Annotated in this window: 49 protein-coding genes and 4 tRNA genes (2 of these 53 cut by a window edge); 33 read left to right on the plus strand and 20 right to left on the minus strand. The window is 71.3% G+C overall.

Features of this window, described 5'->3' with window-relative positions; all coding sequences use genetic code 11:
- Positions 1 to 473, plus strand: partial view of a M28 family peptidase gene (locus tag ACWCPW_RS36305; RefSeq protein ID WP_449765833.1) — the 3' portion only. It extends 808 nt beyond the left edge of the window; the window shows 473 of its 1,281 coding nt (coding positions 809–1,281); its start codon lies beyond the left edge, outside the window; its stop codon occupies positions 471 to 473.
- Between the two features lie 100 nt (positions 474 to 573).
- Here the strand turns inward: ACWCPW_RS36305 and ACWCPW_RS36310 are convergent, their stop codons facing one another.
- The 7 genes from ACWCPW_RS36310 to ACWCPW_RS36340 all read right to left on the minus strand — a co-directional run bounded on the left by ACWCPW_RS36310 (position 574) and on the right by ACWCPW_RS36340 (position 7,069).
- Complete coding sequence (locus tag ACWCPW_RS36310; protein ID WP_449765834.1) at positions 574 to 3,018, minus strand: endonuclease/exonuclease/phosphatase family protein; 2,445 nt, start codon at positions 3,016 to 3,018, stop codon at positions 574 to 576.
- Between the two features lie 427 nt (positions 3,019 to 3,445).
- Positions 3,446 to 3,519: transfer RNA gene (locus ACWCPW_RS36315), tRNA-Cys, on the minus strand.
- A 91-nt stretch (positions 3,520 to 3,610) separates the two neighbouring features.
- Positions 3,611 to 3,681, minus strand: a tRNA-Cys gene (locus ACWCPW_RS36320).
- 77 nt (positions 3,682 to 3,758) lie between these two features.
- Positions 3,759 to 3,829 (minus strand) — tRNA-Cys (locus tag ACWCPW_RS36325).
- A gap of 91 nt (positions 3,830 to 3,920) precedes the next feature.
- Positions 3,921 to 3,991: transfer RNA gene (locus ACWCPW_RS36330), tRNA-Cys, on the minus strand.
- Between the two features lie 283 nt (positions 3,992 to 4,274).
- On the minus strand, positions 4,275 to 5,174 hold the full coding sequence (locus ACWCPW_RS36335) for a glutathione S-transferase C-terminal domain-containing protein (protein ID WP_449765835.1): 900 nt from the start codon (positions 5,172 to 5,174) through the stop codon (positions 4,275 to 4,277).
- Complete coding sequence (locus ACWCPW_RS36340; protein ID WP_449765836.1) at positions 5,171 to 7,069, minus strand: FAD/NAD(P)-binding protein; 1,899 nt, start codon at positions 7,067 to 7,069, stop codon at positions 5,171 to 5,173. The genes ACWCPW_RS36335 and ACWCPW_RS36340 overlap by 4 nt, the downstream gene beginning before the upstream one ends.
- A 1,068-nt stretch (positions 7,070 to 8,137) precedes the next feature.
- Here ACWCPW_RS36340 and ssuE point away from each other — a divergent pair.
- From ssuE to ACWCPW_RS36355, 3 genes are all read left to right on the plus strand, one after another.
- Entirely contained in the window at positions 8,138 to 8,671 is a 534-nt protein-coding gene (gene ssuE, locus ACWCPW_RS36345; protein WP_449765837.1) for an NADPH-dependent FMN reductase, read from the plus strand.
- 71 nt (positions 8,672 to 8,742) lie between these two features.
- Positions 8,743 to 9,870: an LLM class flavin-dependent oxidoreductase gene (locus tag ACWCPW_RS36350; protein WP_449765838.1), complete on the plus strand. Its 1,128-nt coding sequence runs from the start codon at positions 8,743 to 8,745 to the stop codon at positions 9,868 to 9,870.
- Between the two features lie 13 nt (positions 9,871 to 9,883).
- A complete protein-coding gene (locus tag ACWCPW_RS36355; protein WP_449765839.1) occupies positions 9,884 to 11,407 on the plus strand; it encodes an NtaA/DmoA family FMN-dependent monooxygenase in 1,524 nt (507 codons plus the stop codon).
- Positions 11,408 to 11,446: 39 nt separating this feature from the next.
- On the opposite strand, the gene ACWCPW_RS36360 is transcribed toward ACWCPW_RS36355, so the two are convergent.
- From ACWCPW_RS36360 to ACWCPW_RS36390, 7 genes are all read right to left on the minus strand, one after another.
- The gene (locus ACWCPW_RS36360) at positions 11,447 to 12,391 is read right to left on the minus strand and encodes a glutathione S-transferase C-terminal domain-containing protein (protein ID WP_449765840.1); all 945 of its coding nucleotides are present in this window, start codon (positions 12,389 to 12,391) and stop codon (positions 11,447 to 11,449) included.
- A gap of 627 nt (positions 12,392 to 13,018) precedes the next feature.
- Positions 13,019 to 14,074, minus strand: a complete 1,056-nt coding sequence (locus ACWCPW_RS36365; RefSeq protein ID WP_449765841.1) for an LLM class flavin-dependent oxidoreductase — start codon at positions 14,072 to 14,074, stop codon at positions 13,019 to 13,021.
- Positions 14,071 to 15,816 (minus strand): dipeptide ABC transporter ATP-binding protein, encoded by a 1,746-nt coding sequence (locus ACWCPW_RS36370; RefSeq protein WP_449765842.1) that lies wholly within the window; start codon positions 15,814 to 15,816, stop codon positions 14,071 to 14,073. Before ACWCPW_RS36370 ends, ACWCPW_RS36365 begins: the two co-directional genes overlap by 4 nt.
- On the minus strand, positions 15,813 to 16,673 hold the full coding sequence (locus tag ACWCPW_RS36375; protein WP_449765843.1) for an ABC transporter permease: 861 nt from the start codon (positions 16,671 to 16,673) through the stop codon (positions 15,813 to 15,815). Before ACWCPW_RS36375 ends, ACWCPW_RS36370 begins: the two co-directional genes overlap by 4 nt.
- 2 nt (positions 16,674 to 16,675) lie before the next feature.
- Complete coding sequence (locus tag ACWCPW_RS36380; RefSeq protein WP_449765881.1) at positions 16,676 to 17,608, minus strand: ABC transporter permease; 933 nt, start codon at positions 17,606 to 17,608, stop codon at positions 16,676 to 16,678.
- Positions 17,608 to 19,254: an ABC transporter substrate-binding protein gene (locus ACWCPW_RS36385; RefSeq protein ID WP_449765844.1), complete on the minus strand. Its 1,647-nt coding sequence runs from the start codon at positions 19,252 to 19,254 to the stop codon at positions 17,608 to 17,610. The genes ACWCPW_RS36380 and ACWCPW_RS36385 overlap by 1 nt, the downstream gene beginning before the upstream one ends.
- Before the next feature lie 601 nt (positions 19,255 to 19,855).
- Complete coding sequence (locus ACWCPW_RS36390) at positions 19,856 to 20,836, minus strand: NAD(P)/FAD-dependent oxidoreductase (protein ID WP_449765845.1); 981 nt, start codon at positions 20,834 to 20,836, stop codon at positions 19,856 to 19,858.
- A 200-nt stretch (positions 20,837 to 21,036) separates the two neighbouring features.
- On the opposite strand from ACWCPW_RS36390, the gene ACWCPW_RS36395 reads away from it, so the two are divergent.
- The 4 genes from ACWCPW_RS36395 (at position 21,037) to ACWCPW_RS36410 (ending at position 25,008) form a co-directional block, all read left to right on the plus strand.
- Positions 21,037 to 21,327 carry a hypothetical protein gene (locus ACWCPW_RS36395; protein WP_449765846.1) on the plus strand — a complete coding sequence of 97 codons (291 nt, stop codon included), beginning with the start codon at positions 21,037 to 21,039 and terminating at the stop codon, positions 21,325 to 21,327.
- A gap of 46 nt (positions 21,328 to 21,373) precedes the next feature.
- Positions 21,374 to 21,994, plus strand: a complete 621-nt coding sequence (locus ACWCPW_RS36400; RefSeq protein ID WP_406294317.1) for a hypothetical protein — start codon at positions 21,374 to 21,376, stop codon at positions 21,992 to 21,994.
- A 310-nt stretch (positions 21,995 to 22,304) separates the two neighbouring features.
- Entirely contained in the window at positions 22,305 to 24,092 is a 1,788-nt protein-coding gene (locus tag ACWCPW_RS36405) for a glycosyl hydrolase family 18 protein (RefSeq protein ID WP_449765847.1), read from the plus strand.
- A gap of 223 nt (positions 24,093 to 24,315) precedes the next feature.
- Positions 24,316 to 25,008 carry a group III truncated hemoglobin gene (locus ACWCPW_RS36410; protein WP_449765848.1) on the plus strand — a complete coding sequence of 231 codons (693 nt, stop codon included), beginning with the start codon at positions 24,316 to 24,318 and terminating at the stop codon, positions 25,006 to 25,008.
- Positions 25,009 to 25,216: 208 nt separating this feature from the next.
- On the opposite strand, the gene ACWCPW_RS36415 is transcribed toward ACWCPW_RS36410, so the two are convergent.
- The gene (locus ACWCPW_RS36415; protein ID WP_395873002.1) at positions 25,217 to 26,068 is read right to left on the minus strand and encodes a PAC2 family protein; all 852 of its coding nucleotides are present in this window, start codon (positions 26,066 to 26,068) and stop codon (positions 25,217 to 25,219) included.
- Positions 26,069 to 26,404: 336 nt separating this feature from the next.
- Here ACWCPW_RS36415 and metH point away from each other — a divergent pair, with 336 nt between their 5' ends.
- The 5 genes from metH to ACWCPW_RS36440 all read left to right on the plus strand — a co-directional run bounded on the left by metH (position 26,405) and on the right by ACWCPW_RS36440 (position 34,264).
- The gene (gene metH, locus ACWCPW_RS36420; protein ID WP_449765849.1) at positions 26,405 to 29,881 is read left to right on the plus strand and encodes a methionine synthase; all 3,477 of its coding nucleotides are present in this window, start codon (positions 26,405 to 26,407) and stop codon (positions 29,879 to 29,881) included.
- A 37-nt stretch (positions 29,882 to 29,918) separates the two neighbouring features.
- Positions 29,919 to 30,767 (plus strand): putative RNA methyltransferase, encoded by an 849-nt coding sequence (locus ACWCPW_RS36425; RefSeq protein WP_449765850.1) that lies wholly within the window; start codon positions 29,919 to 29,921, stop codon positions 30,765 to 30,767.
- 130 nt (positions 30,768 to 30,897) lie between these two features.
- Complete coding sequence (locus tag ACWCPW_RS36430) at positions 30,898 to 31,602, plus strand: HAD family hydrolase (protein ID WP_449765851.1); 705 nt, start codon at positions 30,898 to 30,900, stop codon at positions 31,600 to 31,602.
- Between the two features lie 614 nt (positions 31,603 to 32,216).
- Entirely contained in the window at positions 32,217 to 33,590 is a 1,374-nt protein-coding gene (locus ACWCPW_RS36435) for a sensor histidine kinase (RefSeq protein ID WP_449765852.1), read from the plus strand.
- On the plus strand, positions 33,587 to 34,264 hold the full coding sequence (locus ACWCPW_RS36440; protein WP_020552051.1) for a response regulator: 678 nt from the start codon (positions 33,587 to 33,589) through the stop codon (positions 34,262 to 34,264). Before ACWCPW_RS36435 ends, ACWCPW_RS36440 begins: the two co-directional genes overlap by 4 nt.
- Before the next feature lie 25 nt (positions 34,265 to 34,289).
- On the opposite strand, the gene ACWCPW_RS36445 is transcribed toward ACWCPW_RS36440, so the two are convergent.
- A complete protein-coding gene (locus ACWCPW_RS36445; RefSeq protein ID WP_449765853.1) occupies positions 34,290 to 35,204 on the minus strand; it encodes a RecB family exonuclease in 915 nt (304 codons plus the stop codon).
- A gap of 138 nt (positions 35,205 to 35,342) precedes the next feature.
- Here ACWCPW_RS36445 and ACWCPW_RS36450 point away from each other — a divergent pair, with 138 nt between their 5' ends.
- A complete protein-coding gene (locus ACWCPW_RS36450; RefSeq protein WP_449765854.1) occupies positions 35,343 to 36,782 on the plus strand; it encodes a cellulase family glycosylhydrolase in 1,440 nt (479 codons plus the stop codon).
- A gap of 185 nt (positions 36,783 to 36,967) precedes the next feature.
- On the opposite strand, the gene ACWCPW_RS36455 is transcribed toward ACWCPW_RS36450, so the two are convergent.
- Entirely contained in the window at positions 36,968 to 38,143 is a 1,176-nt protein-coding gene (locus ACWCPW_RS36455; RefSeq protein WP_449765855.1) for a M50 family metallopeptidase, read from the minus strand.
- A gap of 95 nt (positions 38,144 to 38,238) precedes the next feature.
- Between ACWCPW_RS36455 and ACWCPW_RS36460 the strand changes: the two genes are divergently transcribed.
- Positions 38,239 to 39,147 carry a tRNA (adenine-N1)-methyltransferase gene (locus ACWCPW_RS36460; protein WP_395873010.1) on the plus strand — a complete coding sequence of 303 codons (909 nt, stop codon included), beginning with the start codon at positions 38,239 to 38,241 and terminating at the stop codon, positions 39,145 to 39,147.
- Between the two features lie 80 nt (positions 39,148 to 39,227).
- Entirely contained in the window at positions 39,228 to 39,986 is a 759-nt protein-coding gene (locus tag ACWCPW_RS36465; protein WP_449765856.1) for a hypothetical protein, read from the plus strand.
- 33 nt (positions 39,987 to 40,019) lie between these two features.
- Here ACWCPW_RS36465 and ACWCPW_RS36470 read toward each other — a convergent pair whose 3' ends face one another.
- Positions 40,020 to 40,307: a ferredoxin gene (locus tag ACWCPW_RS36470; protein ID WP_395873038.1), complete on the minus strand. Its 288-nt coding sequence runs from the start codon at positions 40,305 to 40,307 to the stop codon at positions 40,020 to 40,022.
- A 224-nt stretch (positions 40,308 to 40,531) separates the two neighbouring features.
- Here ACWCPW_RS36470 and arc point away from each other — a divergent pair, with 224 nt between their 5' ends.
- The 6 genes from arc (at position 40,532) to prcA (ending at position 46,659) form a co-directional block, all read left to right on the plus strand.
- Positions 40,532 to 42,298: a proteasome ATPase gene (gene arc / locus ACWCPW_RS36475; protein WP_395873012.1), complete on the plus strand. Its 1,767-nt coding sequence runs from the start codon at positions 40,532 to 40,534 to the stop codon at positions 42,296 to 42,298.
- A 220-nt stretch (positions 42,299 to 42,518) separates the two neighbouring features.
- Positions 42,519 to 44,024 (plus strand): depupylase/deamidase Dop, encoded by a 1,506-nt coding sequence (gene dop, locus ACWCPW_RS36480; RefSeq protein WP_449765857.1) that lies wholly within the window; start codon positions 42,519 to 42,521, stop codon positions 44,022 to 44,024.
- A 175-nt stretch (positions 44,025 to 44,199) separates the two neighbouring features.
- Positions 44,200 to 44,409: a ubiquitin-like protein Pup gene (locus ACWCPW_RS36485; RefSeq protein ID WP_360306356.1), complete on the plus strand. Its 210-nt coding sequence runs from the start codon at positions 44,200 to 44,202 to the stop codon at positions 44,407 to 44,409.
- A gap of 192 nt (positions 44,410 to 44,601) precedes the next feature.
- Positions 44,602 to 45,021 (plus strand): endonuclease VII domain-containing protein, encoded by a 420-nt coding sequence (locus tag ACWCPW_RS36490; protein ID WP_449765858.1) that lies wholly within the window; start codon positions 44,602 to 44,604, stop codon positions 45,019 to 45,021.
- Positions 44,973 to 45,818 carry a proteasome subunit beta gene (prcB, locus tag ACWCPW_RS36495; RefSeq protein WP_449765859.1) on the plus strand — a complete coding sequence of 282 codons (846 nt, stop codon included), beginning with the start codon at positions 44,973 to 44,975 and terminating at the stop codon, positions 45,816 to 45,818. The genes ACWCPW_RS36490 and prcB overlap by 49 nt, the downstream gene beginning before the upstream one ends.
- A 64-nt stretch (positions 45,819 to 45,882) precedes the next feature.
- The gene (gene prcA / locus ACWCPW_RS36500) at positions 45,883 to 46,659 is read left to right on the plus strand and encodes a proteasome subunit alpha (RefSeq protein ID WP_449765860.1); all 777 of its coding nucleotides are present in this window, start codon (positions 45,883 to 45,885) and stop codon (positions 46,657 to 46,659) included.
- Between the two features lie 73 nt (positions 46,660 to 46,732).
- Here the strand turns inward: prcA and ACWCPW_RS36505 are convergent, their stop codons facing one another.
- The gene (locus ACWCPW_RS36505) at positions 46,733 to 47,755 is read right to left on the minus strand and encodes a LacI family DNA-binding transcriptional regulator (RefSeq protein ID WP_449765861.1); all 1,023 of its coding nucleotides are present in this window, start codon (positions 47,753 to 47,755) and stop codon (positions 46,733 to 46,735) included.
- Between the two features lie 157 nt (positions 47,756 to 47,912).
- Here ACWCPW_RS36505 and ACWCPW_RS36510 point away from each other — a divergent pair, with 157 nt between their 5' ends.
- From ACWCPW_RS36510 to ACWCPW_RS36530, 5 genes are all read left to right on the plus strand, one after another.
- Positions 47,913 to 49,142, plus strand: coding sequence for an MFS transporter (locus ACWCPW_RS36510; protein ID WP_449765862.1), 1,230 nt, complete (start codon positions 47,913 to 47,915; stop codon positions 49,140 to 49,142).
- A gap of 9 nt (positions 49,143 to 49,151) precedes the next feature.
- Positions 49,152 to 50,513 carry a Pup--protein ligase gene (gene pafA, locus ACWCPW_RS36515; protein ID WP_355532574.1) on the plus strand — a complete coding sequence of 454 codons (1,362 nt, stop codon included), beginning with the start codon at positions 49,152 to 49,154 and terminating at the stop codon, positions 50,511 to 50,513.
- 146 nt (positions 50,514 to 50,659) lie between these two features.
- The gene (locus ACWCPW_RS36520) at positions 50,660 to 51,496 is read left to right on the plus strand and encodes an ABC transporter ATP-binding protein (RefSeq protein WP_449765863.1); all 837 of its coding nucleotides are present in this window, start codon (positions 50,660 to 50,662) and stop codon (positions 51,494 to 51,496) included.
- A gap of 83 nt (positions 51,497 to 51,579) precedes the next feature.
- Positions 51,580 to 52,488, plus strand: coding sequence for an FKBP-type peptidyl-prolyl cis-trans isomerase (locus ACWCPW_RS36525; protein ID WP_449765864.1), 909 nt, complete (start codon positions 51,580 to 51,582; stop codon positions 52,486 to 52,488).
- A gap of 81 nt (positions 52,489 to 52,569) precedes the next feature.
- The gene (locus ACWCPW_RS36530; protein ID WP_449765865.1) at positions 52,570 to 52,947 is read left to right on the plus strand and encodes an FKBP-type peptidyl-prolyl cis-trans isomerase; all 378 of its coding nucleotides are present in this window, start codon (positions 52,570 to 52,572) and stop codon (positions 52,945 to 52,947) included.
- On the opposite strand, the gene ACWCPW_RS36535 is transcribed toward ACWCPW_RS36530, so the two are convergent.
- Positions 52,944 to 54,110 (minus strand): DUF3866 family protein, encoded by a 1,167-nt coding sequence (locus ACWCPW_RS36535; RefSeq protein WP_449765866.1) that lies wholly within the window; start codon positions 54,108 to 54,110, stop codon positions 52,944 to 52,946. The genes ACWCPW_RS36530 and ACWCPW_RS36535 overlap by 4 nt on opposite strands.
- Before the next feature lie 127 nt (positions 54,111 to 54,237).
- On the opposite strand from ACWCPW_RS36535, the gene ACWCPW_RS36540 reads away from it, so the two are divergent.
- The 6 genes from ACWCPW_RS36540 to tatC all read left to right on the plus strand — a co-directional run.
- A complete protein-coding gene (locus tag ACWCPW_RS36540; RefSeq protein ID WP_449765867.1) occupies positions 54,238 to 55,221 on the plus strand; it encodes a helix-turn-helix transcriptional regulator in 984 nt (327 codons plus the stop codon).
- Positions 55,218 to 56,192, plus strand: a complete 975-nt coding sequence (locus ACWCPW_RS36545) for a helix-turn-helix transcriptional regulator (protein WP_395873025.1) — start codon at positions 55,218 to 55,220, stop codon at positions 56,190 to 56,192. The genes ACWCPW_RS36540 and ACWCPW_RS36545 overlap by 4 nt, the downstream gene beginning before the upstream one ends.
- A 112-nt stretch (positions 56,193 to 56,304) precedes the next feature.
- Positions 56,305 to 56,508, plus strand: a complete 204-nt coding sequence (locus ACWCPW_RS36550) for a hypothetical protein (RefSeq protein ID WP_449765868.1) — start codon at positions 56,305 to 56,307, stop codon at positions 56,506 to 56,508.
- A 45-nt stretch (positions 56,509 to 56,553) separates the two neighbouring features.
- Positions 56,554 to 56,781, plus strand: a complete 228-nt coding sequence (locus ACWCPW_RS36555) for a hypothetical protein (RefSeq protein ID WP_449765869.1) — start codon at positions 56,554 to 56,556, stop codon at positions 56,779 to 56,781.
- Positions 56,782 to 56,913: 132 nt separating this feature from the next.
- Positions 56,914 to 57,195: a Sec-independent protein translocase subunit TatA gene (gene tatA, locus ACWCPW_RS36560; protein ID WP_449765882.1), complete on the plus strand. Its 282-nt coding sequence runs from the start codon at positions 56,914 to 56,916 to the stop codon at positions 57,193 to 57,195.
- Positions 57,196 to 57,231: 36 nt separating this feature from the next.
- Positions 57,232 to 57,671, plus strand: the beginning of a protein-coding gene (gene tatC / locus ACWCPW_RS36565) for a twin-arginine translocase subunit TatC (RefSeq protein WP_449765870.1). 511 nt of this gene lie beyond the right edge of the window; only the first 440 of its 951 coding nucleotides appear in the window; the start codon lies at positions 57,232 to 57,234; its stop codon lies off the right edge, out of view.

The raw sequence follows: 57,671 nt of genomic DNA on the forward strand, positions 1-57,671 counted from the left end.
TCCTGAACGTGGACACCGTCGGCTCGGGCAACCTCGTCCTGCTGGAGGCCGAAGGCCCGTTGCGGATGGAGCCGTACGACGTGCCCTTCAACAACCTGCTCTCCGAGTGCGCCACCCGCAACGACATCGCGGTGCTGACCGGCCTGCGCTCGCGCAGTTCCACCGACGGCGTGGTGCCCAACCGCCACGGCTACCCGACCGCGACCCTGGTCTCGATCGACGACCAGAAGCTCATCCCGCACTACCACCTGCACACCGACCTGCCCGAACACGTCGACTACGACTGCGTCGCGGACGCCTGCGCACTCACCGAGGCCGCCGCACGAGCCTTGTCCCCGACCGAAGTTCCCACCCCGACCCACCCAACGGCCCGCACCGAATCACCGGCCCGCACCGAATCACCGGCCCGCACCCACCCGCCGGCCCGCACCGACCCGCCCGCTCCCACCGACCCGCCCACCCCGGCCGCATAGCCCACGCGCGGCCCACAAAACCCTCGCGCCCGGCGCCGAAGAACACGGCACCGGACGCGAGGTGACCTTGCGTCAACTCTCGTATCGCGTCAGACCCGACTCAGGATCGCTCGAACAGCTCCTCCCACAACCGCTCCAGGCAATCCAGGAAGTCGTTGCCCGTGCTCGGGTGCACGCGCAGCACCTGCGGATCGTGATCGCTCGCCTGGTCCGCGAACGCCGCGTTCACGTGCACGATGTCGTACTCGAACCGGGTGAGCCGAGGGCTGGTCAGGATGTGGTCGAGCATCTGGCTGTTGCCGTTGAACACGTATCCCCAGCGCTCGTTCGCGGGCAGCGTGTCGACCATCGTGCGCAGCGCGCCGCCGTCGGTGAGCGTCTTGAGCGTCGGCGAGAAGGCGAAGTCGTTCAGGTCGCCGAGCACCACCACGTTCGCCCTCGGGTCGGACTTGGACAACTCGTCCACGAAGCCGCGCAGCACCTTCGCCTGCGCCACCCGCTGGACCTCCGAGCTGCGCGTCGGCGGCTGGAACCGGCTGTCCAGCGCCTGGTCGCCGCCCTTGGAGGCGAAGTGGTTCGCGATCACGAACACCGTCTTGCCACGGAAGCGGAACTCCGCCGCGAGCGGCTTGCGGCTGTTCTCCCACGCCGGGTCCGCGGGGGAGACCCGACCGGGCGACTGGGTCAACCGGGTACGCCCCAGCCAGTCCTTGCGCACGCCCACCGCGCTGGTGGGGCCGCCACCGGGACGGTCCACGAACTCGACGCGCGTAGCGTCGAACAGGAACGCGTTGCGGATGTTGCCGCCCGGCTGGCCGCCGTCCTTGCCGTCGACCGGCTCGATCGCGCGCCACGAATAGGTCGGGCCGCCCGCCGCCTTGATCGCCGCGACCAGCTTGTCCAGCGTCTGATCGGCCGCGACCACACCGTCGTTGGTCGGTCCGCTGTTGTCCTGGATCTCCTCCAGGGCCACCACGTCCGGCGTGGACAGGTTGGTGACGATGCCCTTCGCGAGCCGGTCGAACTTGGCCTGGGCGTCCTTGGGGGAGAGGTTCTCCACGTTGTACGTGGCGACGGCGAGTTCGGTGCTCTTCTGGTCCCGCGTGGTCTCCGGCGTCAGCGCGCCCTCGACCACCTTGCCCAGGGTGGTCGCGGCCAGCGCGTACCCGCCGAAGTTGTCGTAGGTCAGCGGTCCCGTGGTCGTGCCGGTGAGCGTGTCGCCGACGTTCGCCTGCGGGAACGGCTCCTGGGAGAACGGGATCAGCGAGGAGACCTTGAGCCGGCCGCCGTTCTGCGCGTCGTAGCCGGCGTACAGCGTGCCGCCCTGCGCGGTCGCGTTCTGCGTCGGCTCCAGGGTGACCCACAACTCGCCGAACGAGGTGCTCGGGCCGACCACACGCGATTCGCCTACGCGCGTCAACCGGCCTTCGAGCGACTCGTACAGGTCCAGCGCGTACTTCGACGGCTCCAGCGCGAGCGCCTCGATCGACGGCGTCCCGGTGGGCGCGTACGCGTCCGGCACGGTCGCCGCGTCGAGCGTCACCGGCGCGGGCAGCGCCTGGCCGGACGCGTCGATCACCCAGGTAGCACCGGTGAGTTGGGTCAGCGACTGGCCGCCGATGCCGACGCCGCCCGGGTAGAACTCCTCGACCTTGCCGGTCACCTTGACCGCGTCGCCGACCGTGACCTGCGGGGTGACCGTACCGGTGAACACGAACAGGCCCTCGGACGTGCGGGGATCACCGTCCGGGTGGGTGTCCTGGAACCAGAAGCCGCGCGCGCTACCGAAGGTCCGCACACCGGTCACCACACCCGGAACACTGGTCACCCGGGCGCCGTTCTTCGGCGACACCCGGGTGGTGCCCTGGATTTCCGGGATGAGCGCGTTGGTCGGCTCGGGCTCGCCCGGGCCGCCGGGGTCGGTCGGACCCTGTCCACGCGCGTTGAGCGGCGTCGGCGCGCCCGCCGCGAAGTCCGCGCCGTTGTCATCGGTGTCCGCGAGCGCGGAAGTACGGGCCACGGAAGCCGAGTTGGAGGCGCCGGTCGCCGGGGTGCCCTCGCGGACCACCGCGTCGCCGTAGCCCGCGACGTCCACGACGCGCGCGTCGGCCAGGCAGTCCACCGCGGTCAGGCAGGTCAGCGCGGTCGTGCCGCGGACCAGCGCGACCGTACCGCCGGTACCGGACATGTTGATCGAGCCCTGCGCGTCCGGCGTGGGCAGCACGAGCGTGCCGCCGGCGCCCTTGGCCTCGCCGATCAGGTACCGGCCGCCGGGTGCCACCGCACCGGTCAGCGGGGTGACCTGCCACGCCGAGGTCGGCTTGGGCGCGGCCGGCAGGTACTGCACGCTCCAACCGTCGACCGCGACGGCGGCCGAACCCTTGTTGCCCAATTCGATGAAGTCGTTGGTCAAACTGGCGCCGCTGTTGCCGCCGCCGCCGTACACCTCGGCGAGCAGCACGTCCACGGCGGGCGCCGCGACGGCGGGAGCGGGCGCGATGACGAGCGCGCCGCCGGCGAGGGCGCCGGCCACGGTCGTGGCCACGACACCGATCCGTCGCCGCCGCGAACTCGGCACGGATCGTCGTCGAGACGATTGTTGACGGAATGTCACCCAGGGCCTCCGAAAAGCGAAAGGGACAGGTTCGGGACATTCTCGGGACTCCGGGTGAACGGCGTCCATCCTTTGGGCGGCCCGAAGGGGACCAAGGTTCACCCGGAGCCCGAATCTTTTTCCCATCACGCGTCACGCGCCGACCGGCGCACCGACGGCGGCCCATCCTTGTCGTCTCCGGGCCGACCCTTGTCGTTCCCGGCGCCGACCTTGTCGCCGCCCACACGGACCGCGCGGACACCGGCTCCGCACTGAAGCCGACACGGACCGCGCGAACACCGGCCCCGCGCCGAACGCAGCGCCCGACAAGGCCCGCGCACCGGGGCCGCGACGGGACCCCAAGTCCCGTGAACCACACTGGAGATGGAGGCGGGAATCGAACCCGCGTGCACGGTTTTGCGGACCGCTGCCTCGCCTCTCGGCCACTCCATCGCATCCGACCACCGCGTTCCGCCGGCCGGGCGGCGCGGGGCATTTCGCCCCGCGCCTTCCGTCCGACGGTCCGCGTCTTGTTCCTCCTTCGAGGTGGAGACGGGATTCGAACCCGCGTGAACGGCTTTGCAGGCCGCTGCCTAACCTCTCGGCCACTCCACCCTGTTACCACCGCGTCCCGTCGGCCGCCCGTACGAAGCCCTGGGCTTCGCACGACGCGACCGGCGGTCCGTCCTGCGAGATGGAGGCGGGATTCGAACCCGCGTGCACGGTTTTGCGGACCGCTGCCTCGCCTCTCGGCCACTCCATCGCATCCGACCACCGCGTTCCGCCGGCCGGGCGGCGCGGGGCGTCTCGCCCCGCGCCTTCCGTCCGACGGTCCGCGCTTTGTTCCTCCTTCGAGGTGGAGACGGGATTCGAACCCGCGTGAACGGCTTTGCAGGCCGCTGCCTAACCTCTCGGCCACTCCACCCGGCCGGGCCGAAGCCCGGTCGGTCGATCCATCCGGCCGGTCGGCGAACACCCGACCGGACCGGTGTCGGTCGGCGAACACCCGCCCGGTGTCGGGCGATCCGGTGGGCCTCGACACCGGATCGCCCGGCCCCCGGGATGCGCCGCGGGCCCCCTCCACCCGGCGGCGCCCCCCCAACCGGTCCCGCATCCCGGGATCCCCAGCGCCGCACGCGTCCCAACGTGCGGCGCGTCCCGCAGGACCGACACCGACCCGACCCCGCGTCGGATCGGCGAGTCGACGGTCAGCCCAGCGACGCCCGATCCTGCGGCGCAGCCCACTGCTCGGCGGTCGGCGAGGCCGGCGAATCCGGGAACCGGCGCAGCCCGTTCTCCGCCTGCACCGCGAGATCGGTGGTCTCGCGGAACTCCGGCCGGGTGTACAGGTCACGCGCGTACGCCCACAGGTGGGGATAGTCCACCAGGGTCCGACCGTCCGCGCCGATCGCCGCCCGGTAGGTCTGCGTGAACCGCAGCAGCTTCACCCAGAACCGGATGTCCGAGATGGTCAGCCGATCACCGAACAGGTAGCGCTTGTCCGCCAGATGCGCGTCCGCGCGCTCCAGCGTGTGGATCGTCTCGCCCTCCTCCGATATCCACAGGCCGCCCTTGCGCGCGGCGGTCGCGAAGTCCGCGTCGGTGAGGTCGATCGCCTCGCGCAGGTCCTCCGGGTACAGGTCCGGCGCCTGCTCGCCGACCAGCGCCGCGAAGCTCGTGGCCAGGTTGTTCGGGATCGCGTCGAACGCGTTCGCCACGATCCGGCCGCTCTCCCGGTCCCACAGGGTCGGCACCGAGATGTGGCCCGCGTACCCGGGCTCGGTCGCCTCGTACGCCTCCCGCAGCAGGGTGAACCCGTTCACCGGATCCGGGCCGAACCGCTCCCGGAACGCCCAGCCGCGGGAGTCGCGTTCCTCGTCCACATACGACGCGCTCACGATCTCGGTGAGACCGCGCGCATGTCGCACGATCGCGGCGATGTGCGCCCACGGGCAGCCGTGCGACAAGTACAGGTGGTACCGCCCGACCTCCTCCGGGAATTGCGGATCGCCGATCCGACCCGCGAACGGGTACTGCGGATCGGTGACCGCGTACGGGCCGTACGTGTCGACGTCGACGGGGCTCGCGTAGCCGAGCTGAGTTGTCACCGGGTGGCTCCTGTCACGAGTTCCAGCCGATCGGGGGCCCGATCGGCGGCGGGATCGACATCCCGCAGATGATTGAGTACGCCCCGGACCAACGCGTCGTTGACCCGAAACGCGGGCGCGTCGAAGCGGGGCCGGGAGAACCCCGCGCTCCCGGCACCTCCCGACACGCCGTGCCCGACCGCGAACCGGCCGGGATGCGCGTCGCCGCGCGCGTCGACCACCCGGCGGTCGCCGGCCCGGGTGCACAGCCGGCCCGCCGAGTCCGTGGACGCGTCACCGCGCGCGGCCAACCGGCGCAGCAGCACATCCCGGGTGCGCTCGAGCGAGGGCTCCGGCAACCGGGCCTCCACCAGCGCGCGCGCCCGCACCCGCGCCCGCGGCAGACTCGGACTCGCCGCCCGCCAATCGCCGGCCTCCTCGTCCGCCGCTATCTCCACGTCCTCGCCGAGAAAACGGATCACCCCGGCCCGGGCCAACGCGAGCAGTTCCTCCAGGCGCGGCCCCGGCGGGCCGCTGGCCAGGTAGCTGAAGAAGCCCAACAGCCGGGTGGTGTCCGGCACCGGATCACCCGCGTCCTGAAGCCGCAGCACCACCCCGTACACGCTCAACAGCGCGTGTATCGTCGCCAGATCCTGGCTGTATTCGGGATCGTGCCGGCGGGTCAGATCGGCCTCGATGTGCGCGTGCATCCACTCCTGGAGCGCGCCCTCGTCGGCGAACCGCCGCCCCTGCACCGGCCGATCCAGCCGCGCCCGGTCGAACCGGTCGGCCGGATCCGGCACCGCCCGCGCGATCAGCTCGCTCGGATCGGCCGCCGCCGTGAACTCCGCGTCGAAATCGGCCCATTCCATCGTGGTGCGCTCGCCGTGCGCGGTGAACAGCCGGTGATAGTGCGCACCGGCCAACTCCTTGGCGATCAACGGCCAGGGGTCGTCCGCCTCACGCGCCGCCTCGACAGTGAAGTGCCTTGGCAGCGGCGGACGTTCCCCCGTCCACGGATATCCGGTCTTGGATCGGTACGGCACCCCGCGCCGGGACGCCGCGAGCAGCAACGGCTCACGCCCGGACGCCCGATAGCGCAGCACACCGGCCGAGTCCCGCTCGAACGTGCCGCCCCGGCCGTGACTCAGCCGCACCATCAAGTCCACGAACGCCAACCCGATGCCCCGCACCAGAACCGGTTCGCCCGGGCGCAACGCGTCCAGGTCCAGATCCGCCGTGTACCCGGTGGGGATGTACGCGAGCCCGTGCCGGCGGGCGAACCCGATCTGCTCGCGCTCGTGCGGCGTCGGCTCGGCGTCCAGGTGACCCTGGGCCAGGATCACCGCGTCCACCCGAAGCGGCGGCCGGCGCCCGGCCAGATGCACCAACTGCCTGCGCGGGCCCTCGGTGACGTCCACGACCGTCGCCTGGTGCACGATCACCCGCACGTTGGGCGGCGCCCCCTCGACGGCGGATCGGAAGAACCACGCGAGATAGGCGCTGAGCAGCGGCCGGGACGGGAACGAGGTCGACCCGCACGCGGCCAACTCCGGCGCGAATGACTCCAGTTCCTCGGATCCGCGACCCTCGCGCAGCTCTTCGGTGCGGGCCGCGGCCCACTCGGCCAACGAGGGCCCCGGCCGGATCGGTCCCTCGATCGTGGACACCTCGTCGGTGAACAGCGTGATGTCGCAGGCCAACGAGTTCGCCCACAGCAGCGGCGACTGGGCCCGCCGCCACACCCGTCCCGCGCCCGGCGGGTAGGGGTCGACGACATGCACGTGCAGCGGACGGTCGCCGAGCAGTTCGGGCACGTTGGCCAACAGGCGTTCGAGGACGGACGTGCCGCCGGGACCCGCGCCGACGATGCAGACGGCGACGGGGCGGAGGCGGCCGGACGGATGGTCGGGCATGGCTCTCCCCTCGTGGGGATGTGGCAACAGAACGCGAACCGTCACCGGCGTCCGGGCACGGGGACGCCGGGGCGAGGGTTCGGCGGATGGGAAGGGCCTTGCGCCACAAGGCCGGGTGCGCAACCCGGGCGGGAGCTCAGGATTCCTCGGGACGGACCGAGGAGCGCGGCGGCGAGGTCAGCCGCGCGGACGACACAGCCCGCCGGCCACACGACACAGGTCGATGTGGCGGCACGACACGAGGAAGAGGTCGGGGCTCACGACATCGAAGCTACGGAGCCGTCCGACGAATTGTCAACGTCGATCCCACGCGGTCGCCTTCGAGCAATTGACCGAGTACCGCCCGGCGGGTTAGGTTCCGGAACATCTCGCCGTGGCGCTCCGCCACGGCCCAGCGAGGGGATCCCGGTGGCGCATCACGCGCGACACAGCGACGGGGCGGTCATGTCCGCCGCCGGTTGGCTGCTGTCCGCCCGCCTCCACATCGACCTCGGGCGCGTCACCAGCGCCGCTTGTTGTCGCTGACCCAAGGCCGCGGCCCCGGCCGCGCCGTCCGCGTCGCCCCGATCGGGACCCGACCGCCCCACCCGGCCACCGCGCCACCCGCCCTCCGGCACGTCGCGACGCCCGCGTAGGCCCGGCCACGACCCCATGAGGATCCGACCGGGCCCGACCGGGCCCGACCGGGCCCGACCGGGCCCGACCGGGCCCGACCCGACTCCCGGACAGGGCACCGCCGGCCACCGATCGCCGTTCGACCGACCCGCGCGGACGCACCGACCTCCGAGGCCGGTCACCAGGGCGACGCTCGGGAAGGCCGCCGATCGAGGCCGGCCGCTCGGCGGCCCCACCCGGCAGCCTCCCGCGCCAACCCCTCGCCACCCCCTGACCAACCCCTGCGGATCACCTCTCCGGTGACCCCTGGGCCCCCTACCGGCGCCGGTCCTACCACCCGACCGCCGTCAGCACCACCCCTGACCAACCCCAGACCAACCCCTGATCGACCCCCGGTCGACCTCGGAATCACCCGAGAACCACGACCGGACCACCGCGAACCGAGGTAGATCCATGGCAACCGTCCTGACCGTATGGGGCAGCCCCTCCGCGACCTCGCGCACCGGCGCGGTCGCCCGCCACGTCGCCGCCAGGCTGACCGCCGACGGACACGACGTGTCCACCCTCGCCGTGCGCGACCTGCCCGCCCGGGCGCTCCTGCACGCCGACTTCGCCGACCCGGACCTGCGCGCCGCACTGGCCCGGGTCGCCGACGCCGACGCGCTCGTGATCGCCAGCCCGGTGTACAAGGCCGCCTACAGCGGCGTGCTCAAGACGTTCCTGGACGTGCTCCCGCAATTCGCGCTGCGCGGCAAGGAGATCCTGCCGGTGCTCACCGGCGGCACCCCCGCGCACGTACTCGCGCTCGACTACGCGCTGCGCCCGGTGCTGACCTCGCTCGGCGCCGACCACGTCGCACAGGGCTGGTTCGTGCACGAGCGATACGTCGGTGCCGACGGCGGGATCGAGGCCGAGGGCGTCGCGCCGCTGGAGGAACTCGCCGACGCGTTCTCCGCCCGGCTGCGCCGCCCGGCCGCCGTCGCCTGACCCGTTCCGGTCGGCGCCCCGGTCGCCGACCGGGGCGCGGGCCGACTTGCCCGTACGACAAGGGAGTTCGCATGACCACCGGCCATCTCCACCTCGGTGTCGCGCTCGACGGCGCGGGCCGCCACCCCGCCGCGTGGCGCTCGCCGCACGCCCGCCCCGCCGAGTTGTTCGACCCGCGCTACTGGGTCGAACTGGCCCGCACCGCCGAACGCGGCCTGCTCGACTTCATCCGCCTCGACGACTCGCTGGGGCCGCCGTCGCCCCGGATCCCGGGCCGGCTCGACGCGGTCTCGGTGGCCGCACGGGTGGCGCCCGCCACCGCGTCGATCGGCCTGATCCCGGCCGCGACCACCACGCACACCGAGCCGTTCCACGTGTCCACCGCGATCGCCACCCTCGACCACGTCAGCCGAGGCCGGGCCGGCTGGTGGCCGCTGCCGTCCCGGACCGCCCTCGAAGCCCGCCACTTCGGCCGCAAGCCCGTCGCGACTCCCGGTGAACTCGCGGACGAACAGAGCGAGTTCACCGACGTAGTGAGCCGGTTGTGGGACAGCTGGGAGGACGACGCGATCATCCGCGACGTGGCCACCAGCCGGTTCCTGGACCGGGAGAAGCTGCACTACGTCGACTTCGAGGGCACCTGGTTCGACGTCCGCGGGCCCTCCATCACACCGCGCCCGCCACAGGGCCGGCCGGTGATCGGGATCACCGTGGACGGCCCCGACACGCTGGAGATCGCCGCCCGATTCGCCGACGTGCTCTTCGTCGACGCGACCGGCCCCGACGAGGCCCGCCGACTGCGCGAGCGCGCGCACGCCATCGCCGAGGGCAACGGCCGCGACCCCGCCGAGCTGCGGGTGCTCGCCGAGATCACCGTGCATCTGGCCGCCACCGACGCGCAGGCCCGCCGCCAACGCGCCCTGCTCGACGCGCGCTCGGACGTACCGGTCGCCGCCGGCCTCGGCTTCACCGGCACCCCCGAGGCGCTCGCGGATCGACTCGCCGGCTGGTACGTGGGCGGCGCGGTGGACGGCTTCACACTGATCCCGGGCGTATTGCCACACGACCTGGACCGGATCGCCGAGGACCTCGTCCCGCTGCTGCGCGAGCGCGGCCACATCCGTACGGCCTACACCGCGCACACCCTGCGCGGCCACCTGGGCCTGCCGCTGCCCGCCAACCGCTATGCCCGGACCTGAGGAGAGGTCACCGATGCCCGAACCCAGCAACCCCCAGCCCAACAGCCCTCAGCCCAACGCCCCTCAGCCCGGCAGCTCCCGGTCCCGCACTCCGCAGCCACGCGCCCCACAGCCCCACGCCCCCCGGCCCGTCGACACCCGCCCCCGCGCCTCCCGATCCGGAGACCCGGCACACCGCACACGCATCCACCTCGCAGCACACTTCCCCGGCGTCAACAGCACCACCGTCTGGAGCGACCCGGGCTCGGGCAGCCAGATCGACTTCGACTCCTTCGAACACCTCGCACGCACCGCCGAGCGCGGCCGGTTCGACTTCTTCTTCCTGGCCGAAGGCCAGCGCCTGCGCGAACACCAGGGCAAGATCTTCGAGTTGGACGTCGCGGGCCGCCCGGACGCGCTCACCGTGCTGGCCGCACTGGCCGCGATCACCGACCGGCTCGGCCTGGCCGCGACCGCCACCGCCACCTACAACGAGCCCTACGAACTCGCCCGCAAGATCGCCTCACTCGACCACCTCAGCGCCGGCCGCGCCGGTTGGAACGTGGTCACCTCGCCGGACGCCTGGACCGGGGAGAACTTCCGCCGGGGCGGCTTCCTGCCGCGCGAGGAACGCTACGAGCGAGCCATCGAGTTCGTCGAGGCCGCCCGCACGCTGTGGGACAGCTGGGCCCCGGACGCGCACATCGCCGACCCCGACGTCGGGGTGTTCGCGACCCCCGACGCCGGACGGTTCGACTACCACGGACGACACTTCGCCATCGAGGGCCGCTTCACCGTACCGCGCACCCCGCAGGGCCGCCCGGTGCTGATCCAGGCCGGCGACTCCGAGGACGGCCGCGAGTTCGGCGCCGCACACGCGGACGTGATCTTCTCCCGGCACGGCGAATACGACGCGGGCCGGGCCTTCTACGCGGACATGAAGGGCCGCGCCGCCCGACACGGACGCGGCCCGGACGAGCTCAGGATCCTGCCCGCGGTGACCGCGGTGATCGGCGCGACCACCGAGGAGGCGCAGGAGAAGGCCGCCTGGATCCGCCGGCAACAGGTCAGCCCGCGCAACGCCATCCAGTTCGTCGAACAGGTATGGGGCCGCGACCTGTCCGACCTGGACCCCGACGGGCCCCTGCCGGACTTCGACCCGGTCACCGACGGCACCACGATCGCCCGGGGCCGGGTCCGCACCGGCGGCGACCCGCTCGAGGTGGCCCGCACCTGGCGCGAACTCGCGGCAGCCAAGGGCGGGTTGAGCCTGCGCGAGGTGGTGATCGAGGTGGCCGCCCGGCAGACGTTCATCGGTACCGCCGCGCACGTCGCCGAGCGCATGGAGGTGCACGTACGGGACGGGGCGAGCGACGGCTTCATCCTGGTCCCGCACCTGACACCGACCGGACTGGACGAGTTCGTCGACCAGGTCGTGCCGATCCTGCAGGAACGCGGTGTCTTCCGCACCGAATACGAGGGCACCACCCTGCGCGAACACCTGCGCCTGCCGGCACCCCGCCCGGCCGGCGCACACCGCACCGACGTGGCGGTGTGAGCCCCCGGGATCCGGGCCCGCACCGCCACGCCGCGGGGATCACGTCCAGTCGTTGAGCGCGATCGACACGCCCGAGGCCGCCGGACCCCGACAGTGGCTCCGGTGGTTTCGGGCGATGTGGTCCAGCCGCAGGTTGTCGCGGAACGCCGGGATCAGGTTCAACCGCCGCGCGTACGCCCACAGATGCGGGTGCGCCGCGAGCCGGTGCACGTCCTCGGCGTCCAAGTGCCGCTTGTGCACCGCGTCCAGGTGCACGAGCGTCGTCCACAACTGCACGTCCGCCGCGGTGAGCCGGTCACCCAGCAGGAACGGCCGTACCGCGAGCCGCCGTTCGGCCACCGCCAGGGTGGCCAGCACCGTTCCCATCGCCTCGGCCCGGCGCGATCCCGCCGGCGCCCGCCCGGCCCGCTGCGCCGCATCGGTGACGTCCTCCTCGAACAGCGTGTCCAGCGCGCACATCTCCTCACGCCGCTCCGCCGGATACAACTCGGGCCCGCCGTCGAACCCGGTGGCCAGATCGCGCAGGATGTGCGGCGCGTGGTTGCTGACCACCCGTCCGCTCCACCGGTCCCACAACACCGGCACCGTGACCGGCCCGTCGTAGTGGTACTCGGTCGCCTCGTACGCCTCACGCAGAAACGCGAACCCGCCCACCGGGTCCAGGCCGTGCCCGTCCCCGTCCCGGAACGCCCAACCGCGCCCGTCGCGGACCGGGTCCACCAGCGAGGTGCCCACGGCCGCGCCCAAGCCCTTGAGGTCGCGCGTGATGGCCACCCGCAACGAACGCGGGCAGGCCAGGCACAAGTAGAGGTGGTAACGATTGGGCTCGGCGCGAAAACCCGCCCCGAGCCGGCCGCGAAAGCGCTGCATCGGCGGGCGGATGCCCTCCAGACCCGGCAGCGGCGATCCGGGGTGGCGGACGCGATAGCGCCCGTGGGTGCGGAAGTCGATCGGTCCGGCGGCCTTCGGGGATGTCGTGGACATACGGGTCTCCCTCGCGCGGGTCGTGGAGTGTGGCAACGGTCGAGACGGCACGGCACGGCGCGGTCCGACCCGGATGCGGGCGGACCGGTGGCGTGGAACTCAGACCGCGCTACAACTCGCGCTGCACACGCGCAGGAAGTCGATGTGTCGGCGGACCAGGAGGTGAACGGCAATCAGGACCCGCGCCCCGGGCAATCCCGAGCGGGGGCCCGCGTGACACACGCAGCCGTCCATGACTCGTGATTATTCGCGCTCGGGACAGCCCCCCGCAAGAGCCCCGCACCGATCGCCGCCGCATCGGGACCCACCCCCTCGGCCGCCATCGCGCCCGACCCGCCCCGGGATGCCGAACGGGCGTCCACGCACGCCCGCCGGGCCCAAGCCCGACCCGCCCACCCCGAACCCCGGCGCGAACCGGCCCCTCCCGAAAACCGGCCGGGCCCGGACCGGACCCGGCCCACCCCGAACCCCGGCCGAGCCGGGAGCCCGCCCGGCCGAGTCCGAGACCCACACCCCCCCGGAGCCCACACCCCCCCCGGAGCCCACACCCCCCCAGGACCCCACCCCCCCCGAGGACTCCACGCCCCCGAGCCCCCAACCCCCAACCCCCCACCCCCTCCCGCACGTTCAGGCAGCCCGCTCCCACACCCGCGAAGGAATCGCCGTACGCAACGCCGGAGCCACCTCGCCCGCGAACAACTCCAGCACCGCCCGCCGTTCCGCGCGACCGAGCCCCTCCGTCCCGATCGCCTGCACCTGATGCCCGTAAGCCGCGTGGTAGCGGCCGATCTTGTCCACGATCTGCGCCGGACTGCCGACCAGGGCGGGCCCGTTCGCGACGTTGTCCTCCAACGACGTGAACGGCGAGCGATTGTGCTGCGCCGCCGCCGACTTGGCGAACGCGTCGTAGTAGGGCCGATAGCGCGCGAGCGCCTCCTGCGACGTGGACGCCACATAGCAGCCGCCCGCGCCCGACCCGACCACCGCGTCCGCCGGATCCCGCCCGTACGCCGCCCACCGCTCGCGATAGTGGTCGATCAGGTCAGCGTACTTGGCCATCGGATGGAAGCCGTTCGCGGTGAACAGCGGATCGCCCCACTTGGCCGCCAACTCGGTCGACGCCCGGCTCGTCGCGCTGCCGTGCCAGATCACCGGCGCCCGCCCGTCCGCACGCGGGAACGGCCGCGGATAGGTGGTGACCTCGTGCAGCGGACTGCGAAAGCGCCCGGACCAGGTGACCTTCTCCTCGCTCCACAACCGGCGCAGCAGCTCGAACTTCTCCTCCTGAAGCTCCCACTGATCGTCCTCGACCAACCCGAACAGCGGAAAATGGCGCGGGTCGTTGCCCTTGCCGACCATCAGATCCAGCCGGCCCCTGGACAACTGGTCCAGCGTCGCGTAGTCCTCGGCCACCCGCACCGGATCCAACACGCTGATCACGGTCAGCGTGGTCAACAGCCGGATCCGCGACGTGCGCTGCGCCACCGCCGCCAGGATCACCGGCGGTGCCGAGGACAGGAACGGCTCACCGTGCCGCTCACCCACCCCGAACGCGTCGAAGCCCAACTCCTCCGCCAGCGCCGCCGTCTCGACCAGCTCCGCCAACTGCTCGTGCGCGGGCGCCCGGTGCCCGGTGAGCGGATGCGGCGCGTTGGCGCCCAACGTGAACACGGCGAACCTCATGACACCGCTCCCAACGGCTGCGGGCGCCGACGCCCGGGAATGGCCGCGATCAACTCGCGGGTGTACGGATGCGTGGGCGCCGAGAGCACCTGCTCGCACGCGCCCTTCTCCACCAGCCGACCGGCCCGCAACACGGCCACCCGGTCGGCGATCTGACGCACCACCGCCAAGTCGTGCGAAATGAACAGGTAGCTGATCCCCAACTCGTCCTGGAGCCGGCCCAACAACTCCAGGATCTGCGCCTGAACCGACACATCCAGCGCCGACACCGGCTCGTCGCACACCACCAGATCCGGCTCCAACGCCAACGCCCGCGCGATCGCCACCCGTTGGCGCTGCCCGCCGGACAACTCGGCCGGTTTGCGCCGCAGCACGCCCCCGGGCAGCGCCACCTGGTCGATCAACGCCGCCGCCCGGGCCCGCTGCTGCGCGCGGCCACCGACCCGGTACGCGCGCAGCGGCTCCTCGACGATCTCGGACACCGTGAAGCGCGGATCCAGCGAGGCGTACGGGTTCTGGTACACCAACTGCATCCGCCGGCGCAGCGCGCGCAACTCGCCGCGCCCGGGCCGGGTCACCTCCCGCCCCTCGATCAGCACCCGGCCCGCCGTCGGCGTCTCCAGGCCCAGGATCATCCGCACCGTGGTCGACTTGCCCGACCCCGACTCGCCCACCAGCGCCAGCGTCTCGCCCCGGCGCACCGTGAACGAGACGTCGTCCACCGCGCGCAGCGTGCGCGCGCCCTCCTTGGTCCGGGGCAGCGCGAACTCCTTGACCAGACCGGTCACGGTCAGCAACGGCTCGGCCCGCGGCACCGGTTCGCGCACCGGACGCGGCCGGGCCCGACGAGTGGTCAGGCTCGGCGCCGCCGCGATCAGCTGCCGGGTGTACGGGTGCTCGGGATCGGTCAGGATCCGCGCCGCGGGCCCCTGCTCGACCACCGTGCCCCCGGACATCACCACCACCCGCTGCGCGCGGTCCGCGGCCACCCCCAGATCGTGGGTGATCAACAGCATCGCCGTACCGTGCGCGTGCGTCAGCTCGTCGATGTGGTCCAAGATCCGCCGCTGCACGGTGACGTCCAGCGCACTGGTGGGCTCGTCGGCGATGACCAGCCGGGGCCGGCAGGCCAACGCGATCGCGATCAGCACCCGCTGGCACATGCCACCGGACAACTCGTGCGGGAACTGCCGCGCCCGGACCGCCGGTTCGGGCAGGCCCGCCTCACCGAGCGCGGCCACCGCCCGCTCCGCCGCCTCCTTGCCGCTCGCCAGACCATGCACGATCAGCGCCTCGGCGACCTGATCGCCGATCCGGCGCACCGGGTTGAGCGAGAGCATCGGGTCCTGCGGGATGAACCCGATCGACCGCCCGCGCACCCGCCGCAGTTCACGCTCGCGCAGCGTCAACAGGTCGCGGCCCTCGAACAACACGCGACCCGCGCCGACCCGACCGCCGGCCGGCAACAACCCCACGACCGCGTGCGCGGTGGTGCTCTTGCCCGAACCCGACTCGCCCACCACCGCGACCACCTCACCGGGCGCCACGCTCAGGTCGGCGGCGGTCACCGCGTCCACCGGGCCGCGGGAGGTCCGGTAGGACACCCGCAGCCCCCGGATCTCCAACAACGGGTCCACCGAGGTCGCCACCACCGACAACGCGGCCGGCGCCCGCCCCACACCCGCGACTTCGGACTCCCGCCCGGGGGACCCGCCCGCGAGCCCCTTGCCCGTCTCCCTCATCGGTCCTGCCTCCGTTCTCCGTCCAAGGCCCGCGAGATGCGGTTCGCGGACAACACCGTCGCCGCGATCACCAGGCCGGGAAATGTGGTCAACCACCACGCCGTGGCCACGAAATTGCGCCCATCGGCCACCAACACGCCCCACTCCGGGGTCGGCGGCGGCGCGCCGAAGCCCAAAAAGCTCAGCGCCGACACGGACAGGATCGCGATGCCGAACTCCAACGCGGCCATCACCAGGACCGGCCCGGACGCGTTCGGCAGCACATGCCGGGCCAAAACCGCGCCCGAACGCACCCCGCTCGCCCGCGCCGCCTCCACGTACACCGACGAACGCACCCGCAACACCTCGGCCCGCATCACCCGGGCGAAGCCCGCGACACTGGCCACACCCACCGCGATCGCCACCTTCGTGGTGCCGAAGCCCAACGCGCCGACCAACGCCAGCGACAACAACAGGCGCGGGATCGCCTGCAACACGTCGACCACACGCATCACCACATCGTCCAACCACCCGCCGAAGAACCCGGACAACAAGCCGAGACCCCCGCCCACCACCAGCGCCACCAGCACCGCCACGAACGTGGCCCGCAACGACAACGAACTGGCGTACACGACCCGGGTGAACAGATCGCGCCCGAGCTGATCCGTACCGAACAGGTGCTCCGCGCTCGGCCCCCGCAACTTGTCCCGGGGCGTGCCCACCAGCGGGTCCCCATCGGTGAACAACCCCGGGAACAGCGCCGCGAGCAGCACCAGCACGAACACCACCAGCGACAACGACAACCCCGGACGGCGCAGGACGAACCGCGCGTGCCCGCGTGCCGCGGGCAACACCCCCGTCGGGAAAGGCACGGCCATCGTCACACCGTCCTTCCCACGCGCGGATCCAGCACCGGATACAGCAGATCCACCACCAGCGCGACGGTGACGAACACCACCGCCGCGAGCAGCACCACCCCCTGCACCATCGCCAGATCCTGGGTGTCCACCGCCGCCGCGGTCAGCCGGCCGATCCCGGCCCGGGAGAACACCGTCTCCACCACCACCGACTCCACCAGCACGTTCCCCGTCACCACCGCCGCCAGCGTCAGCGCCGGCAGCGACGCGTTGCGCAACGCGTGCCGCAGATGGATGCGCACCCGGCCCGCCCCCTTGGCCCGCGCGGTCTGCACGTACGGCTCCTCCAGCGCCGTGGTCATGCTCTTCGCCAACACCTGCGCGATCATCGCGCCGGCCGGCAGCGCCAGCGTGACCGCCGGCAACACCAGGCTCTCGAAGCCGTCATTGCCCAGCGCCGGCAGCAGCCCCCACTGGAAGGACACCACCTGCACCAGCAGCAACCCCACCCAAAAGCCCGGCATCGAGATCCCGATCGCCGGCAGCGACAACAACACCTGGCGCAGCGCCCGCAACCGGGTGAACGTCGCCGCCAGCGCCAACCCGCCGCCACCGAACACCGCCAGCGCCATCGCGAACCCGGTCAACGCCAGCGTCTGCGGCAACGCGTCCGCGATCGTGCGCGCCACCGGCGCCCCGGTCTGCGCCGAGGTGCCCAGATCCCCGGTGAGCGCGTCGCCCAGCGCGTGCGCGTACTGCACGTAGAGGGGATCGTCCAAGCCGTGCGCCGCGCGCACCGCGTCGATCTGCGCCTGCGTCGCGGTGCCCTCCAGACCACCCAGCTTGATCGACAACGAATCGCCCGGCAGCAGATACAGCACCACGAACGAGACGGTGAACGCCGCCCACAACACCAGCACCGCCTGGAGCACGCGGCGCACCAGATACCCGCGCATCAGCCGCTCACCCACGTGTCGTGGAACTGCAGGCGCGAGGACGCCTCGAAGCCGAGCCCGTGCACCTTCGGGCCCAGCCCGTGCACCTGGGACAACTCGAACAGCGGGATCACGTACGCGCGCTCGGCGACGATGCGCTGCGCCTGGGCGACCTTGGCGTCGCGCTGCGCGGGGTCGAGGTTCTGCGCCTGGTCGTCCAGCACGACGTCCAACTCGCCCGAGGCGATCTTGAGCCGGTTGATCGTCTTGGTACTGAACAGCGTGCGCAGGATGTCCGGATCCGCGCGGGTGACGTTGTAGTACGCGAAGTCGTAGTCGCCCGCGCTCTGCACCTGGTTCTGCTCACCGGCGGCCAGCTTGCGCAGCCGCAGGTCCACGCCGACCTTGCGCAACTCCTGCTGGACCAGTTCCAGCACGGACTGGCTCGCGTTGAACAGCGGCGCGAAGATCACATCCACGCTCAGCCGACGCCCGTCCTTGACCCGTACGCCGTCCGAGCCGGTCCTCCAGCCCGCCCCCTCCAACAGCCGCTTGGCGCCCTCGGGGTCGTACGCCAGCTCCGCGGACAGGTCCACGTAGCCGGGGGTGACCGAGGCCAGCGGCGAGGTCGCCGCCTTGTACTTGGGGGTGAGCACGGTCTGCGCCAACTCGGGCCGGTTCACCGCCTTCTGGATCGCCCGGCGCACCGCCTCCTCGGACAGGACCGGCCGGGAGACGTTGGCCTGGAGGTTGAACACCACGCCCGGGTTGGGGCGGGTCAGCACGGTGTAGCCGGAGGCGAAGCGCGCCTCGTCCTGCGGCTGCACATCGCTGATCGCGTCCACCTGGCCGGACTCCAGGCTGCCGGCCCGCACGCCGGACTCCGGCACGATCTTGAACACGAGCCGGTCCAGGTACGCCTCGCCCTGGTGGGCGAACAGCGACGAGCCCCAGCCGTACCCGGCCCGCTTGGCCAACTCCACGCTCTGGTTCGGCTTGTAGGAGCGCAGTGTGAACGGTCCGGAGCCGACCAGGTCGCCCTGGCAGCGCTGCTCGGGGGTCTTGGCCAGTGTGGCGGGGGAGAGCAGGCCCAGCGACATGGTGGAGGTGGCCTGGAGGAACTGGGCGCTGGGCGCCGCGAATTCGACCCGCACGGTGGTGGGGTCGAGCACGGTGGTGCCCTGGTACCCGGTCAGGTAGCTGCTCGCGATGGTGGCCTTGGCGCCCAGCGCGACCACGCCGTCGAGATTGGCCTTGACCGCCGCGCCGTCCAGCGGCGCCCCGTCCGCGAAGGTGACGCCCGGGCGCAGGTGGAAGGTGAAGCGGGTGGCCTGCGGGTCCACCTCCCACGAGGTGGCCAGCCACGGCTTGATCTCGCCGGTCCTGCCGTCCTGGTCGGTCAGCGAGTCGACGATCTGGCGACCCACGTTCAGGCTCGCGTTCGCGCCGAACTGCTGCGGGTCCAGGCACGTGGGGTCGGCGGCCAGCGCGAAGGTGAGTGTGCCGCCGGCCCGCGGCGGGCCGACCTCGGCGCTGTTCGCGGCCCGGTCGCCGGCGTTGTCGCAGGCGCCGCCCAGCAGCGCGAGGGCGACCGCGGCGGCACCGGCTTCGGCGGCGCGACGCAGTCTTCGGGAGGGAGTGGGGGCGGCGAATGCCGAAATGCGCATGGGAATCTCCGGGCATGGCGAATTCACGCGGCGGCGCGCGTGATTTCGGGCAGGGATATTCCTCGATTCGCGCGAGCGCGCGACGTCGAACGCGAACGCGAACGCGTCAGGAAACGCGCCGGCGCGGGACGCGGCGAATCGAGGGGGAGGTCGTGGAACGGCGGGCGGACGGCCCGGCGGCGATCACGGGGATCGTCGGTGAGCGTCCGGCGGCGGAGCAGCCCGGTCCGCGGGGATCAGCGGGTGCGACAGGCCGAGCTGTGCACGCGGCCGAAATCGACATGCCGGCGGGTGCACAGGGGAGTTCGCGGACGGCGCACGGCCGCGCCGCAGGGCGCGACGGCCTCGACACGCCGGGAGGAGACTCCGGGCGTGGAGGCGGTGACCGGCACCACGAGCGTCATGACGTCCTTCGACAGGAATGGATCGATATCTGCGACTGCGTGAGCCTATCGAGTCATCCGCCGAGACAACAAGTGGCTATTCCGCTTTTCGGTCCGGGCCGGCCGGAAAGTCCCGCCCCGGACAGGCGCGGGAAATGCCGTACCGGCGCGGCGATATCGCCGCGCCGACACCGTGACCGCCCCGACTCGAACACGTGCTACGGAACATCGGAGGAATGCCCGGGGAAGACGTGCGCGGAGGGGTCGACCACGGTCATCGCGTTGTTGACCGCGGTGGCCGCCTCGCCGAACCCGGTGGCGATCAGCTTGACCTTGCCGTCGTAGTCGACGATGTCGCCGGCCGCGAACACCCGCGTCAGGTTGGTGCGCATCGCCTGGTTCACCACGATGTGCCGCTTGCGCTGCTCCAGGCCCCAGTGCGTCATCGGGCCCAGGTCCGCGACGAAGCCGAGCGCGGCCACCACCGCCTGGACCGGGAGCGTGCGCACCGCGCCGTCGGCCTTGGCGACCACGTCCGCGCCGCTGACCTGCCCGTCGCCGTGCAGCGCGGTGACCTCGGCGGAGGTGATCACCTCGGTGGTGGAGGCCAGCACGCGCCGCACGGTGTGCTCGTGCGCGCGGAACTTGTCCCGCCGGTGCACCAGCGTGATCGACTTGGCGATCGGCTCCAGGCTGGTCGCCCAGTCGAACGCCGAGTCGCCGCCGCCCACGATCAGCACGTCCAGCCCGGCCAGATCGGCCAGGCGCGGCACGAAGTAGCGCACGCCCTCGCCGGTGAAGGCGTCCGCGGCGGGCAGCGGGCGGGGGCTGAACGTGCCGATCCCGCCGCTGATCAGCACCACCTTGGCGCGCACCACCAGGCCGCTCGCGCAGGTGACCGTGACCCCCTCGTCGTCCTGCGCCAGCTCCTCGGCGCGGTGCCCCAGCAGGTAGCTCGGCTCGAACGGCGCGGCCTGCTCGACCAGCGCGTCCACCAGGTCCTGGCCCTTGATCGCCGGGAAGCCGGCGACGTCGTAGATCATCTTCTCCGGGTACATCGCGGAGATCTGCCCACCGGGTTCGGGCAGCGAGTCCAACAACGCGGTCCGCAGGCCCCGGAACCCCGCGTAGTAGGCGGCGTACAGGCCGGTGGGGCCCGCGCCGATGACGAGCAGATCGGTGTCGACGGTCGAGGACACACGCGCTCCTTCCCGAGCAGGGTTGCCCGGACCCTAGCCGAACGGCACACGGGCTTCCTCGAGTTCGTGCCCCGCGTCACACGAACGGAAGCACCCACGAAGTACGAGCTCGCCCAACCACGGGCAAATGTCCGTACGCGACCGTATGGAAAGGATGGAACTTGTTCTCATCCGGCCCGCCGATCGTTAGGGTCCGGTTCATGCAGATCTCCTGTGCGCCGCCCTCGGCCGGCGCCCCGGCGCCCGGCGCCCTCGCCGAGCGCCTCGGCCACGTCCGGGGCCGGGGCCCCGGCTCGCCCGACCGGTGCGGCGACGCGCGGACGAGCCCCGGGCGGGTCGGCCGGCTCACCCTCGCCGGCGGCGCCGAACAGGTGTGCGGCAAACTGGCGTCGCCCGCGGACGCGAGCGGCACCGAGATCCCCACCCGGCTTCTCGGTCCCGCCCCGGTGCGCGAGCCCACCGCGACCGCCGCGACCGCCGCACCGTCCTGATCCACCTCGACTCCGTTCCGATCCCGCACGACCGCGAGGACGCACCATGACCCTGTTCCCCGGCAGGGACACCGACGTCACCACCGCCGTCGCCGCTCTGCTGGCGAAGTGCAGACTGTCGATACCCCGCAACTGGATACTCACGGCGCTCGACTACGCGTGGCACGACGAACGCCCCGTCGTGGTCGTGCGCCATCAACCGGCCACCCACCCGCACCCGGGCGGCCCGCACGCCAGCGTGGTGGTGGACCGCGCCGACGGCACCCTGCTGGGCTGGACCCGGCTGGACGGCCCGCGCCCGGGCCCGCTGCCCGGCACCGAGGAGGCGCACGCCGCCGCCGAGGCGTTCTGGCACCACGTGGATCCGCTGCACGCCGAGGGGCTGACCGTGCAGTGGGTCGCCCAGCACGACGAGACCATCGGCACGCCCGCCGGTCGGGCCACCTCGGTGAGCGGAATGAGGGTCAACGCGCGTCACATCAACGGGCTCTACACCTGGGCGGTGCTCGCCGGGGACCTGTCCGTGCTCACCTACGAGCGGGACGTGCAGTGGGACGAGCGGGCCGCCCGGCGGCGCACCCAGATGTGGCTGCACGACCGGTGGCGCGCGGCCGTGGACGGCACCGCGCCCGCACCCGGCGCGCCGTACGCCCCGGCCCGGCGCTGAGGACGGACGGACCGGCGGCCGGGAAAATTTTGGCAAGTTCGACGAACTCCCAGATCACGCGGGCCCCTCGGGGCCCGCGTGTGGCATTTCCGGTACCGGGCAAGGCAGTTGGTCCAGACCATTTTGGTACAGACCATTGACCCGTGGTCCAGACCTTTCCTACTCTCACTGCACCTGCGGTGGGGCCGTAGTCGAATCGTTTCCCCACCGGGAGGTGCCACGTCCCCGTATGTCTGGCCCCACTCGAGGAGCACCCTTGAGCACAGGAACCAAACGACGCACGACCTTGTCCCGGCGCACCCTTGTCGCCATGATCAGCGCCTTGCTGCTTCCCCTGGCAGCGATGGTCGGCCTCGCGTCCCCCGCACAGGCCGCCGGTACCACCGCCACGTTCGTCAAGACCTCCGACTGGGGCTCCGGCTTCGGCGGAAGCTGGACCATCAAGAACACCGGCACGGCCGCGATCACCTCGTGGACCCTGGAATGGGACTTCCCCGCCGGCACCGCCGTCGGCTCGTCCTGGGACGCCACCGTCACGCGCACCGGCGACCACTACACCGCCAAGAACGTCGGCTGGAACGGCACCGTCGGCCCCGGCGCCTCGGTGACCTTCGGCTTCAACGGCACCGGCCCCGGCAACCCGACCGGGTGCAAGATCAACGGCGGATCCTGCGACGGGGGACCCACGAACCCCGGCGACAACCCGCCCGGCGCACCCGGCACCCCGGTCGCGAGCAACGTCACCGACAACGGCGTCAAGCTCACCTGGACCGCGGCGACCGACGACCACGGCATCAAGAACTACGACGTGCTGCGCGGCGGCAGCAAGATCGCCACCGTCACCACCCCCACCTACACCGACAGCGGCCTGGCCGCGGGCACCGACTACACCTACACCGTCATCGCCCGCGACACCGTCGACCAGACCGGCCCGGCCAGTGCCGCGGTCACCGTGCACACCACCGGTGGCGGGGGCAACGGCGGCAACACCGTCAAGCTCGGCTACTTCACCAACTGGGGCATCTACGGCCGCAACTACAACGTGAAGAACATCGTCACGTCCGGCTCGGCCGCCAAGATCACCCACATCAACTACGCCTTCGGCAACGTCCAGGGCGGCAAGTGCACCATCGGCGACTCCTACGCCGACTACGACAAGGCCTTCACCGCCGATCAGAGCGTCAGCGGCGTGGCGGACACCTGGGACCAGCCGCTGCGCGGCAACTTCAACCAGTTGCGCCAGCTCAAGGCCAAGTACCCCAACATCAAGATCCTGTGGTCGTTCGGCGGCTGGACCTGGTCCGGCGGCTTCGGCCAGGCCGCGGCCAACCCCGCCGCGTTCGCCGATTCCTGCTACAACCTGGTCGAGGACCCGCGCTGGGCCGACGTGTTCGACGGCATCGACCTGGACTGGGAATACCCCAACGCGTGCGGCCTGACCTGTGACACCAGCGGCGCGGCCTCGATCAAGACGCTGCTCTCCGCCACCCGGGCCAGGTTCGGCACGAACAACCTGGTCACCGCGGCGATCACCGCCGACGCGTCCTCCGCGGGCAAGATCGACGCGGCCGACTACGGAGGCGCCGCCGCCTCCGTGGACTGGTACAACGTGATGACCTACGACTTCTTCGGCGCCTGGGACGCCAAGGGTCCGACCGCCCCGCACTCGCCGCTGACCTCCTACACCGGCATCCCGAAGGAGGGCTTCAACTCCTCCGACGCGATCGCCAAGCTCAAGACCAAGGGCGTCCCGGCGAGCAAGCTCCTGCTCGGCATCGGCTTCTACGGCCGAGGCTGGACCGGGGTCACCCAGGACGCGCCCGGCGGCACCGCCACCGGCCCCGCCCAGGGCACCTACGAGCAGGGCATCGAGGACTACAAGGTGCTCAAGAGCAGTTGCCCCAGCACCGGCACCATCGCGGGCACCGCGTACGCCAAGTGCGGGAGCAACTGGTGGAGCTACGACACCCCCGCCACCGTCAACTCCAAGATGAGCTGGGCCAAGGCGCAGAACCTGCGCGGCGCGTTCTTCTGGGAGTTCAGTGGTGACACCACCAACGGCGAACTCGCGTCCGCGATCCACAGCGGCCTGGGCTAGCCCCGAGGGCGCGGCCACGAACGCGGCCGCCTTCACCGCTTCGTGACCGCAAGGTCGTGGCCGGGCCCACCGGGGTGCCCGGTCACGACACCACGAACGGGCCCGCCGTCCACCGGCGCGGACGGCGGACTCGGCACAGACCGCGCGGGCGGGGTCCCAGGACCCCACCCGCGCGGGCCGTTCGGCCCGGGCCCCCGAACACCGGCCGCCTAAACTGGCGGGCATGCACGGCGACGGCACACGCGAACCGACGGACCTCACGCTCCGCGCGGCCCGGGACCGGGCAGAACCGGACCGGGCAGGGCCGAACCAGAGGGAACCGGACCGGAGACAACCGCACCGGGCGGAACCGGAGACCGGCACGTCGCGCCCGGCGCCGCACCCGCGAGCACCGCACACGCCGCACGCGCCGCGAGCGGACCGGGGACACCCACACGAGGCCCACCCGGGCCCGCACAGCGCCCGCGCCGACCTCGCCGACATCACCACCCGCGCCGACCTGGACGCGCTCCTGCGCCGCTTCTACGGCGCGGCCTTCGCCGACCCGGTGATCGGCGCCTACTTCACCGAGATCGCCGGCACCGACCTGGACGCGCACCTGCCCCGGATCACCGACTTCTGGGAGCGCGCGCTGCTGCGCACCGCCGACTACCGCGGCGACGCGTTCGCCGTGCACCACACGCTGCACCGCGCCGCGCCACTGACCGCCCGGCACTTCGGCCGCTGGGTCCAGTTGTGGCGGGCCACCGTCGACGGCGGCTTCGCCGGACCGCGCGCCGAACGGGCCAAGGCACAGGGCGAGCGCATCGCCCTGGCCATGCTCCGCCGACTGTCCGGCCCCGACGCCGCCGCGGCACCGGGCACCGGCGGATTCATCCCGCTCGCGACCCTGGAACTGCGCCGGCGCTCGGCCTGACCACCCCGCGGGCCGATCACGCAGGGCCGACCACGCAGGGCCGACCACCCGGCCCCGACCACTCCCGGTCCGATCACCGGAGCCCCGGCCACCAGATCCGATCACAGGCCCCGCTCACCGGCCCCGATCGCCGGCCCCGATCACCCGGTCCGTCGCCGGAGCCCGCCCACCGGCCCCGCTCACCGGATTCCGACCACCCGAGCCCCGATCACCCCTCGGCCTGATCGCCCTTGCGCTTGAGGTAACGCTCGAACTCGGCCGCGATCGCGTCACCGGACGCCTCGGGCAGGTCCTCGGTGTCCCGCGCCGCCTCCAGCGAGCGCACATACTCCGCGACCTCGGTGTCCTCGGCCGCGAGCTGATCCACCCCCACCTGCCACGCCCGCGCGTCCTCGGCCAGCTCACCCATCGGGACGGTCACGTCCAGGAAATCCTCCAGCCGGCGCAACAGCGCCAGCGTGGCCTTGGGCGAAGGCGGCTGCGCGACGTAGTGCGGCACCGAGGCCCAGAACGTCAACGCAGGCATCCCCGCGTGCGCGCACGCCTCCTGGAACACGCCCACGATGCCGGTCGGCCCCTCGTACCGGGACTGCTCCAGCCCCACGTTCGCGGCCACCACCGGATCCGACGTGGTGCCGTTGACCGGGACCGGCCGCGAGTGCGGCGCGTCGCCCAGCATCGCGCCCAGCACCACCACCGTCTCCACACCCAACTCGTGCGCGAAGCCCAGCAGTTCGTTGCAGAACGAGCGCCAGCGCAGATTCGGCTCGATGCCGTGCACCAGCACCAGATCGCGGCGCGGCTCGGCCAACCGGACCACCGACAGCCGGGTGGTGGGCCAGGTGATCCGCCGGGTGTCCCCGTCCAGCCATATCGTCGGGCGATTGACCTGGAAGTCGTAGTAGTCCTCGGCGTCCAACGCCGCGAACACCTCGCCCTTCCAAACCCGGTCGAGGTGCTCGATCGCGGCGGAAGCGGCATCGCCCGCGTCGTTCCACCCCTCGAACGCGGCCACCATGACGGGGTCGATCAGCTCGGGCAGGTCGTCGAGCTCGATCACCCAGTGCCTCCTTCCGGCCGTGGCCGGGATCCGTGCGCCGCGGGCACCCGTCCCCGAGGCCGCGAGAGCTGTACGGTCCCCACATTACGGGTTGAGGCACCCTCGGCCAGACCCGCCCGCGTCGACTTCGCCCACAGTGAAATCCGGGCACCGCCCGGCGAACGCGACGCATACGGCCCGGTGAGCGCGGGTGAGCGCGGGGTGACCAGTGGGCGACGTCACCCGCGCGTCACCGGGCCGCGCGCGGCGAGCGCATTAAGCTGGCGCTCTGGCCCGATCCGTCTCGACGGACCCGGGCAAGCCGACAGCCGTCGCACCCATCGGAGACGCATTCTCATGACAGCCACCCCGCAGCAGCTTCGCGAAGCACTCGCCACCCGCGTCGTCGTCGCCGATGGAGCGATGGGAACCATGCTCCAAGCCCAGGATCCCAGCCTGGACGACTTCCAGGGCCACGAAGGCTGCAACGAGATCCTCAACGTCACGCGCCCCGACATCGTGCGCAACGTGCACAAGGAGTACTTCGACGTCGGCGTCGACTGCGTCGAGACCAACACCTTCGGCGCCAACCTCGGCAACCTGGGCGAGTACGACATCCAGGACCGCATCTACGAGCTCGCCGAGGCCGGCGCCCGGATCGCCCGTGAAGTGGCCGACGAGTACTCCACCCCCGACCGGCCGCGCTGGGTGCTCGGCTCGATCGGCCCCGGCACCAAGCTGCCCAGCCTGGGCCACGTCCCCTTCGCCACGCTGCGCGACGCGTTCGAGATCAACGCGGCCGGCCTGATCGACGGCGGCGCGCACGCCCTGCTCATCGAGACCAGCCAGGACCTGCTCCAGACCAAGGCCTCGATCATCGGCTCGCAGCGCGCGCTCGCCAAGGCCGGCGTCGACCTGCCGATCTTCGCCCAGGTCACCGTCGAGACCACCGGCGCGATGCTGATGGGCTCCGAGATCGGCGCGGCACTGACCGCCCTGGAGCCGCTGGGCATCGACTTCATCGGACTCAACTGCGCCACCGGCCCGGTCGAGATGAGCGAACACCTGCGCCACCTGGCCAAGCACGCCGGCATCGGGGTCACCGCGATGCCCAACGCCGGCCTGCCGATCCTCACCAAGGACGGCGCGCACTACCCGCTCACCCCCGAGGAACTGGCCGACGCGCACGACACGTTCACCACCGAATACGGCCTGGCCCTGGTCGGCGGTTGCTGCGGCACCACCCCCGCGCACCTGAAGGCCGTCGTCGACCGCGTGCACGGGCGCGAACTCGCCCCGCGCCACCCCCGGCACGAGCCCGCCGCCGCGTCGCTGTACCAGTCGGTGCCCTTCCGCCAGGACCTGTCCTACCTGTCCATCGGCGAGCGCACCAACGCCAACGGCTCCAAGGCGTTCCGCGAGGCCATGCTCGAAGGCCGCTACGACGACTGCCTCGACATCGCCCGCGACCAGACCCGCGACGGCGCGCACATGCTCGACCTGAACATCGACTACGTCGGCCGCGACGGCGTCGCCGACATGAAGGCGCTGGCCGGCCGGCTGGCCACCGCGTCCACACTGCCGATCATGCTCGACTCCACCGAGCCCGAGGTGCTCGAGGCGGGCCTGGAACTGCTCGGCGGGCGCGCCGTGGTCAACTCCGTCAACTACGAGGACGGCGACGGCCCCACCTCGCGCTTTCGCCGGATCATGCCGCTCGTCAAGGAGCACGGCGCGGCCGTGGTCGCGCTCACCATCGACGAGGAGGGCCAGGCCCGCACCGCCGAATGGAAGGTCCGGGTCGCCGAACGGCTGATCACCGCCCTCACCGGCGAGTGGGGGATCAAGGTCTCCGACATCATCATCGACGCGCTCACCTTCCCGATCGGCACCGGCCAGGAGGAGACCCGCCGGGACGGCATCGAGACGATCGAGGCGATCCGCGAAATCAAGCGCCGCCACCCCGACGTACAGACCACCCTGGGCCTGTCCAACGTCTCCTTCGGCCTCAACCCGGCCGCCCGCATCGTGCTCAACTCGGTCTTCCTCAACGAGTGCATCGAAGCCGGCCTGGACTCGGCGATCGTGCACGCCAGCAAGATCCTGCCGATGGCGCGCATCCCCGAGGAGCAGCGCGAGGTCGCCCTCGACATGGTCTACGACCGCCGCCGCGAGGACTACGACCCGCTCCAGCGCTTCCTGGAGCTGTTCGAGGGCGTCGACGCCAAGTCGGTACGCGCCACCCGCGCCCAGGAACTGGCCGCACTGCCGCTGAACGAGCGCCTCGAGCGCCGGATCATCGACGGCGAGCGGGCCGGCCTGGAAGAGGACCTGGACGAGGCACTGCGCGAGCGCAGCGCGCTGGTGATCATCAACGACACGCTCCTGGCCGGCATGAAGGTGGTCGGCGAACTGTTCGGCTCCGGCCAGATGCAACTGCCCTTCGTGCTCCAGTCCGCCGAAGTGATGAAGTCCGCCGTCGCGCACCTGGAACCGCACATCGAAAAGGTCGAGGGCGAAGACGGCAAGGGCACCATCGTGCTGGCCACCGTCAAGGGCGACGTGCACGACATCGGCAAGAACCTCGTCGACATCATCCTGTCCAACAACGGCTACAACGTGGTCAACATCGGCATCAAGCAGCCGGTCTCGGCCATCCTGGAAGCCGCCGAGGAACACCGCGCCGACGTGATCGGGATGTCCGGCCTGCTGGTCAAGTCCACCGTGATCATGAAGGAAAACCTCCAGGAGCTGAACACCCGCGGCCTGGCCGCCGGCTACCCGGTCATCCTCGGCGGCGCGGCCCTGACCCGCGCCTACGTCGAAGAGGACCTCTACGACATCTACGCCGGCGAGGTCCGCTACGCCCGCGACGCGTTCGAGGGCCTGCGCCTGATGGACGCCCTGATGGGCGTCAAGCGCGGCGTGCCCGGCGTCGAACTGCCCGCGCTGCGCCGACGCAAGGTCGCCGCCGCCAAAGTGATCGAGACCGAACCTGAGGAGATGCCCGCCCGCTCGGACGTGGCCGCCGACAACCCCGTGCCCACCCCGCCGTTCTGGGGCGACCGCGTGGTCAAGGGCATTCAGCTGAACGACTACGCCTCGTGGCTGGACGAGCGCGCCACCTTCATGGGCCAGTGGGGCCTCAAGCCCACCCGGGGCGGCGACGGGCCCTCCTACGAGGAACTGGTCGAGACCGAGGGCCGCCCGCGCCTGCGCTACTGGCTCGACCGCATCGTCACCGACAACCTGCTCGACGCCGGCGTGGTCTACGGCTACTTCCCGTGCGTGTCCAAGGGCGACGACCTGATCGTGCTCGACGACGCGGGCAACGAACGCACCCGGTTCACCTTCCCGCGCCAACGCCGCGACCGGCACCTGTGCCTGGCCGACTTCTTCCGCCCGGAGGACTCCGGCGAGATCGACGTGGTCGGCTTCCAGATCGCCACCATGGGCCCGCGCCTGTCCGACGCCACCGCGAAGCTGTTCGCCGAGAACTCCTACCGCGACTATCTCGAACTGCACGGCCTGTCCGTCCAGCTCGCCGAGGCCCTGGCCGAGTACTGGCACGCCCGGGTCCGCGCCGAACTCGGCTTCGCCGGCGAAGACCCGAACGACCTCGACGGCATGCTCAAGCTGCACTACCGCGGCGCGCGCTTCTCGCTCGGCTACGGCGCCTGTCCCGACCTGGAGGACCGGGCCAAGATCACCGGCTTGCTCAAGCCCGAGCGGATCGGCGTCGAACTGTCCGAGGAGTTCCAACTGCACCCGGAACAATCCACCGACGCGATCGTGCTGCACCACCCCGAGGCGAACTACTTCAACGCCCGCTGAGGCGACCCGGCCCACCCGTCACCCAAGAACGAGGCACATGCTCGGCGACGTCGTAGGAACCCTCGCCTGCCCGCACTGCGGCGCGGACCTGGCGGCGGCGGACAGCACCCTGCGCTGCGCCGCCGGGCACAGCTTCGACGTCGCCAAGCAGGGCTACGTCAACCTGCTCACCGGCACCGGCTCGGTGGGCACCGCCGACACCGCCGCCATGGTCGCGGCCCGCGTCGACTTCCTCGGCGCGGGCCACTACGACCCGATCGGCGACGCGCTGGCCGCCGCGAGCGCGGGCCCGGTGCCCGGCGCCCTCGTCGACGTCGGCGCGGGCACCGGACACCACCTCGCCCGCGTGCTGGACGCGCTGCCCGAGCGGCACGGGCTGGCCCTGGACATCTCCAAGTACGCGCTGCGCCGGGCCGCCCGCGCACACCCGCGGATGGGCGCCGCCGTCTGCGACGCGTGGCGCCCCCTGCCGGTACGCACCGGCGCCGCGGCGCGGGTGCTCAACGTGTTCGCCCCGCGCAACCCGCCCGAACTGCACCGGATCCTGGCCGCCGAGGGCACCCTGGTGGTCGCCGCGCCCACCGCGGGACACCTCGCCGAACTGGTGCCCGCGCTCGGCCTGCTCCAGGTCGACCCGGACAAGCAGGAACGCATCGACGCCAAACTCGCGCCCTGGTTCACCGTGCGCGAGCGGCACACGCACACCTTCACCATGGCGCTCGACCACACCGCCATCGCCACCGTGGTGGCGATGGGCCCCAGCGCCTGGCACACCGACCCCGGGCGGCTGCGCTCCGCGATCGCCGAGCTGGCGAACCCGCTCGCCGTGACCGCTTCGGTCACCGTTTCCGCATACGACCCCGTTCGGCGGTTGCCCAATCCCTGACGGGGCCGCACAATCGAGGACCCGCCGGAGCCAACCGGCGGATCGCACCCCAATGGAGACCCCGCGTGAGGAGATCGACCCACCCCATCCACACCACGATTTCCCGCACCGGGGGAGAGGCGGCCACACGATGACGGCAGCGCTCACGACCACGACCGGAGCACGCCCGGGCCACGGCCTCGCGGCAGTCCTGTTCGACATGGACGGCACCCTGGTCGACACCGAACGCAACTGGTTCGCCACCGAGACCGCGGTCATGGCCGACCTCGGCTTCACCCTCACCGCGCAACACGCCGAGCACCTGCTCGGCAGCCCGATGGAGCGCGCCGTCGCCTACCTGCTCTCGGTCTCCGGCCTCGACGTCGCGCCCGCCGAACTCGAGCACCGGATCAACACCGGCATGGTCGCCGCGCTGCGCGACGGCGTGGACCTGCGCCCGGGCGCCAAGCGGCTGCTCGCCGAGGTCGACGACGCCGGCGTGCCGTGCGCGCTGGTCACCGCCTCCCAGCGGGTGATCGTCGACGCGGTGCTGCCCTCGCTGGGCGCCCACCACTTCCGCTTCACCCTGGCCGGCGACGAGATCGCCAACACCAAGCCACACCCCGACCCGTACCTGACCGCGGCCCGCCGCCTGGACGCCCAGCCGTGGTCCTGCGTGGTCGTCGAGGACTCGCCCACCGGCATCGCCTCCGGCGAGGCGGCCGGCTGCGTCGTGTTGGCGGTGCCGAGCATGACGCCGATCGCGCCCGCCCCGACGCGCACGGTGGTCGACTCCCTCGAAGAGGTCGACCTGGCCTTCCTGGGCGAACTGGTCCGCTCCCGCGTCGCCCGCTGAGCCGGCCGCGCCCCCGCGCGCCGCGCCCCACGCGCCGAACCCGAGGCGCTCGGAAGCCGACCCCCGCCCTACACCGTCGGCACAAACGGGTGGGAGCGGACGGGCCCGAAGGCCCGCCCGCTCCCACATCCCCGTGTTTCCCCCGTACTGCGTTTCCCCCGTACTGCTTTCCCCCGTGTACTGCGGTACCGCATTCCCCGTGTACTGCGTTCCCCCGTGCCGGAGCCCCCGTGCTCCGACCCGTACTGCTTCCCCGTCGGCCCTGTCGACCTCCCGGCGGCGGTTTCCCCCGTCCCCGTGACCGCCGAGAGGTCTCCTGGTCGTGCTCCGCCCGAACCCCGAGAGGATCGGACCCCCGTACTACCCCCGTAGTACATCCCCGCGGTTCCCGTTTCCGGGTTCCCCGTGTGTTGTCCAGTGTTGGTGATCGCGAACGGCAGGGCTTCAGGGAAGTCCCTCGCGTTCGCCGCACCCCCTCGCCCGCGCCGCCACACCGTTGAGTACGGCCCGCGACTCCGCCCCGAGGAGGAGATCGGCCCACCGCTCCTCCCAGGGGACGAGACCGCGCCCCTGGGGGGTCATAACCCCCGGCCGGGGGCTCTACCGTAAGAGACGTGCGCGCCGTGACCCCCGCCCCGGACACCCCCGCCGGGACCCCAGCCCCGCCCGGACCGAGCCCATCGGTGCCCCGGCTCGCCCGAGCACGGGCCTGCCTGGCCGACTTCGTCCAGGAACTCCGCCGCGACACCCGCCAGCCGTGGCCGCGCCCCACCGTGCTCGACCTGGCGCTGGTGCTGCTGCTGACGGTATTCGCCGTGGGCGGCCTGTACTTCCACGAACTCGGCCGCGACGACGTCCGCGACCCGGACGTGTGGGGCATCCTGCTCGCCGTGCTCACCGCCGTCCCGCTGCTGTGGCGCGGCGCACACTCGCTGCGCGTGCTGATCGCGGTCAGCGTCGCCGGACTGCTCCTGGCCGGCGCGAACTACGAATCCGCCGGCGCCGGGATCGGCCAGATCGTCGCGTTGTACGCGGTCGCGGTCGGCCGCTCCCGGGTGCCCGCCGCGTGCGCGCTCGCGTTCACCGAGAGCGCCACCATCGCGTGGCTGGCACTGCGCGACAGCGACGTGGAGTTCCTCGACATCGTCGCCAACCTCGCCGCGATGTTCGCGGTCTGGGCGTTCGCCCGCAGCGTCGGCTTCCGGCGCGCCTACACCGCCGAACTCGAGGCCCGCGCCGACCGCCTGGAGCGCACCCGCGAGGCCGACACCCGCGCCGCGATCGCCGAGGAACGCGGCCGGATCGCCCGCGAACTGCACGACGTGGTCGCCCACCACGTCTCGGTGATGACCGTGCAGGCCTCCGCCGCGCAGCGGATGGTCGCGCGCAATCCGGACCGGGCCAAGGAGGCGATGGCCGCGGTCGAGCAGACCGGCCGCGGCGCGCTGGTGGAGATGCGCCGCCTGGTCGGCATCCTGCGCGACACCACCGACGCGGTGGGCGGGCCCAACGAGGGCCACAACGCCCCCCAGCCGGGCCTGGACCAACTCGACACGCTGGTCACCCAGGTCCGCGAGGCCGGGCTCCCGGTCGAGCTGTCCCTGGAGGGCGCCCCCTGCGAGCTGCCGCCGGGCATCGACCTGGCGGCCTACCGGATCGTCCAGGAAGCCCTCACGAACACGCTCAAGCACGCCGGCCCCGCCGAGGCCCGCGTACTCCTGCGCTACAGCCGCACCGAACTCCTGGTCCGCGTCGCCGACGACGGCCGAGGCGGCAGCACCGCACCCACCGGCGACCGCACCGGGCACGGCCTGCTCGGGATGCGTGAGAGGGTCTCCCTCTACGGTGGACGCCTGTACGCGGGGCCCCGGGCCCAGGACGGCTTCGAGGTCCTCGCGCGCATCCCCCTGTCCACCACGAACACCGCCGACACCGCCGCCCCGCCGGACGGTGTCGCCCCCGACCGACTGGAGCAGACCCGCCCATGACGATCCGCGTCATCCTGGTCGACGATCAGCCACTGCTGCGCACCGGCTTCCGGATGATCCTGGAGGCCGAGCCCGACATCGCCGTGGTCGGCGAGGCCGCCGACGGCGAACAGGCCGTCGAACAGGTCCGCGCCCTGCAGCCCGACGTGGTGCTGATGGACATCCGCATGCCCCGCATGGACGGCGTCGAGGCCACCCGGCGGATCGCCGGATCGGGCCGCGACGGGGAGAACACCGCCCGCGTGCTCGTGCTCACCACCTTCGACCTCGACGAGTACGTGGTCGAGGCACTGCGCGCGGGAGCGAGCGGCTTCCTGCTCAAGGACGTGCCCGCCGACGACCTGGTCACCGCGATCCGGGTGATCGCCGAGGGCGAGGCGCTACTCGCACCCAGCATCACCCGGCGACTCCTGGACATGTACGCCGCACGGCTGCCCTCCGCCGAGGACCCCACGCCCGACACGCTCGCGATGCTCACCGAACGCGAGGTGGAGGTGCTGCGCCTGGTCGCGCGCGGGATGTCCAACGCGGAGATCGCCGCCGAGCTGTACGTCAGCGAGACCACCGTCAAGACCCACGTTGGCCACGTGCTGACCAAGCTCGGCCTGCGCGACCGGGTCCAGGCCGCCGTCTACGCCTACGAGAGCGGCCTGGTCCGCCCCGGCGCGATCTGACCGGGGCGGAGGCGGCGACCGGCGGCTACGCGGGCACCACGGGCAACGGATACACCGGAGGTGTGCCACCGAACTCGGGGCACACCTCCCGGTGATCGCACCACCCGCACAACTTCGACTTCCGGGGCAGCCACTCGCCCGTCCGGGTCGCCAGGTCGATCGCCTGCCACAGCGCCCGCAGCTTGCGCTCGACCGCCAGCAACTCGCCCTCGTCCGGGTCGTAGGTGATCACGTCGCCGCTGCCCAGATACACGAGCTGCAACCGGCGCGGCACCCGGCCGTGCTGCCGCCACAACACCAGCGCGTAGAACTTCATCTGGAACAGCGGCTTGTCCTGGAACATCGGCGCCGGGGCCTTGCCCGTCTTGTAGTCCACCACCCGCAGATCGCCCGCCGGCGCCACGTCGAGCCGGTCCACGACCCCGCGCAGGATCAGGCCGTCCTCCAGCGTCGTCTCCACGTAGAGCTCACGCCGGGCGGGCTCCAGCCGGTTGGGGTCCTCCAGCGTGAAATACCGCTCGACCAGCTTGTCCGCGTCCTGCAACCAGGTGCCCAGGCCCGCGACGTCCTCGCCGAACAACTCCGCCAACTCCGGGCGCTCGGCCAGCAACTCGTCCCACGCCGGCCGCACCAGCGCCACCGCCCGCTCCGGCGTGCGCTCGCCGCTGGGCAGGTCGAACAGCCGCTCCAGCACCGTGTGCACGACCGTGCCGCGCGTGGCCGCGGCGCTCGGCTTCTCCGGCAGCTTGTCGATCACCCGCAGCCGGTACAGCAGCGGACACTGCATGAAGTCCGCGGCCCGGGACGGCGACAACGACACCGGCGGCCGGGGTCCGAGCTCACCGGCCTGGGCGGGCACCACGACACCCGCGGCGTCGGTGATGGGCTCGACGGCCGGGGTGTCCTCGTCGGAGGCGGTTTCGGAGGGGCTGACACTCATGGCGACCACCCTAAGCGTGCGGGGCGACACCCTGAGCGCCCGAGTGGCCCGGGGCCTCTGTCAATCGCCACTACCGCTCAGTAGAGTCCCGGCACCACGGGTCCCACACACCCCATCCGCAACCCCGACGGAGGTCCCATGCGCGTCCCCACCCGCACCCGGCTGCACGTGGCCGCCGCGATCACCGGCGGCCTGCTCCTGGCGGGACTGCCCACCCCCGCGTCCGCGCACGAGGACCGACCCGGCCGCGGACCGGACAAGATCACCGTCGGCGACCGCACCTTCATCGCCGACGAGCGCGGCCGGGCCACCCAATGGCGCGGCTTCAACATCGGCGACAAGGAGCACCGGGGCGCGGAGGCGTTCAAGGACGTCACCGAGAAGCAGTTCCGCGAACTCTCCGACCGCGGCTTCAACCTGGCCCGGGTGCTGTTCTTCTGGGACGACCTGGAACCGCGCCCCGGCCGCTACAGCCGCGACTACCTGGCCCGGATGGAACGCGTCCTGGGCTGGGCCGAGAAGTACCACATCAAGGTCGTCCTGGACGCCCACCAGGACATCTACGGCCCGTACTTCAACGACCACCGGGGCAACCCGGAATGGACCACCCGCGACGAGGGCCTGCCGTACGAGCCGGTCCCCGGCGACTGGTTCGCCGAGTACTACACGCCCGGCGTGCAGGCCGCCTTCGACCACCTGTACAACGACCGCGACCTGCGAAGCGCGCACGCACGGATGTGGATCAAGGTCGCCGCCACGTTCGGCCGGCACCCCGCCGTGCTCGGCTACGACCTGATGAACGAGCCGATGGGCCGCTTCCGCGAGGGCGAGGACATCCCCACCGCCGCCGCCCGGCTCGAATCGACCCAGATCACCGACATGTGGAACCGGCTCACCGACGCGATCCGGCTGGTCGACCGACGCAACTGGATCCTGGTCGAACCCACCCCCGTGGTCGGCCTGGGCCTGCCCACCGCGCTCGGCCCGATCACCGACGACAAGGTCGTCTACGCCCCGCACTTCTACGAGACCGCGATGGAGACCGGCGCCGACTACGACCCCGACGGCGGCTTCATCGAGAACTACGAAGCCGCGATCACCGCCTACCCGAAGGCGAACAAGCTCCCGGTGATCGTGGGGGAGTGGGGGCCGCCGGACCAGTCGCTGCCCAACATCCCGCTGTTCTACAAGCGGATGACCGCGGCCATGGACCGCTTCGGCACCGGCTGGGCGGGCTGGCAATGGTGCAACGGCGGCGGCTACTGCACGCTGGACGCCGAGGGTCGGATGAAGCCCAACAACAAACTGCTGGTGCAGCCCTACGCGCGCGCCGTGGCCGGCAACCCCGAGAGCTTCGGCTACGACCCGGACACCCGCACCTACACGCTCACCTTCACCACCCGCCGAGGCGTCCAGGGCCCCACCGAGATCGTCCTCCCCAAGGACGTCTACGCCAAGCCCCCGACCATCCGCGTCACCGGCCCCGGCCGCACCCACACCGACACACGCGACAACACGGCCCGAATCACCACCACCCGAGACGGCCGCTACACCATCACCATCACCCCCACCACCTGACCCACCCCCACCCGGCCGGGCCTGAAGCCAAGGGAAGCCAAGCACCACTCACCACACCCGCAACACCCTTCAGCCCGGCCGGCGTTCGAGGCCAAAGAAGCCGAGCGCCACGCACCGCACTCGCAACACCAAAGCCGTACGAACCCTTCAGCCCGGCCGGCGAGTGAGGCCGAAAACCCCCGCCCTCAACCCCGCATCATGGCCAAAAACGCATGCTCGACATCGCTCCGGGACAACACCCCGTACACCCCGCCGTCCCGCTCCACCACCAGGTACTCACTCGCCGGCGCCGCCCGCATCGCGACCAGCAGATCCTCCCCGGCCAGATCCGCGCCCACCTTCATCCCCGGCGCCAGATCCCGCGCCAACGGTCCCACCGCCACCCAGGGCCTGCGGTGCTCCGGCGTCGCCAACACCGCGGCCTCACGCACCACCCCGACCGGATCCCCGCCCCGATCCACCACGACCAGCCCGCGCGCACCCTCCTCGTGCGCCCGCCGCAGCGCCTCCGACAACGGCACATCCGCCGCCACCGGGATCGCCCGCCGGGTCAACAACCGCACCCGCAGCTCCGGCAACCGCTCCCGCAGCCGCTCCGCGCGCAGCGACTGCACCGCACCCGCCCACATGAATCCGGCCACCAACGCACCGAAGATCAACGTGTACGTGCGCGCGCCCGCGTCCGCGCCCAGCGACCACAGCGCCGCCGCGATCAGCACCACCACCGCGAGCACCCGACCCGCCCAGGACGCCGCGATCGTGCCGGCCAACGGCCGCCCGCTGATCCGCCACACCACCGCCCGCAACATCCGGCCACCGTCCAGCGGCAGCCCCGGCAACAGGTTGAACGCCGCCACCAGCAGATTGGACACCGCCAACAGAGCGATCATCCGCCCCGCCAGCGTGTCCACGTCCAGCGCCAGACCGATCACCCAGAAACCGCCGCCGAGCAGCAGCGACAACGCCGGACCCGCCGCCGACACCAGGAACTCGTGCCGGGCCGTCTCCGGCTTGTCGATCTCGGACACCCCGCCCAGGAACTGGATGGTGATCCGCCGCACCGGCAAGCCCAGCCGCAGCGCCGTCACCGCGTGCGCCAACTCGTGCACCAGCACGGACACGTACAAGAGCACCGCGAAGCCGAACGACAACACGAACCGCCACGGACCCAGATCCGGGAACAGGCTCTCGAAGGTCGGCGCGAACAACACGGTGATCACCGCGGCGATCACGAACCACGTCGGCGCGACATAGACCGGCACCCCGAAGGGGCGCCCCATGAGCAGGCCACGCCTCGGCTCCCGGCGCGGGGCGTCGTCCTGCCGCATCCTGCGTCCCTGCGGCCTGCTCGAATCAGTCACGTCCAAGATGCTATGCAACCGAGTCCCGGTTTGACCCCCACGGGGCCCGCACCCACGCGTCGGAGCGTCGCCCACGACCGACTAGGCTGACCCCCATGTCCGAACCGACCGGTGCCGCGCGCAGGCGCGGACCCTTCCAGGTCGGGGACCAGGTTCAGCTGACCGATCCCAAGGGCCGCCACCACACCTTCACGCTCGAAGCGGGCAAGGCGTTCCACACCCACAAGGGCTCGTTTCAACACGACGCGCTGATCGGCGCTCCCGAAGGGACCGTCGTACGGTCCACCGGGAACACCGACTACCTCGCGCTGCGACCTCTGCTCCCCGACTTCGTCCTGTCCATGCCCCGCGGCGCCGCGGTGATCTACCCGAAGGACGCCGGCCAGATCCTCGCGATGGCCGACATCTTCGCCGGCGCCCGCGTCGTCGAGGCCGGCGTCGGCTCCGGCGCGCTGAGCACCTTCCTGCTCCGCGCCATCGGCGACACCGGGCAGCTCGCCTCCTACGAACGCCGACAGGACTTCGCGGACATCGCCCGCAAGAACGTCGAGCGCTACTTCGGCGCCCCCCACCCCGCCTGGAAGCTCACCGTCGGGGACCTCCAGGACAACCTCGTGGAGACCGGGGTCGACCGGGTGATCCTCGACATGCTCGCGCCCTGGGAATGCCTGGACGCGGTCTACAAGGCGCTCGCGCCCGGCGGCCTGGTGTGCTGCTACGTGGCCACCACCACGCAGCTCTCGCGCACCGTGGAGACCATGCGCGTGATGAACTGCTTCACCGAGCCGCAGCCCTTCGAGTCGATGGTCCGCTCCTGGCACGTCGAGGGCCTCGCGGTCCGCCCCGACCACCGGATGATCGGCCACACCGGCTTCCTGGTCACCGCCCGGCGCCTCGCCGACGGGGTCGAGCCGCCGCTGCGCCGGCGCCGTCCGTCCAAGGGCTCCTACGGCGACGACTACGCCGGCCCCGGCGCGGAGGCCGGTACCCCGCTCGAATCCTGACCCATCGTCAGGCAATGGTTGAGACAAGGCGGGCCGGGACCCTGTACCGGGACCCGGCCCGCCGCATAAGGTCGTCCACCGTGGCGGACGATCACCCCGAGACCCGGCCCGCGCGCGGCGACAGTACCCGCGGGCTCGTGACCACCGACGCACCATCCGACCCCTCCGCGCCCCGGCGCGTCGAGGTCCCCGACGTCCGCAACGGCATCGCCTTCGCCGCCGCGGCCATCGTGTTCGCGCTCATCGTCGGCACCGGCCTGGTGATCTGGGCCGCGGCCTCCCTGGACGGCGGCATACCGGGGGTCACCGCGCCCGCCGGGGACCGCCCCAATCAGCAGGATCCACCGGCCGCGCCGCGCACCATCCAACCGGGGGAGCACACCACGAGCACGTCCCACCAGGGGCAGTCGGCGGGGCGCGCGCCCGAGGCCGCGCAGGCCGTGCCGCTCTCCCGCAGCCGACCCGCCGGCGGTCCCACCGAGGCGGAGCTCGCGCGGATCGACTTCCCGATCGACTGCCCGGGCGTGGGCGCACAGCTCAAGACCGTGCTGACCGACCCGACCGGCCCCACCGTGGTCCGGGTCGAGTGCGCGGCCGGCTCCGGCAGCCCGCCCGCCGCGCTGCTGGCCTACGCCGCCGCGGACACCGGTACACCCCGGCTGGTGGCCACCCTGCTCGACACCGACGAGGGCCTGCTGGTGAGCGACGTCACCCGGGACGGCGACTCGATCACCGCGCACACCCTGGGTTGGTCCGGCCCGGACGTCCCCCGCTGCTGCCCCGACGTCGACGGCACGCTCCGTTGGCGACTCACCCCGCTCGGTGCCCAACGGATCTGACGCGTCGCCAGACAGCGGTGTACGAAGCGGAATTCAGGACGCGTCCGGCCCATACACCTCGACGCCGTCGGAAACCCGGCGCATGTGGATGCAATCGCCGGGACACTTGCGTGTGGCGTCGATCACTTCCACCAGCAGCGGCGCGGGCACCGGGACCACCGCGCCCGGCTCGGTGCGCAGCTCGTCGTCGTCGCCCTTGACGTACGCGAGGCCGTCGATGTCCAGCTCGAAGACCTCTCGCGCGTATTGGACGCAGATGCCGTCCCCGGTGCAGAGATCCTGATCGATCCAGACCTCGAGGGGTTCGTTTTCCGCGGACATGCGGCCTCTCTCTTCACCGATTCGTATCGACACGCGACCAACAGACCCTACTCGCGGCTGCTTCCCGAGGTGGTGAGGTGGGTATCTGATCCTCACAAGCGTGGGGGCAATCGCACGGGTGAAGATCGGACACGCCCGGACAGTCTTGCTGATCAAGGGGTTTCAACCCCTCCTGCCGTAGGTAGGGTCGGAGACGTCGCAGCTCCCAGGAGGAGGTGAGGGCCGTGGCAGTCCACGACGACGACATGAACCGTGGTGGGAGGCCGGCTCGGGGTACGGACGACCTCGTAAGCCAGGTTTCTTTTCTAGAGCAGGAAGTCGCCGTCCTGCGTCGCAAGCTCGCCGACTCACCGCGCCAGAGCCGTTTGCTCGAGGAGCGGGTCGTCGATCTTCAGACGTCCTTGGCCGGTATGACCACACAGAACGAGCGATTGGTCGCGACCTTGAGGGAGGCCCGCGACCAGATCGTGGCCCTCAAGGAGGAAGTGGACCGACTCGCCCAACCCCCCTCGGGGTTCGGCGTGTTCCTACAGGCCAACGAGGACGGCACGGCGGACATCTTCACCGGCGGGCGCAAGCTCCGGGTGAACGTCAGCCCCAACATCGAACTCGACGAACTCCAGCGTGGCCAGGAGGTCATGCTCAACGAGGCCATGAACGTGGTCGACGCGATGGAGTTCGAGCGGGTCGGCGACGTGGTGATGCTCAAGGAACTGCTCGAGGACGGCGAACGAGCCCTGGTCATCGGGCACACCGACGAGGAGCGCGTGGTGCGCCTCGCCGAGCCGCTGATGGACTCCCCGCTGCGCGCGGGGGACTCGCTCCTGCTCGATTCCCGATCGGGCTACGTGTACGAGCGGGTTCCCAAGAGCGAGGTCGAGGAGCTGGTCCTCGAAGAGGTCCCGGACATCGACTACACCAAGATCGGCGGTCTGCGGAACCAGATCGAGATGATCCGCGACGCGGTGGAGCTGCCCTACCTCCACCCCGACCTGTTCAAGGAACACGAGCTGCGCCCGCCCAAGGGCATCCTGCTCTACGGCCCCCCCGGCTGCGGCAAGACGCTGATCGCCAAGGCGGTCGCGAACTCGCTCGCGAAGAAGGTGGCCGAGGCCCAGGGCAACGAACAGGGCAAGAGCTACTTCCTCAACATCAAGGGTCCCGAACTGCTCAACAAGTACGTCGGCGAGACCGAGCGGCACATCCGCCTGGTCTTCCAGCGGGCTCGTGAGAAGGCCAGCGAGGGCACCCCCGTCATCGTCTTCTTCGACGAGATGGACTCGCTCTTCCGCACCCGAGGGTCGGGCGTCAGCTCGGACGTGGAGAACACCATCGTCCCGCAGCTGCTGTCCGAGATCGACGGCGTGGAGGGCCTGGAGAACGTCATCGTGATCGGCGCCTCCAACCGCGAGGACATGATCGACCCGGCCATCCTGCGGCCGGGCCGGCTCGACGTGAAGATCAAGATCGAGCGTCCGGACGCCGAGGCGGCCAAGGACATCTTCGCCAAGTACCTCAAGGTCTCGCTGCCGCTGCACGACGACGACCTGGTGGAACACGGCGGCAACCGGGCCGCCACGGTCACCGGGATGATCCAGGTCGCGGTGGAGCGGATGTACTCGGAGAACGACGAGAACCGCTTCCTGGAGGTCACCTACGCCAACGGTGACAAGGAGACCCTGTACTTCAAGGACTTCAACTCCGGCGCGATGATCGAGAACATCGTCGGTCGCGCGAAGAAGATGGCGATCAAGGACTTCCTGGAGCACCGCCAGAAGGGCATCCGGGTGGCCCACCTGCTCGCCGCGTGCGTCGACGAGTTCAAGGAGAACGAGGACCTGCCCAACACCACCAACCCCGACGACTGGGCGCGGATCTCCGGCAAGAAGGGCGAGCGGATCGTCTACATCCGCACGCTGGTCTCGGGCAAGCAGGGCGACGAGGCCGGTCGCTCCATCGACACCGTGGCCAACACCGGTCAGTACCTCTGATCCCGATCGAGTACCGATTGACCACCGATGCCGCGGCCCGTGTTCAGGTCGAACACGGGCCGCGGCGCCGTGCCGGGACGACACTTCCGCACAGGGCAATAGTTCCGGCCGTATCCCCAAGGCAATCCAACGGCAATAGGCTCGGCAGCATGACCAGGGTGTACCCGGATCACGGAGAGTGTGACTCGGGTACCGGCCGGGTGAGGGACGAGGGGGTCGCATGACCGTCCGGCGTGTGATGGGCATTGAAACCGAGTACGGGATCTCCGTACCCGGACATCCGAACGCCAACGCGATGTTGACGTCTTCCCAGATCGTGAACGCGTACGCCGCAGCGATGCAGCGGGCCCGGCGGGCCCGCTGGGACTTCGAGGAGGAGAATCCGCTGCGCGACGCGCGCGGGTTCGACCTCGCGCGCGAGCTGGCCGACTCGAGCCAGCTCACCGACGAGGACGTCGGTCTCGCCAACGTGATCCTGACCAATGGCGCTCGGCTCTACGTCGACCACGCCCACCCGGAGTACAGCGCGCCCGAGACCACCAACCCGCGCGACGCGGTGATCTGGGACAAGGCCGGCGAACGCATCATGGCCGAGGCCGCGCGGCGCGCCGCCGAGCTGCCCGGCGGGCAGCAGATCCTGCTGTACAAGAACAACACCGACAACAAGGGCGCGTCCTACGGCACGCACGAGAACTACCTCATGCAGCGCGCCACGCCGTTCGCCGACATCGTCCGACACCTGACCCCGTTCTTCGTCTCCCGCCAGGTGATCTGCGGCGCGGGGCGGGTCGGCATCGGCCAGGACGGCTCCGCCCACGGCTTCCAGATCAGCCAGCGGGCGGACTACTTCGAGGTCGAGGTCGGCCTGGAGACCACGCTCAAGCGGCCGATCATCAACACCCGCGACGAGCCGCACGCGGACGCCGAGAAGTACCGGCGCCTGCACGTGATCATCGGTGACGCGAACCTGTCCGAGGTGTCCACCTACCTCAAGCTCGGCACCACCGCGCTGGTCCTGTCGATGATCGAGGACCGCTTCCTGGGCAACGACCTGACCGTGGACCAGCCCGTGCGCACGCTGCACGAGGTCTCCCACGACCCCACCCTCAAGCAGCTGATCACGCTGCGCAACGGCCGCAAGCTGACCGCGATCCAGCTCCAGCTCGAATACCTCGAGTTGGCCCGCAAGTACGTGGAGAACCGGTTCGGCAAGGATGTCGACGCGGACACCACCGACGTGCTCGACCGCTGGGAGTCGGTGCTCGCCCGCCTGGAGGCCGACCCGATGTCGCTCGCGCGCGAGCTGGACTGGGTGGCCAAGCTGCAACTCCTGGAGGGCTACCGACAGCGGGACGCCCTGGACTGGGACGCGCCGAGGCTGCACCTGGTCGACCTCCAGTACGCGGACGTACGGCCCGACAAGGGCCTGTACAACAAGCTGGAGGACCGCTTCGAGCGGATCGCCGGCGAGGCCGAGGTGCAGCGCGCGGTGCACCTGCCGCCGGAGGACACCCGGGCGTACTTCCGCGGTCGCTGTCTGGAGCAGTACGCCGACGAGGTGGCCGCCGCCTCGTGGGACTCGGTGATCTTCGACGTCGCGGGTCACGACTCGCTCCAGCGGGTACCCACCCTGGAGCCGCTGCGCGGGACGAAGGCCCACGTGAAGGACCTGCTGGACCGCTGCCGTACGGCCGAGGATCTGGTCCGCGCCCTCACGGGTGGGTGACCTCGCTCGTTCGCGGGAACAAAGCGAATGAACGGATAAATCCCCTTCCGGAACACACGGCATCCGACACTCGTTGGCACCTACACCCCCGCTCCTTCGGGATCGGGGGTGTAGGCCCTCCGGGGAATGGATAAGCACCGGTTCAAGGAAATGATCACAAGGTGGGGTGAGTGACATGGCCACTAAGGACAGCGGCGGTCAACAGCGCGCGACAAAGCGCTCGGAAGAGGTCGACGAGACCACTACCGAGGCCCAGTCCGACGTGCAGGAACGACACGAGAAGTTGACGGACGACGTCGACTCGGTATTGGACGAAATCGATGAGGTGCTCGAGGAGAACGCTGAGGAATTCGTTAGGGGATTTGTCCAAAAGGGTGGTGAATAGGGGTAAATGTCCGATTTGAAATCGGGCAAGAATTGCCCTGACTGTAAGGGATGGAAGCCCGCTCAGGACTTCGGATCTAACGCAGCGAGTCCTGACGGGCTTTCATTATATTGCCGTGAGTGCAACCGAAGGCGTAGTGCGCAAAGTTATCGTGCCCGGCGGGAGCGCGCGGGATTCAAGGTTCGTCCGAAGGTGGATGTGCCGGACGGACATAAGCGTTGTCCGAAATGTGAACAGATCAAACCGCACTCCGAATGGCATAAAAGTTCCCGGCAATGGGACGGTCTGGCGGCGAGCTGTAAATCATGTCGCAAAATCGACAGTCGAGCCGGATACTTCATGCGCAAATACGGCCTCACCGAGGCCGACCTGCGGCGCATGCGCGCCGACCAAATGGGCGTATGTCCGATCTGTGTCGCAGCCAGGCCCGAACACGTCGATCATGATCACGAAACCGGTAGGGTCCGAGCCGTACTCTGCTTCAACTGCAATGCCGCACTGGGCATGTTCAAGGATCGACCCGACGCGTTGCGCCGGGCCGCAACCTATGTGGAAGGGATCGTGTGGAAGCCAACACTCGTGGCACCGGGCGTCTACCGGCTGCCTTCCTGACCCCCGGGTCGTCCTCGTTCGCCGAATTTCTCGACGCCTACCGGCCCGAACTGTTGCCCGCGCGTAGGACGCCTCCGGTGCAGCCCGTGACGATCGAGGCGCCGCACGGCACGACGATCGTGACCGCGACGTTCGACGGCGGCGTGGTGATGGCCGGCGACCGGCGCGCCACGATGGGGAACCTGATCGCGCAGCGGGACATCGAGAAGGTGTTCCCGGCCGACGAGTATTCGGTCGTGGGCATCGCCGGCACCGCCGGGCTCGCGGTCGAGATGGTCCGGCTGTTCCAGGTCGAACTGGAGCACTACGAGAAGATCGAGGGCACCACGCTGTCCCTCGAGGGCAAGGCCAACCGGCTGTCGCAGATGATCCGCGGCAACCTCGGGATGGCCATGCAGGGTCTCGCGGTGGTGCCGTTGTTCGCCGGCTACGACGTGGACGGCGGGACCGGGCGGATCTTCAGCTACGACATCACCGGCGGCCGGTCCGAGGAGCACGGCTTCCACTCGGTGGGTTCGGGCTCGCTGTTCGCCCGAGGCGCGCTGAAGAAGCTGTACCGCCCCGGTCTGGACGCCGACGGCATCGTGACGGTGTGCATCCAGGCGCTCTACGACGCGGCCGACGACGACTCCGCCACCGGTGGGCCGGACCTGACCCGGCGGATCTACCCGGTGGTGACGCTGGTGACCGAGGACGGCATCCGCCGGCTCTCCTCGGACGAGGTGGGCGCGATCGTCCGCACGGTGGTCGACGCGCGGATGGACGACCCCAACGGCCCGACCGCGCCGCTGACGTGACCCCGATGTCGAGGACCCGAACAGCCGACCCTTCGAGACCGGCTCCGACGAAAAGGACTCCACGGTGACGACGCCCTTCTATGTGTCGCCGCAGCAGGCCATGGCGGACCGGGCCGACTATGCCCGCAAGGGCATCGCCCGCGGCCGCAGTGTGGTCGTGCTGACCTACGCGGACGGCATCCTGTTCGTGGCGGAGAACTACTCTCGCGCCCTGCACAAGATCAGTGAGATCTACGACCGCATCGCGTTCGCCGCGGTGGGCAAGTACAACGAGTTCGAGAACCTGCGGATCGGCGGCGTGCGCTACGCCGACATCCGCGGCTACTCGTACGCGCGCAACGACGTCACCGCCCGCGGGTTGGCGAACGTGTACGCGCAGACGCTGGGCACGATCTTCTCCAGCGGCGGCGAGAAGCCGTACGAGGTGGAGCTGATCGTCGCCGAGGTCGGCAGCGCGCCCGAGGACGACCAGATCTATCGGCTCACCTACGACGGCTCGGTGGCCGACGAGCACAACTACGTCGCGATGGGCGGCAACGTCGAGCAGATCACCGAGCAGCTCAAGCGCAGCCACCGCGAGGGGCTCACCCTCGAGGCCGCGCTCAAGGTGGCGGTCGACGCGCTCTCGCGCGACGGCGTCGGCGAGAAGCGCTCGATCACGGCCTCCCAGTTGGAGGTCGCCACGCTGGACCGGACCCGGCCGCAGCAGCGCAAGTTCAAGCGCCTGGTGGGCGGTCAGCTGACCCGCCTGCTCGGCGAGGCGGAACCGGCCGGCGAGGCGGCGGCGGAGGACGCGGCCGAGACCGCGCCCGAGGCCACGCCGGAGGCCGGCACGGAGTAGTCCCGCGCACGTCACAGGGCCCGCGTACCGCGTCGGTGCGCGGGCCCTGACGCGTGTCGGGACCGGTGCGGCCTCAGCCGGCCGCGGGCGGCGCGGTCGAGCCGCGCACCAGGAGCTCGCCGGGCAGCACCACGTCCGGGCCCGCGTCGCCGGTGTCCAGCAGGTCGAGCAGCGCGGTCATGCCGCGCGCGCCCAGTTCGACGGCGGGCAGCCGGACCGTGGTCAGTTCGGGTTCGACCACGCGTGCGTAGCGCAGGTCGCCGAACCCGGTCACCGACACGTCCTGGGGCACCCGGATCCCGAGCGCGCGGGCGGCCTTGTAGGCGCCCGCCGCCTGGAGGTCGTCGTCGCAGACGAGCACGGTGGGCCGGGCCGGCGACGCGAGCAGCGTCAGCGCGGCCTCGCGTCCGCCGTCCAGGGTCAGCGGAGCGACGGCTTCGGCGACCACCTCCGCGGGCCCCAGCGCGGCCCGGAAGGCGTTGTCCCGGGCCCGGAACGTCCAGGTCCGCACGGCCGAGCCCAGCCGGGCGACCCTGCGGTGGCCCAGCCCGACCAGGAATCCGGCCAACGCGCGCATGCCCTCGGCCACGTCGTCGTTGACGGTCGGCACGCCGCGCCCGGGCTCGCTGTCCAGCATCACCAGGGGCAGGTCCTCGCCGCCCGGCCCGGCCGAGCGCAGCACGTCCAGCGGCTCGACGGCCATCGAGGACGCGAGCACGCCGTCGATGGCGGCCGAGGAGAACGGGTTCGGGCTCAGGTCGATGCCGTCGCGGGTGGGGTAGACCACGACGCCGAAGTCCCGCTCGGCCGCGACCCGCGCCGCCCCGGTGTGCACCGCGCCGAAGAACGGCGAGGTCAGCACGGGCACGACGAGCATCACGGTGCGGGTCCGGCCCAGGCGCAGCGACCGGGCCGAGCTGTTGGGCCGGTAGCCGAGCGCGGCGGCGGCGTCGCGGACCGCGGCGACGGTGGCGGGGGAGACCCGGCCGTGCCATTTGTCGGCGAGGACCAGGGACACGGTGGACTGCGACACGCCGGCGTGTTTGGCGACGTCCTTGCTGGTCGGGCGACCGGCGGGGGGCTGGGGCGACGGCAAGGGGACCTCGGGCGCGGTCTCGGGGACGGGGCGGGCCCAGCGTAGAACCGCTTGCCATGCCGGTGCGCCGGCAGGCACAGTGGTAGCCGATAGTCATACGTATGACTGGACGGTATGCGGACGTGTCGGGTGCGGCACGGGAGGGTGGTACCCGCGGATGCGGACCTATCTGGACCTGCTGCGGGTGCCCTACGCGGCCCGTCTGCTCGGCGGCACGCTGTTCGGCCGATTGCCCAACGGCATGGGCGCGTTGGCGGTGCTGCTGCTGGTGCGCGCGGACGGCGGCGGCTACGGGCTCGCGGGCGCGCTGTCCGCGGTCTACGGCCTGGCGAGTGCGGCCGGGCAGCCGGTGCTCGGCCGGTGGATGGATCGGCGCGGACAGACCGGCGTGTTGCTCGGCTCGGCGCTGGTCTCGGCGCTGGCCTACGCCGTGTTCGCGCTCGTGGGCGCCCATCCGCTGCCGCTCGCGGTCGGCGCGGTGCTGATCGCGGGCTTCACCACGCCGCCGCTGGAGGCGGGCCTGCGCGCGTTGTGGCCCTCGGTGCTCACCCCCGAGCGGGTGCAGGCGGCGTACGCCCTGGACGCCGCCGCGCAGGAGATCCTGTTCACCGTGGGGCCGCTGATCGTGGTGGTCGTGGTGCAGGTGGCCTCGGCGGAGCTGGCCGTGCTGCTGACCGGCTTGATCGGGGTGGCGGGCACCCTGATCGTGGTCACCGCGCGGCCCTCCCGGGTCTGGCGCGGCGAGCGGCACACCCCGCACTGGGCGGGCGCGCTGCGTTCGGCCGGTCTGCGCGTGGTCCTGGTCGCGTTCACGCTGGCGGGCATCGCGCTGGGGGTGCTCAGTGTCGCGGCCGTGGCGTACGCCGACCACGAGGGTTCCGGCGCGCTGTCCGGGGTCTTCCTGGCGGCGATGTCCTTCGGCGCGCTGCTGGGCGGTCTGGTGCACGGGGTGCGGGCCTGGCGGACCCCGCCGGCGCGTCGGTTGTCGTGGTTCATGTTGTGGCTGACGGTGTGTTACCTGCCACTGACGGCGGTGCCCGGGCCGTGGTTGATGGTGCCGCTCGCGGTGTTGTCCGGAGTGTTCCTGGCACCGGCGATCGCGTGCGTGTTCACCCTGATCGACGAGTTGGCGCCGCGCGGCACGGTGACCGAGGCGTTCGCGTGGCTGGTGGCAGCGATCGGGGCGGGTTCGGCACTGGGCATGGGGCTGGCCGGCTGGGCCGGCGAAGTGGCCGGCGCGCGGGGCGCGTTCGCGGTCGCGAGCGTCGGCGCGGGCCTGGGATTGCTGGTATTGCTGGCCGGTCGGGGCCGGCTGATTTCAAACGTGATCCATTTGGTGGAAACCACCGACGCGGAGTTGTCCCGGAACGGCACGTCGTCGGCGTAATGTTGCCGCATGGACCGCCGCATCTTCGGGCTGGAGAACGAGTACGGCGTCACCTGTACGTTCCGGGGGCAGCGCAGGCTCTCCCCGGACGAGGTGGCGCGCTACCTCTTCCGCCGAGTCGTTTCGTGGGGCCGAAGCAGCAATGTCTTCCTACGCAATGGGGCCCGGCTGTATCTGGACGTGGGCAGCCACCCCGAATACGCGACGCCCGAGTGCGACTCGGTGCCGGAACTTGTCGTGCACGACAAGGCCGGTGAGCGCATTCTCGAAGGTCTCCTCGTCGACGCCGAACGGCGGCTGCACGAAGAGGGCATCGCGGGCGACGTGTACCTCTTCAAGAACAACACCGATTCCGCCGGCAACTCCTACGGTTGCCACGAGAACTATCTGGTGGCGCGGCACGGGGAATTCTCCCGGCTCGCCGATGTGCTCATCCCGTTCCTGGTGACCCGTCAGATGTTGTGCGGCGCGGGCAAGGTGCTGCAGACGCCGCGTGGTGCGGTGTACTGCGTGAGCCAGCGCGCCGAGCACATTTGGGAGGGCGTCAGCTCGGCCACGACCCGTTCCCGTCCGATAATCAACACGCGCGACGAACCGCATGCCGACGCCGAGCGCTATCGGCGGCTGCATGTGATCGTCGGCGACTCCAATATGGCCGAGCCCACCACGCTGCTCAAGGTCGGCTCCACCGACCTGGTGCTGCGGATGATCGAGGCCGGGATCGTGATGCGGGATCTGACCCTGGAGAACCCGATCCGGGCGATCCGCGAGGTCAGTCACGACATGACCGGATCGCGCAAGGTGCGCTTGGCCAACGGCCGCGAGGCCAGCGCGCTGGACATCCAGCGGGAATACCTGACCAAGGCGCAGGAGTTCGCGGATCGCCGGGGCATTCGCACCGGCACCGTGGAGAAGGTGCTCGATCTGTGGGAGCGCACGCTCGACGCGATCGACTCCGGCAACCTGGACCTGGTCGGGCGCGAGATCGACTGGGTGATCAAGTACCAGCTCATCGAGCGGTATCGGGCCAAGCACAACCTGCCCATGTCCTCGCCGAGGGTCGCCCAGATCGACCTCGCCTACCACGACATCCACCGGCGCCGCGGTCTCTACTACCTGATGGAGAGACGCGGGCAGATCGACCGGATCGGCAACGATCTGAAGATCTTCGAGGCGAAGTCGCTGCCGCCGCAGACCACTCGCGCGCGTCTGCGCGGCGAGTTCATCAAGAAGGCCCAGGAGCAGCGGCGCGACTTCACCGTCGACTGGGTGCACCTCAAGCTCAACGACCAGGCGCAGCGCACCGTGCTGTGCAAGGACCCGTTCCGGTCGGTGGACGACCGGGTGGAGAAGTTGATCGCCAGCATGTGATCGCCGGCATGTGATCGCCGCGTGGTGATCACCGACGGTGATCGAGGGCCGGCGGTCTCGACCCGCGCCGGCCGGCATGTGAGACGAAGCCGTCGCCCGCCCCCTCCCGAAGCCGGGAGCGGGCGGGCGACTGGCATGCTTGCTCGATGGTCGATACACCTACTTGGGACATCGCTCCACCGGTCTTCGAGCTCGACGCGGTGGATGTGTGGGCGCACGGGCCCGGCGGGCGCACGGACATGCTCGTCGGCGTGGACTGGACGGTCCGCGAGGGTGAGCGCTGGGCGCTGCTCGGACACAACGGCGCGGGCAAGAGCACGATCCTGGCCCTGGCCGGCGCGCTGCGCTTCCCCGGCAACGGCACGGTGACCGTGCTGGGCAGGCAGCTCGGCCGGGTGGACGTGCGCGAGGTGCGCGCGCAGGTGGGCGCGGTCAACGCGGCACTGCGCATTCCCGAGTACCTGAAGGTGACCGACTACGTGCTCACCGGGGCGACCGGCACGGTGCAGCCGCTGTACGGCAGGTACGGGCCGGCCGAGCGGGCCCGGGCCGCCGAGCTGATCGCGCTGCTGGGCCTCGAGCGGTTGGCGGACCGGGAGATCGCGGTGTGCTCGCAGGGCGAGCGCGGCCGGGCCCGAATCGCCCGGGCGCTGATGCCCGACCCGCGGCTGCTGCTCCTGGACGAGCCGGCCAACGCGCTGGACCTGCCCAGTCGCGAGGAACTGCTGGAGGCGATCGACTCGCTGACCCGCGAGCTGCCGCGGCTGACCCTGGTGATCGTCACCCACCACCTGGAGGAACTGCCCAGCTCGGTGACGCACGCGCTGCTGCTGCGCCGGGGTGCGACGGTCGCGGCGGGGCCGGCGCACGAGGTGATGACCGACGCCAACCTGAGCGAGTGCTTCGGCATCCCGCTGTCGGTGCGTGCCGAGGACGGGCGCTGGGCCGCCCGGCTCAAGCGGCCCGGCCGCGAGGTGGCCTGAACAGGGTTGTCGTCTTCACGTCGTCCTCACATCCGAACCCCATAGAGTGTCCCGGTCCTTGTCCATCTCAGCAGAGGAACATCGTGCGCCGTCTCGCTGCGCTCCTTCTGGTCCCCGCACTGGCCTTCACCGCGGTCGCGTGTGGCGATGACGACGGAGGAAAAACCGTTACACCGATCGTGACCGGAGCCTTCGGGCAGAAGCCGGACATCAAGATCCCCAAGGGGAAGTCCGGCGACAAGACGACGTCCAAGATCCTCATCGAGGGCACCGGTGACGTGATCAAGAAGGACGACTACGTCGTCGCGGACACCGTCGGCAAGAACTGGGACGGCACGGACGCGGGCAACTCGTACGACACCAAGACTCCCGAGGTCTTCCAGGCGGGCAGCCAGGAGCTCCTGAAGGAGATCGGGCAGGGGATAATCGGCAAGAAGACCGGGACCCGGATGCTCGTGGTGGTGCCGGCCAAGGTCACCCAGGAAAAGCAGGCCGTCGTGCTGATGCTGGACCTGAAGTCGACCAAGACGATCGACCCCAAGGCCGAGGCCAAGGGCGCCGCGGTGACCCCGCCGGCCGGCCTCCCGGTGGCCAAGGTCGAGTCCGGCAAGGCCGCGGAGGTCACCATCCCGCCGGGCACGGCCGCGCCGACCAAGCTGACCGTCCAGCCGCTGATCGAGGGCACCGGCCCGGTGGTCCAAAAGGGTCAGACGCTGGTCGCGCAGTACACCGGCGCGCTGTTCGACAAGGGCACCAAGTTCGACTCGTCGTGGGACCACGGCGGCGCGACCGCGTTCAAGATCGGCGTCGGCCAGGTCGTGACCGGTTGGGACGAGGGTCTGGTCGGGCAGAAGGTCGGCAGCCGCGTGCTGCTGGTCCTGCCGGCGGACAAGGGGTACGGCGCGGAGGGTTCCGGCGAGAAGATCCCGCCGAACTCGCCGCTGGTGTTCGTCGTGGACATCATCGACGCCCTGGGCGGCACGGCGGCCTGACGGCCCGTCGCGCACCGGATCGGGCGATCCGCCCGATAGGTTGGACCCCGCATTCAGCACTCGAACGGATACGGAAACGCTGTGAAAGAGCTTACGAAGCCCGAGATCGACTTCCCCGAGGGCGGCGTGCCCGCCGAGCTGGAGATCACCGAGATCTGGGAAGGCGACGGCGCGGTGGCCCAGGCGGGCCAGAACGTCAGCGTGCACTACGTCGGCGTGGCCTTCTCCTCCGGCGAGGAGTTCGACGCGTCCTGGAACCGCAACGCCCCGCTCGACTTCCGGCTGGGTATCGGCCAGGTCATCGAGGGCTGGGACAAGGGTGTGCAGGGCATGAAGGTCGGCGGCCGGCGCAAGCTGGTCATCCCGCCGCACCAGGCCTACGGCGACCGCGGCGCGCCCGGCGCGATCGCGCCCGGCGAGACGCTGATCTTCGTGGTCGACCTGATGAAGGTCGGCTAGTCGTACGACGCACCCGGCCCCGGTTCGCGCGAGCAGCGCGGGCCGGGGCCCGCGTTCGTTCCGAGGCCCTGGTGCGGGCCTTGGGCCGGGAGTTCGGCCGCGAATCGGCCGGCCGCGGCGGCGGCCAGGAAGTAGGCGTGGTCGGCGTCCAGGCCCCGGCCCATCGTGGACAGCCGGGCCGGTGTGGCGCGCAGCGCCGCGTCCAGGCCGTCGACCGGCACCGTGTGCACGTCGTGCCCGGCGCGCAGCGGCTCGACGTCCGCCGCGACCCGGCTCGCCAGCGGCTCGGGCAGGGTCGGCACGATCACGTCGGCCCGGGCCAGCGCGACCCGGCCGTACGCGGTCAGGCAGTGGTGCGAGACGCCGCGATGGCGCTCGCGCCCGTCCGCGTCGGAGATCCGCAGCGAGGCCACGGGTCGGCCGCCGAGCGCGGCGATCGCGTTGATCGCCTCGCCCGCCGCGACCCCGGAGAAGCCCCACGGCGTGCCCGTGCCCAGGTTGCCCGGCCCCTGCGCGACGATCGCCAGATCCGCGCCCTGGACGTGCCGGGCCGCGAGCAGACCCGTGTGCAGGGTGACCGCCTCCAGGTCGCCGCCGAGTGCCTGGCCCACCGTCACGGTGCCCGCCAGCCAGTCGTGTTCGCGCAGTGTGTCGACGGTCATCGAGAACCACAGCGGCAGTGTGCCGCCGTCGGTCATCACGTACACCACACGCGCGTGCGGGCGCGCGAGGCGGATCCCGGCGCAGATCGCGGGCAGCGCCGAGTGCAGGTCGGCGACCAGTACCGGCATGCCCTCCAGCGAGTCCGCGTCGCGCAGCGTCGCGTGGTGCGGCGAGTCCTGCTCGTCCACGCCGAGCACGACCGCCTGCATGGGGGTGTAGCGCGCCTTGACCACGTGCCCGGGGCCCGGCGGCGGATCCGGCGGCAGCCGATCGGGCAGCGCCACCACCAGCGCGTAGCCGCCGGTGCCCAGGCCCATGTCCTGCGCGGTGGTGTTGAGCAGCACCGTGTCGCCGACCTGCGGCGTGCCGGTCAGGTGCGGGTAGGCGATCGCGCGCAGTTCGCGCGCGGGGGCCGGTTCCGGTACGGCCGCGGTCAGTTCGACCGCTCCGCGCCAGGCCCGTCGGATCGCCGTCACTTCGCCGCGTCGCCAGGTGATCACGGTCCGGGAGCCTAACGCCGGCCGGTGTCGCCGGGCGAACCGGAGGGCCGGATTGCCGGGCGGGACCAACCGACGCGCCGAACGCGGTACGGTCGGGGCTGCGCCTTGTGGGAGGGACTGGGATCTGATGGCGATTCCGAAGCAGGAGCGGTTGGTGAGCCTGGTGATGTGTCTGCTCGCCGCCCGTCGCTACGTCACGAAGGAAGAGCTGCGGCAGTCGATCGAGTCGTATCGGCTGTGCACGTCCGACGAGGCCTTCGACCGCATGTTCGAGCGGGACAAGGACGACGTACGCGAACTCGGCTTCATCGTCGAGACGGGGGCCAACGACCCGCTGATCGAGTCCGCCGACGGCTACCGGATCCGCCCCGAGAAGAACGCGCTGCCGCCGGTGGAGCTGGACCCCGAGGAGGCCGCCGCGCTCGCGCTGGCCGCCGGCGCCTGGCAGCAGTCCGCGCTGGCCGGGGCCGCGACCGGCGCGCTGTACAAGCTCAAGGCCGCCGGTGTGGAGATCGACTCGGCCCCGCTGACCAGCGTCGAGCCCCGGGTGACCGCGCGCGAGCCGGCCTTCGGGCCGCTGCTGGACGCGCTGCGCACCCGCCGCCCGATCCAGTTCGCCTACCGCCGCTCCGGTGCCGCCGAGGCCACGCCGCGAGTGGTGGAGCCGTGGGGGATGAGCTGTTGGCGCGGCCGGTGGTACCTGGTGGGCTTCTCCCGGGACCGGGAGGAACAGCGGGTGTTCCGGCTCGACCGGATCGCCGACAAGCCCAAGCCGAAGCCGCTCAAGGAGCAGTTCCGGGCCGCGGTGCCGGAGAAGGTGGACGTGCGCGGCCAGGTCGCGCGCTTCGCCGGCGAGGGCGGCGAGGGCATCGCCCGGATCCGGGTTCGCACCGGCGCCGGGTTCCCGCTGCGCGCCCGGGCGAGTGCGGTGGTGCCGGCGGGCGAGGGCTGGGACGAGTTGGAACTGATTCACGGACACGGACTGCACCACTGGCTCGCCGAGTTCGGCCCCGACGTGGTCGTGCTGGAGCCGCCCCATCTGCGCGAGGCCGTGGTCGCGCAACTGCGCGAGGCCGCCGGTGAGGCGACGGGACAGGTGAAGGTCGGATGAGCAACGCGATCGACGACACCCGGCGGCTGTTGTCGCTGGTGGCCTACCTGCGCGAGCGCCCCGGCACGCATCTGGACGACGTCGCGCGGGCGTTCGGCCTGCCGGTCGCGCAGGTCGAGGCGGACCTGGGCACGCTGCACATGTGCGGGACCAGCTTCATGGCCGACGATCTGCTCGAGCCGCACGTCGACTTCGAGGGCCGGGTCTTCCTGGACAACGCCGACGCGCCGGTGCGCCCGGTGCGGCTCGCGCCGCACGAGGCGCTGGCCCTGCTGGTGGCGCTGCGCGCGCTGGCGGGCCTGTCCGGGCTGCGCGAGCGGGACAAGGTCGCGCTGGGTCGGGTGACCGCCAAGCTGGAGGACGCGGCCGGCGAGGCCGCGCGCGCCGCCGAGGGGGTGACCGTGGAGTTCGAGGGCGACGACGCCGCCCAGGAGTCCGCGTTCGCCACGATGGACCGCGCGGTGAGCGAGCGGCGCCGGCTGCGGCTGCGCTACTACGTGCCGCGCCGGGACGAGATCACCGAGCGGGAGGTGGACCCGATCCGGCTGGTGCTGGTCGACGGGCACACCTACCTGGTGGCGTGGTGTCGGCAGGCCGAGGGTCGCCGGTTGTTCCGGCTGGACCGGGTCGCCGAGGCGGTGTTGTTGGACGAGGCGTCCGAGCCGCAGCCGGTGGAGCCGCTGGACCTGGCGGACGGCTTCGCGCCCACCGCCGCGGACGGCATCGAGGTGGTGCTCGAACTCGGGCCCGGCGGACGCTGGGTCACCGAGTACTACCGCTACGACAAGGTCGAGGAGCTGGCCGACGGCGGCCTGCGGTTGACCCTGCGCACGCCCGACCCGGCCGGGATCCGGCGGCTCGCGCTGCGCCTGGGCGGGCACGGCAGGGTGATCTCTCCGCCGGAGCTGGTGGACGATGTACGACGGACCGCCTCGGCCGCGCTCGCGGCCTACGCGGACCAGGCCGGCTGATTCGCCGCGACCGGGGGCGATTGTCCAAAAACGGCACATCGCCCGGTCGCGGCCCAGCGGCACTCCCGGTACCACCGACGACAACCTTCCCGAGATTGCGAGGAGGCCCACGGTGTCGACGTTCACGGCGCGCTGCCCGGTTTGCGGACGCGTCGAGCTGACGGCGGATCAGCTACGGCTGGTGCTCCGACCGAACAAGTCCTTCTACCTGTTCCGCTGCCCCACCTGCGCCGACTCGGTGCGCCGGCCGGCCGGTGAGCGGATCGTCGAACTGCTCACCGACGGCGGGGTGCCGTCGATGCAGGTCGCGCGCTGAGCGGCGGAGCGCGGCGGCGGGAGCGGGGGCTGTTAGGGTCGCCGCATGTTGCCGTGGGTCCTCGTCTTCATCGTGCTCGTCCTCGCCGGACTCGGCGTCATCGGCTGGTTCGCCTGGCGATTGTTCGGTGACGTGCGTCACCTCGGGGCGACCGTCGCGGACGCCTCCGCGCGACTGTCCGAGGCCGCCGCCGAACTGGACGCGGCCGGTGGCCCGACGGTACGGCGCGGCGCCGTACCGCATCCTCGCGCCGCGGCTTCTCACCGACAGTGATCCGCACACGTGACCCCTGGGGGTTACGTCCGGTGCAGTTGTTCGCCACCATTGCGTTGCACAGGTGTAAGACGCACCGGCGTACGATCGAACCCGTAACCCCCCGGCCCCGGCAATGAGGTACTGACAATGCTGTTTGGCAAGCTCGGTTGGCCCGAGATCATCCTGATCCTGGTTGTGGTCGTGCTGTTGTTCGGCGCCAAGCGTCTGCCGGACACGGCGCGTGCGCTGGGCCGTTCGCTGCGCATCCTCAAGAGCGAGACCAAGGCGATGAAGGACGACGGGGCGACCGAGGCCCCCGCGCCCGACAAGACCGCCAAGACCACCGAGACGCCGCCGCGCACCATCCAGGCGGCTCCGGGCGACGTGAGCGAGGCACGGCCGGTCGGCGAGCCCGACCACAACCGTCGCTGATATCCGCCACGCGCCTTTTAGGAGTCGGCCCTCAAGGTGCTTGACAAGGCAGGGCGCGGACGAAAGTCCGGCCCGAAAGAGAAGAAGATCAAGGACGCCGAGGGGCGCATGCCCCTCATGGAGCACTTGCGCGAACTGCGCAATCGGCTCGTCAAGGCGCTCCTGGCCATCATTGTCGTGACCATCGTCGCCGCGTTCTTCTACGAGGACATCGGCGCCTTCCTGGTCGACCCCGTCTGCGACCTCAAGAACGTCAAGGGCACCGGCGTCACCAAGTGCGGCCAGGGTGTCCTGGTGCAGCAGGGCGTGCTCTCGCCGTTCTCGATGGCCCTGAAGATCTCGCTGGCCACCGGCATCATCGCGGCCTCACCGATCTGGCTCTACCAGATGTGGGCCTTCCTGGCGCCGGGGCTGCACAAGAACGAGAAGAAGTACTCGCTGGCCTTCGTCGGCGTGGGTGTGCCGCTGTTCCTGGG

Source organism: Embleya sp. NPDC001921 (genome assembly GCF_053594475.1).

Coding starts and splice junctions, on each gene's coding strand:
- ACWCPW_RS36340 (WP_449765836.1), bottom strand. CDS start 7,069: ATGCCCGACCATCCGTCCGGCCGCCTCCGCCCCGTCGCCGTCTGCATC.
- ssuE (WP_449765837.1), top strand. CDS start 8,138: ATGGCAACCGTCCTGACCGTATGGGGCAGCCCCTCCGCGACCTCGCGC.
- ACWCPW_RS36350 (WP_449765838.1), top strand. CDS start 8,743: ATGACCACCGGCCATCTCCACCTCGGTGTCGCGCTCGACGGCGCGGGC.
- ACWCPW_RS36355 (WP_449765839.1), top strand. CDS start 9,884: ATGCCCGAACCCAGCAACCCCCAGCCCAACAGCCCTCAGCCCAACGCC.
- ACWCPW_RS36360 (WP_449765840.1), bottom strand. CDS start 12,391: ATGTCCACGACATCCCCGAAGGCCGCCGGACCGATCGACTTCCGCACC.
- ACWCPW_RS36365 (WP_449765841.1), bottom strand. CDS start 14,074: ATGAGGTTCGCCGTGTTCACGTTGGGCGCCAACGCGCCGCATCCGCTC.
- ACWCPW_RS36370 (WP_449765842.1), bottom strand. CDS start 15,816: ATGAGGGAGACGGGCAAGGGGCTCGCGGGCGGGTCCCCCGGGCGGGAG.
- ACWCPW_RS36375 (WP_449765843.1), bottom strand. CDS start 16,673: ATGGCCGTGCCTTTCCCGACGGGGGTGTTGCCCGCGGCACGCGGGCAC.
- ACWCPW_RS36380 (WP_449765881.1), bottom strand. CDS start 17,608: ATGCGCGGGTATCTGGTGCGCCGCGTGCTCCAGGCGGTGCTGGTGTTG.
- ACWCPW_RS36385 (WP_449765844.1), bottom strand. CDS start 19,254: ATGCGCATTTCGGCATTCGCCGCCCCCACTCCCTCCCGAAGACTGCGT.
- ACWCPW_RS36395 (WP_449765846.1), top strand. CDS start 21,037: ATGCAGATCTCCTGTGCGCCGCCCTCGGCCGGCGCCCCGGCGCCCGGC.
- ACWCPW_RS36400 (WP_406294317.1), top strand. CDS start 21,374: ATGACCCTGTTCCCCGGCAGGGACACCGACGTCACCACCGCCGTCGCC.
- ACWCPW_RS36405 (WP_449765847.1), top strand. CDS start 22,305: ATGATCAGCGCCTTGCTGCTTCCCCTGGCAGCGATGGTCGGCCTCGCG.
- ACWCPW_RS36410 (WP_449765848.1), top strand. CDS start 24,316: ATGCACGGCGACGGCACACGCGAACCGACGGACCTCACGCTCCGCGCG.
- metH (WP_449765849.1), top strand. CDS start 26,405: ATGACAGCCACCCCGCAGCAGCTTCGCGAAGCACTCGCCACCCGCGTC.
- ACWCPW_RS36425 (WP_449765850.1), top strand. CDS start 29,919: ATGCTCGGCGACGTCGTAGGAACCCTCGCCTGCCCGCACTGCGGCGCG.
- ACWCPW_RS36430 (WP_449765851.1), top strand. CDS start 30,898: ATGACGGCAGCGCTCACGACCACGACCGGAGCACGCCCGGGCCACGGC.
- ACWCPW_RS36440 (WP_020552051.1), top strand. CDS start 33,587: ATGACGATCCGCGTCATCCTGGTCGACGATCAGCCACTGCTGCGCACC.
- ACWCPW_RS36445 (WP_449765853.1), bottom strand. CDS start 35,204: ATGAGTGTCAGCCCCTCCGAAACCGCCTCCGACGAGGACACCCCGGCC.
- ACWCPW_RS36450 (WP_449765854.1), top strand. CDS start 35,343: ATGCGCGTCCCCACCCGCACCCGGCTGCACGTGGCCGCCGCGATCACC.
- ACWCPW_RS36460 (WP_395873010.1), top strand. CDS start 38,239: ATGTCCGAACCGACCGGTGCCGCGCGCAGGCGCGGACCCTTCCAGGTC.
- ACWCPW_RS36470 (WP_395873038.1), bottom strand. CDS start 40,307: ATGTCCGCGGAAAACGAACCCCTCGAGGTCTGGATCGATCAGGATCTC.
- dop (WP_449765857.1), top strand. CDS start 42,519: ATGACCGTCCGGCGTGTGATGGGCATTGAAACCGAGTACGGGATCTCC.
- ACWCPW_RS36485 (WP_360306356.1), top strand. CDS start 44,200: ATGGCCACTAAGGACAGCGGCGGTCAACAGCGCGCGACAAAGCGCTCG.
- ACWCPW_RS36510 (WP_449765862.1), top strand. CDS start 47,913: ATGCGGACCTATCTGGACCTGCTGCGGGTGCCCTACGCGGCCCGTCTG.
- pafA (WP_355532574.1), top strand. CDS start 49,152: ATGGACCGCCGCATCTTCGGGCTGGAGAACGAGTACGGCGTCACCTGT.
- ACWCPW_RS36520 (WP_449765863.1), top strand. CDS start 50,660: ATGGTCGATACACCTACTTGGGACATCGCTCCACCGGTCTTCGAGCTC.
- ACWCPW_RS36540 (WP_449765867.1), top strand. CDS start 54,238: ATGGCGATTCCGAAGCAGGAGCGGTTGGTGAGCCTGGTGATGTGTCTG.
- ACWCPW_RS36545 (WP_395873025.1), top strand. CDS start 55,218: ATGAGCAACGCGATCGACGACACCCGGCGGCTGTTGTCGCTGGTGGCC.
- ACWCPW_RS36555 (WP_449765869.1), top strand. CDS start 56,554: ATGTTGCCGTGGGTCCTCGTCTTCATCGTGCTCGTCCTCGCCGGACTC.